General features: G+C 38.4%; 50 protein-coding genes, 1 pseudogene and 1 riboswitch (2 of these 52 cut by a window edge). Of the genes and pseudogenes, 47 read left to right on the forward strand and 4 right to left on the reverse strand.

Annotated elements, in window-relative coordinates; genetic code table 11:
* The 13 genes and pseudogenes from cbiD to EO118_RS02720 form a co-directional block, all read left to right on the forward strand.
* Positions 1–79: the final stretch of a cobalt-precorrin-5B (C(1))-methyltransferase CbiD gene (cbiD, locus tag EO118_RS02660; RefSeq protein ID WP_127068509.1), read on the forward strand. It extends 1,040 nt beyond the left edge of the window; the window shows 79 of its 1,119 coding nt (coding positions 1,041–1,119); its start codon lies off the left edge, out of view; its stop codon occupies positions 77–79.
* A complete protein-coding gene (gene cbiE / locus EO118_RS02665) occupies positions 55–681 on the forward strand; it encodes a precorrin-6y C5,15-methyltransferase (decarboxylating) subunit CbiE (protein WP_127068510.1) in 627 nt (208 codons plus the stop codon). The genes cbiD and cbiE overlap by 25 nt, the downstream gene beginning before the upstream one ends.
* The gene (gene cbiT, locus EO118_RS02670) at positions 678–1,259 is read left to right on the forward strand and encodes a precorrin-6Y C5,15-methyltransferase (decarboxylating) subunit CbiT (RefSeq protein ID WP_127068511.1); all 582 of its coding nucleotides are present in this window, start codon (positions 678–680) and stop codon (positions 1,257–1,259) included. The genes cbiE and cbiT overlap by 4 nt, the downstream gene beginning before the upstream one ends.
* Position 1,260: 1 nt before the next feature.
* Positions 1,261–2,019 carry a precorrin-4 C(11)-methyltransferase gene (gene cobM, locus EO118_RS02675; RefSeq protein ID WP_127068512.1) on the forward strand — a complete coding sequence of 253 codons (759 nt, stop codon included), beginning with the start codon at positions 1,261–1,263 and terminating at the stop codon, positions 2,017–2,019.
* Complete coding sequence (locus EO118_RS02680) at positions 2,019–3,119, forward strand: cobalt-precorrin 5A hydrolase (RefSeq protein WP_240626938.1); 1,101 nt, start codon at positions 2,019–2,021, stop codon at positions 3,117–3,119. The genes cobM and EO118_RS02680 overlap by 1 nt, the downstream gene beginning before the upstream one ends.
* Positions 3,116–3,805 (forward strand): precorrin-3B C(17)-methyltransferase, encoded by a 690-nt coding sequence (gene cobJ, locus EO118_RS02685; protein WP_240626939.1) that lies wholly within the window; start codon positions 3,116–3,118, stop codon positions 3,803–3,805. The genes EO118_RS02680 and cobJ overlap by 4 nt, the downstream gene beginning before the upstream one ends.
* Positions 3,802–4,578, forward strand: a complete 777-nt coding sequence (gene cobK / locus EO118_RS02690) for a precorrin-6A reductase (RefSeq protein ID WP_127068514.1) — start codon at positions 3,802–3,804, stop codon at positions 4,576–4,578. Before cobJ ends, cobK begins: the two co-directional genes overlap by 4 nt.
* On the forward strand, positions 4,565–5,230 hold the full coding sequence (locus tag EO118_RS02695) for a precorrin-8X methylmutase (protein WP_127068515.1): 666 nt from the start codon (positions 4,565–4,567) through the stop codon (positions 5,228–5,230). Before cobK ends, EO118_RS02695 begins: the two co-directional genes overlap by 14 nt.
* 35 nt (positions 5,231–5,265) lie before the next feature.
* Positions 5,266–6,228, forward strand: a complete 963-nt coding sequence (locus EO118_RS02700; protein ID WP_370447320.1) for a FecCD family ABC transporter permease — start codon at positions 5,266–5,268, stop codon at positions 6,226–6,228.
* Complete coding sequence (locus EO118_RS02705; protein ID WP_127068517.1) at positions 6,228–7,001, forward strand: ABC transporter ATP-binding protein; 774 nt, start codon at positions 6,228–6,230, stop codon at positions 6,999–7,001. The genes EO118_RS02700 and EO118_RS02705 overlap by 1 nt, the downstream gene beginning before the upstream one ends.
* Positions 7,002–7,528: 527 nt before the next feature.
* On the forward strand, positions 7,529–8,380 hold the full coding sequence (locus EO118_RS02710; RefSeq protein WP_127068518.1) for a KilA-N domain-containing protein: 852 nt from the start codon (positions 7,529–7,531) through the stop codon (positions 8,378–8,380).
* 175 nt (positions 8,381–8,555) lie between these two features.
* Positions 8,556–9,142 (forward strand): annotated as a pseudogene (locus EO118_RS08790) (DUF4241 domain-containing protein).
* 283 nt (positions 9,143–9,425) lie between these two features.
* Positions 9,426–9,899: a DUF2004 domain-containing protein gene (locus tag EO118_RS02720; RefSeq protein WP_127068519.1), complete on the forward strand. Its 474-nt coding sequence runs from the start codon at positions 9,426–9,428 to the stop codon at positions 9,897–9,899.
* Positions 9,900–9,955: 56 nt separating this feature from the next.
* Here EO118_RS02720 and EO118_RS08815 read toward each other — a convergent pair whose 3' ends face one another.
* The 3 genes from EO118_RS08815 to EO118_RS02730 form a co-directional block, all read right to left on the reverse strand.
* Positions 9,956–10,045 carry an ATP-binding protein gene (locus EO118_RS08815; RefSeq protein WP_370447244.1) on the reverse strand — a complete coding sequence of 30 codons (90 nt, stop codon included), beginning with the start codon at positions 10,043–10,045 and terminating at the stop codon, positions 9,956–9,958.
* Between the two features lie 169 nt (positions 10,046–10,214).
* Positions 10,215–11,147 (reverse strand): ABC transporter substrate-binding protein, encoded by a 933-nt coding sequence (locus tag EO118_RS02725; protein WP_127068520.1) that lies wholly within the window; start codon positions 11,145–11,147, stop codon positions 10,215–10,217.
* An 86-nt stretch (positions 11,148–11,233) separates the two neighbouring features.
* Entirely contained in the window at positions 11,234–12,205 is a 972-nt protein-coding gene (locus EO118_RS02730; RefSeq protein WP_370447321.1) for a sirohydrochlorin cobaltochelatase, read from the reverse strand.
* 341 nt (positions 12,206–12,546) lie between these two features.
* Here EO118_RS02730 and EO118_RS02735 point away from each other — a divergent pair, with 341 nt between their 5' ends.
* From EO118_RS02735 to EO118_RS02820, 18 genes are all read left to right on the forward strand, one after another.
* The gene (locus tag EO118_RS02735; protein WP_127068522.1) at positions 12,547–14,865 is read left to right on the forward strand and encodes a YadA-like family protein; all 2,319 of its coding nucleotides are present in this window, start codon (positions 12,547–12,549) and stop codon (positions 14,863–14,865) included.
* Between the two features lie 294 nt (positions 14,866–15,159).
* Complete coding sequence (locus tag EO118_RS02740; protein ID WP_240633519.1) at positions 15,160–20,298, forward strand: TonB-dependent receptor domain-containing protein; 5,139 nt, start codon at positions 15,160–15,162, stop codon at positions 20,296–20,298.
* Positions 20,299–20,710: 412 nt separating this feature from the next.
* A complete protein-coding gene (locus EO118_RS02745) occupies positions 20,711–25,945 on the forward strand; it encodes a TonB-dependent siderophore receptor (protein WP_127068523.1) in 5,235 nt (1,744 codons plus the stop codon).
* 436 nt (positions 25,946–26,381) lie between these two features.
* Positions 26,382–26,810: a YbaN family protein gene (locus tag EO118_RS02750; RefSeq protein WP_127068524.1), complete on the forward strand. Its 429-nt coding sequence runs from the start codon at positions 26,382–26,384 to the stop codon at positions 26,808–26,810.
* A gap of 366 nt (positions 26,811–27,176) precedes the next feature.
* The gene (gene aroD / locus EO118_RS02755) at positions 27,177–27,932 is read left to right on the forward strand and encodes a type I 3-dehydroquinate dehydratase (RefSeq protein ID WP_127068525.1); all 756 of its coding nucleotides are present in this window, start codon (positions 27,177–27,179) and stop codon (positions 27,930–27,932) included.
* A gap of 576 nt (positions 27,933–28,508) precedes the next feature.
* Positions 28,509–29,972, forward strand: coding sequence for an anthranilate synthase component I family protein (locus EO118_RS02760; protein WP_127068526.1), 1,464 nt, complete (start codon positions 28,509–28,511; stop codon positions 29,970–29,972).
* Between the two features lies 1 nt (position 29,973).
* Positions 29,974–30,552 carry an aminodeoxychorismate/anthranilate synthase component II gene (locus tag EO118_RS02765; RefSeq protein ID WP_127068527.1) on the forward strand — a complete coding sequence of 193 codons (579 nt, stop codon included), beginning with the start codon at positions 29,974–29,976 and terminating at the stop codon, positions 30,550–30,552.
* Positions 30,553–30,566: 14 nt separating this feature from the next.
* Positions 30,567–31,583, forward strand: a complete 1,017-nt coding sequence (gene trpD, locus EO118_RS02770; protein ID WP_127068528.1) for an anthranilate phosphoribosyltransferase — start codon at positions 30,567–30,569, stop codon at positions 31,581–31,583.
* A 208-nt stretch (positions 31,584–31,791) separates the two neighbouring features.
* The gene (trpC, locus tag EO118_RS02775) at positions 31,792–33,354 is read left to right on the forward strand and encodes an indole-3-glycerol phosphate synthase TrpC (protein ID WP_127068529.1); all 1,563 of its coding nucleotides are present in this window, start codon (positions 31,792–31,794) and stop codon (positions 33,352–33,354) included.
* Positions 33,355–33,365: 11 nt separating this feature from the next.
* A complete protein-coding gene (trpB, locus tag EO118_RS02780) occupies positions 33,366–34,559 on the forward strand; it encodes a tryptophan synthase subunit beta (RefSeq protein ID WP_127068530.1) in 1,194 nt (397 codons plus the stop codon).
* Positions 34,552–35,337 (forward strand): tryptophan synthase subunit alpha, encoded by a 786-nt coding sequence (gene trpA, locus EO118_RS02785; protein ID WP_127068531.1) that lies wholly within the window; start codon positions 34,552–34,554, stop codon positions 35,335–35,337. The genes trpB and trpA overlap by 8 nt, the downstream gene beginning before the upstream one ends.
* A 335-nt stretch (positions 35,338–35,672) precedes the next feature.
* Positions 35,673–36,092 (forward strand): HutP family protein, encoded by a 420-nt coding sequence (locus EO118_RS02790; RefSeq protein WP_127068532.1) that lies wholly within the window; start codon positions 35,673–35,675, stop codon positions 36,090–36,092.
* Positions 36,093–36,173: 81 nt separating this feature from the next.
* Entirely contained in the window at positions 36,174–37,016 is an 843-nt protein-coding gene (gene menB, locus EO118_RS02795; protein ID WP_126937465.1) for a 1,4-dihydroxy-2-naphthoyl-CoA synthase, read from the forward strand.
* Between the two features lie 11 nt (positions 37,017–37,027).
* On the forward strand, positions 37,028–38,650 hold the full coding sequence (gene menE, locus EO118_RS02800; protein WP_127068533.1) for an o-succinylbenzoate--CoA ligase: 1,623 nt from the start codon (positions 37,028–37,030) through the stop codon (positions 38,648–38,650).
* A 118-nt stretch (positions 38,651–38,768) separates the two neighbouring features.
* Entirely contained in the window at positions 38,769–39,197 is a 429-nt protein-coding gene (locus EO118_RS02805) for a PaaI family thioesterase (RefSeq protein WP_127068573.1), read from the forward strand.
* Between the two features lie 170 nt (positions 39,198–39,367).
* A complete protein-coding gene (gene trmD, locus EO118_RS02810) occupies positions 39,368–40,198 on the forward strand; it encodes a tRNA (guanosine(37)-N1)-methyltransferase TrmD (protein WP_127068534.1) in 831 nt (276 codons plus the stop codon).
* Entirely contained in the window at positions 40,199–40,771 is a 573-nt protein-coding gene (locus EO118_RS02815) for an RNA methyltransferase (protein WP_127068535.1), read from the forward strand. It abuts the gene before it with no gap.
* A gap of 9 nt (positions 40,772–40,780) precedes the next feature.
* Positions 40,781–41,512, forward strand: coding sequence for a YebC/PmpR family DNA-binding transcriptional regulator (locus EO118_RS02820; protein WP_127068536.1), 732 nt, complete (start codon positions 40,781–40,783; stop codon positions 41,510–41,512).
* A 133-nt stretch (positions 41,513–41,645) separates the two neighbouring features.
* On the opposite strand, the gene EO118_RS02825 is transcribed toward EO118_RS02820, so the two are convergent.
* Positions 41,646–42,635 (reverse strand): Abi family protein, encoded by a 990-nt coding sequence (locus EO118_RS02825; protein ID WP_127068537.1) that lies wholly within the window; start codon positions 42,633–42,635, stop codon positions 41,646–41,648.
* 257 nt (positions 42,636–42,892) lie between these two features.
* A riboswitch (TPP riboswitch) is annotated at positions 42,893–43,001 on the forward strand.
* Between the two features lie 77 nt (positions 43,002–43,078).
* Between EO118_RS02825 and thiC the strand changes: the two genes are divergently transcribed.
* The 16 genes from thiC to EO118_RS02905 all read left to right on the forward strand — a co-directional run.
* On the forward strand, positions 43,079–44,383 hold the full coding sequence (thiC, locus tag EO118_RS02830) for a phosphomethylpyrimidine synthase ThiC (RefSeq protein ID WP_127068538.1): 1,305 nt from the start codon (positions 43,079–43,081) through the stop codon (positions 44,381–44,383).
* Positions 44,384–44,555: 172 nt separating this feature from the next.
* On the forward strand, positions 44,556–45,269 hold the full coding sequence (locus tag EO118_RS02835) for a hypothetical protein (protein WP_127068539.1): 714 nt from the start codon (positions 44,556–44,558) through the stop codon (positions 45,267–45,269).
* Between the two features lies 1 nt (position 45,270).
* Complete coding sequence (locus EO118_RS02840) at positions 45,271–45,963, forward strand: hypothetical protein (RefSeq protein WP_164723899.1); 693 nt, start codon at positions 45,271–45,273, stop codon at positions 45,961–45,963.
* A 229-nt stretch (positions 45,964–46,192) separates the two neighbouring features.
* Complete coding sequence (locus EO118_RS02845) at positions 46,193–46,774, forward strand: hypothetical protein (protein ID WP_127068541.1); 582 nt, start codon at positions 46,193–46,195, stop codon at positions 46,772–46,774.
* A gap of 209 nt (positions 46,775–46,983) precedes the next feature.
* Positions 46,984–47,709, forward strand: a complete 726-nt coding sequence (gene rpsB / locus EO118_RS02850) for a 30S ribosomal protein S2 (protein WP_062402636.1) — start codon at positions 46,984–46,986, stop codon at positions 47,707–47,709.
* Between the two features lie 121 nt (positions 47,710–47,830).
* Positions 47,831–48,514: a translation elongation factor Ts gene (tsf, locus tag EO118_RS02855; protein ID WP_009352758.1), complete on the forward strand. Its 684-nt coding sequence runs from the start codon at positions 47,831–47,833 to the stop codon at positions 48,512–48,514.
* Between the two features lie 76 nt (positions 48,515–48,590).
* Positions 48,591–49,310 (forward strand): UMP kinase, encoded by a 720-nt coding sequence (gene pyrH, locus EO118_RS02860; protein ID WP_009352746.1) that lies wholly within the window; start codon positions 48,591–48,593, stop codon positions 49,308–49,310.
* Positions 49,311–49,322: 12 nt separating this feature from the next.
* Positions 49,323–49,883, forward strand: coding sequence for a ribosome recycling factor (gene frr, locus EO118_RS02865; RefSeq protein WP_009352764.1), 561 nt, complete (start codon positions 49,323–49,325; stop codon positions 49,881–49,883).
* Positions 49,883–50,140: a hypothetical protein gene (locus EO118_RS02870; RefSeq protein WP_009352768.1), complete on the forward strand. Its 258-nt coding sequence runs from the start codon at positions 49,883–49,885 to the stop codon at positions 50,138–50,140. The genes frr and EO118_RS02870 overlap by 1 nt, the downstream gene beginning before the upstream one ends.
* Complete coding sequence (locus tag EO118_RS02875; RefSeq protein WP_127068542.1) at positions 50,112–50,879, forward strand: isoprenyl transferase; 768 nt, start codon at positions 50,112–50,114, stop codon at positions 50,877–50,879. The genes EO118_RS02870 and EO118_RS02875 overlap by 29 nt, the downstream gene beginning before the upstream one ends.
* Before the next feature lies 1 nt (position 50,880).
* Positions 50,881–51,699: a phosphatidate cytidylyltransferase gene (locus tag EO118_RS02880; RefSeq protein ID WP_127068543.1), complete on the forward strand. Its 819-nt coding sequence runs from the start codon at positions 50,881–50,883 to the stop codon at positions 51,697–51,699.
* Between the two features lie 24 nt (positions 51,700–51,723).
* Complete coding sequence (locus EO118_RS02885) at positions 51,724–52,884, forward strand: 1-deoxy-D-xylulose-5-phosphate reductoisomerase (protein ID WP_127068544.1); 1,161 nt, start codon at positions 51,724–51,726, stop codon at positions 52,882–52,884.
* Entirely contained in the window at positions 52,878–53,897 is a 1,020-nt protein-coding gene (gene rseP / locus EO118_RS02890) for an RIP metalloprotease RseP (protein ID WP_127068545.1), read from the forward strand. The genes EO118_RS02885 and rseP overlap by 7 nt, the downstream gene beginning before the upstream one ends.
* Before the next feature lie 9 nt (positions 53,898–53,906).
* Positions 53,907–54,983, forward strand: coding sequence for a flavodoxin-dependent (E)-4-hydroxy-3-methylbut-2-enyl-diphosphate synthase (gene ispG, locus EO118_RS02895; RefSeq protein WP_127068546.1), 1,077 nt, complete (start codon positions 53,907–53,909; stop codon positions 54,981–54,983).
* A 19-nt stretch (positions 54,984–55,002) separates the two neighbouring features.
* A complete protein-coding gene (locus EO118_RS02900) occupies positions 55,003–56,739 on the forward strand; it encodes a proline--tRNA ligase (protein WP_127068547.1) in 1,737 nt (578 codons plus the stop codon).
* 427 nt (positions 56,740–57,166) lie between these two features.
* A protein-coding gene (locus EO118_RS02905; RefSeq protein ID WP_164723900.1) for an autotransporter outer membrane beta-barrel domain-containing protein crosses the window boundary here: on the forward strand, positions 57,167–57,671 show its 5' end (the start). 3,059 nt of this gene lie beyond the right edge of the window; only the first 505 of its 3,564 coding nucleotides appear in the window; the start codon lies at positions 57,167–57,169; its stop codon lies beyond the right edge, outside the window.

A 57,671-nucleotide genomic window follows, 5' to 3' on the forward strand; every position in this document is an offset into this window, starting at 1 on the left:
TGGCACTATACTGGCCGTCGATGAGGTAGCGAAGGAAATAGGAGAAGAAGAATCATGGCACATACCTTGTATGTCGTAGGTATTGGTCCTGGGAATCCAGAGTATGTAGTACCTAGAGGATTAGATCTCATCAAAGATGCTAAGGTCCTTGTGGGAAGTGAACGGGCATTAGAAGATTTTGCGTTGCCTGGTCAGTTAACGTTTCCTATAGCAAAATTAGGACCTATGGCTGAATGGATGGGCGAGCAACTACAATCCAATGATATTGTAGTATTAGTGAGTGGTGATACAGGATATTATTCTTTATTGCCATATTTGAAAACTAAATTCCCTAATAATCCTATTGATGTGACGCCGGGCATTAGCTCCATGACATTTGCCTTTGCTAGACTTGGAGAAGTGTGGCACAACGCAGATTTAATGAGCTTTCACGGTCGTCGACCAGAGGAAAAAGATTTGTATTATGCGGAAGGACGTAAGTTAGGATTCTTAACAGATCCCGAACAAAATCCTGCCTATATTGCAAAATATTTAATCGAAGAACATGGTTGGCCGAAGGATACAAAAGCGGCTGCTTGTGAACGATTGAGTTATGAAGATGAGCGTATTGAACGCAGTACATTAGAAGAATTACAGACATTGGAGGGCTTCGGTCACTCCGTGATGGTGGTATTAGGATGAGACATTTTTTTGGAATTGAAGACGAGGAATTTATTCGTGGCGACGTACCCATGACGAAAAAAGAAATTCGCATGGTTGTTATGAATGCCGCTCGTGTAGAAGAAGATAGCGTGGTTCTTGATGTGGGAGCAGGCACAGGATCCATTTCCATTGAGGCTGCCTTAGCAGCTCCAAAAGGACATGTGTATGCTATCGAACGCTTTGAAAAAGCGACAGACTTAATTCGCCAAAATCAAGAAAAATTTGGCGTAAAAAACTTAACAATTATTGAAGCCAAAGCACCAGAAGGTATGGAAGATTTACCAGAGCTTGATGCTGTCATTATCGGTGGTAGTGCTGGCGGTATGGGTACCATTGTGGATGAGGCTACACGCTTGTTGAAAGTGGGCGGTCGTCTTGTGGTAACTGCTGTTACTATGGAAACAGGGTATACGATTTTGAAAGAGTTAAAAGGTAGACCGTATACCTATGAAGGATTTCAAATGCAAGTGAGCCGTTTCAGAAAAGCTGGTCCCTATCATTTGTTAAACCCATTGAGCCCTATTTTTATCGTAACTGCAGTGAAACAGGAGGCATAATATGGCACAAGTGCATATCGTGGGCGCAGGCCCTGGGGATCCAGAATTAATTACTCGTAAAGGTTATCGATTGGTACAAGAAGCTGATGTAGTGATCTACGCTGGTTCTCTAGTTAACCCAGCGATTTTAGAAGCTTGTAAGGAAGGCTGTGAAATTCACAACTCTGCTTCTATGAGCTTAGATGATGTATTAGCAGTCATAAAAGCCAGCGTAGCAGAAGGTAAAACAGTAGTGCGTTTACACACTGGTGACCCTGCTATCTACGGAGCCATCCAAGAACAAATGGATGCTTTAAAAGAAATGGGCATTACCTATGATGTAACACCAGGGGTAAGCTCCTTCTTAGCGACAGCAGCAGCGTTGCAACAAGAGTATACATTGCCAAATGTAACCCAAACTGTCATCATCACTCGCATGGAAGGCAGAACACCAATGCCAGAGAAAGAAAAATTATCCATGTTGGCTAGCCATGGTGCAACAATGTGTATTTTCTTGTCCGTTCAAATGATTGATAAAGTGGCAGCAGAATTAATCGAAGGTGGCTACGATAAAACGACACCAGTTGCTATCGTTGTAAAAGCATCTTGGCCTGACCAACGCATTATTCGAGGCACTTTAGAAACGATTGCTGATGTAGTGGCAGAAGAAGGCGTGATCCGCCAAGCCATGATCGTGGTAAGCCGTGTATTGGATACAGATTATGAATTATCTAAACTCTATGACAAAGGCTTTGCCCATATGTATCGAGATGCGAAGTGATGAAGATTGCTATTGTATCTGTTACAAAACGGGGCGCGACCCTTGGACAACAAGTACGCAGTGCTTATGTGCAAGAACATGTGGTAGATTGCTATGAAAAAGAAGAACGTGAAAGTGGAGACACAGCGATTTCCTTTTCTTCTTTGAAACCACATATAGAACAGTTGTGGAAAGACTATGACCGCATCTTATTCATTATGTCCACAGGCATTGTAGTGCGCATGATTGCACCTTTCATCAAGCATAAATCAGAAGATCCAGCCATACTAGTAATGGATGAAGGTGGGCACTTCGTGATTAGCCTTTTATCGGGTCACTTAGGCGGTGCCAATGAATGGACGAGCGAGGTGGCAATGATTACGGGAGCTACACCAGTGATTACGACAGCCACCGATGTAAATCAATTGCCTGCGCCAGATGTATTGGCTCGAAAAATCGGCGCCAAGGTGGAAGATTTTTCCATGCTTATCAAGGTGAATGCAGCTATCGTCAATGGAGAAAGTGTCAAATATTATCTGGATAGCACCTTGGCAGATGACTTTGAACAAGCTGTACAAGCACATCAAGTGGACTATGTTCTCTTTCATCCAGAGGAACCATTCCCATGGGGAGAGGAGCCAAAGGTTGTCATTACGGATAGAACCATTGATTGCATAGGCGTCACACTGGTGTTACGACCACCGACTATGACGGTGGGCATTGGATGCCGCCGTGATACACCGAAAGAATTGATACTTTCAGCGGTAGCAGAATCATTACAAAACGTAAGACGGTCCCCATTAAGTGTTAAGGGAGCAGCCTCAGTCATCGTGAAAGCTGATGAAATAGGATTATTGGAAGCCATGGAAGCACTAAAATGGCCTATCCAATTTTATACACAAGAAGAAATGGCCCCTTGTATTGAAGAGGCACATATTATTGAATCAAATTTTGTTAAACAAACTATAGGAGTAGGAAACGTATGCGAAACGACAGCACTATTACTAGCGCAGGGGCAGGAGCTACTGCAGCACAAAACAATATTTCCGAGAACAACCGTAGCCATTGCACGGGTTCATTACAAGTCATCGGAATCGGACCTGGTAACCCAGAATTCATGACACCAGAAGCACGTGAAGCCATTTTACAAGCAGACCGTGTGGTAGGTTATATTACGTATTTAGATTTGATTAAAGACCTAGTAGCAGACAAAGTCACTGTAGGTACAGGCATGATGCAAGAAGTGGATCGATGCCAACAAGCTGTAGACTTAGCTGTAGAAGGTCATAAAGTGGTTGTGGTATCCAGTGGTGACCCTGGAGTATATGGCATGGCGGGTCTTGTCATCGAATTGGCTAATAAAGTGGCAGAAGAAAAACGTCCTCCTGTACATATCGTACCAGGTTTAAGCGCAGTGAACATGGCAGCAGCTGTATTGGGTGCTCCATTGATGCATGACTTCGCCGTGATTAGCTTGAGCGATTTGATGACACCATGGGATTTAATCAAAAAACGTGCCGCACTGTGTGCAGAAGGTGATATGGTTATCGCTTTATATAATCCACGCAGTAAAAAACGTATCACCCATTTAGATGAAGTACGTGAATTGGTATTGCAACATCGTGACCCTAAAACACCAGTGGGGATCGTACAAAAAGCAGGCCGTGTAGGTCAACATATTATTATTTCTGATTTAGAACATTTCCACAAAGAAGAAATCGATATGCAAACATTAGTTATCATTGGTAATAGCCAAACATACGTGGAAAATGGTCAAATCATTACACCACGAGGATATAAACTGTGATTTGGGTTATAGCGGGCACATTAGACGGCCGTAACCTAGCAGTAGCAGTGCAAGAACATACAGGATTACCTGTATTGGTGTCCGTAGTGAGCCAGTATGGGGCACAGTTGGCATCCCATCCAGGTATTGAAGTCCATGAAGGGCGATTGAACCTAGAAGAGATGAAAGCTCTCATAAAAAATAAAGGCATTACCATACTCGTCGATGCAAGTCATCCTTATGCAGCGATTGTGACCGCCACAGCTCGCGAGGCAGCAGTAGATATGGAGATCCCTTTCATTCGCTTTGAACGTAAAGAAGTGCCATTACCAGCATATGATAAATTACATCATGTGAGCAATGAAGAAGAGGCGGCTACCTTAGCAGGTAAGCTAGGTAAGGTGGTGTATCTTACAACAGGTAGTAAGACGATGCATGTCTTTGCCAAGTCTGAGGCTTTACAAGATAGAGAAGTATGGACTCGTGTATTACCGACGGCAGAAGTTCTACAAATGATGGAAGACTTAGGTGTATCTCCTAAGCATACCATTGCTATGCAAGGACCATTTTCTTATGAAATGAATAAGGTAATGTTCCAAGATACTAAAGCAGAGGTAGTTGTGATGAAAAACTCTGGCCTTGTAGGAGGTTCAGACACAAAGTTACAAGCTGCTATCGATTTAGATGTACATGTCATCGTCATCGATCGCCCAACACCGGCGAAAGGGGCATTGACAATTTCAACAGTAGAAGAATTTAAAACTCTATGGGAGGATTACGATGGATTACATTAAAAACCCGAAAGCAATTGAAGATAAAAGTATGGAAATTATCTATCCTTATGTGAAAGATATGGGATTTACTGAGGACGAAATTCGTGTAGTATCTCGTACGATTCATGCATCTGGTGACGTAGAATATGCGAAATTATTCCGTACTAGCGAAGGTGCTGTAGCGGCAGGTATTGCAGCTGTGAACAATGGCGCTCATGTTTACACTGACGTGGAAATGGTGCGCACTGGTATTTCTAAACCAGCATTGAAACTTCATAACAGCGAAGCACATTGCTTAATTCGTGATGAAAAAGTAGCTGAAATGGCAAAAGAATTGGGAGTAACACGCTCTATTGCTGCGATGCGTACATTTGGTAATCAATTAGAAGGTCAAATCGTGGCAATCGGTAATGCACCAACTGCTTTATACGAAGTATTGCGCCTTGCCTTAGAAGAAGGTATTCGTCCTGCTTTGATCATCGGGATTCCAGTGGGCTTCGTAGGTGCTGCAGAATCTAAAGATTATTTAGCAGAAGTATCTCCAGTTCCTTATATTACAATTCAAGGTAACAAAGGTGGTAGTTCCATTGCTGCATCCGTTGTCAACGCATTATTCTACACAGATGTAAAACGTAACGATATGTTATTTGTAGAAGGAAAAGAAAAGAAATAATGAATAGAACGAGTCAAACACGCAATGCATGGCGTATGTTTCTCGTTCTAGTGTTTGGGGCAGCAGCGATTGCTGCCCTAATCTTATCATTAGTATTTGGGTCCGCCCAGACTACATTGGCTCAAATTTGGCATACATTGTGGTCTCCCACTTTATCTGATACGAACTCACTAGTCATATGGAACATTCGCTTTCCGAGAAATATAGTAGCGGCCCTAGTAGGGTCCAATCTAGCAGTGGCAGGTGCTATCTTACAGGCAGTAATGAAAAATCCATTAGCTGATCCGCAAATCGTAGGGGTTTCTTCGGGTGCAGGATTAGCTGGTGTTATAGTATTGATTTTATTTCCTTATTTAGAATATGCAGTGCCATTCATCGCTTTTATTGGCGCTTTGACAGCGGCTATTCTGGTGTATGCCTTAGCCTGGAAACAGGGCATACGCCCCAGCCGTATTATCTTGGCAGGTGTGGCAGTGGCTGCATTCTTAGGCTCCATGATATCTGCTCTTCTCGTGTTCTATGGTGATCGCGTACAAGGGGCTTTATTATGGATGGTAGGTGGTCTTGCTGCTCGTAGTTGGCCACAAGTGTATGTGTTAATTCCTTATACGATAGGGGGTTTAGTATTTTCATTCTTAGGGGCAAAACGATTGACCATACTCAGCCTAGGTGATGAAACAGCTCGTAGTTTAGGCTTAGCCGTTGAAAAAACACGATTTATGATGACTGCTGTGGCAGCACTCCTAGCAGCGAGTGCCGTATCAGTAGCGGGCTTAATTGGTTTCGTAGGGCTTATCATTCCTCACATTGCTCGCATGATGTTGGGTACAGATTATCGATTCCTGTTACCAGGATCTGCCTTCTTGGGGGCTTTTGTACTAGTCATTAGTGATACAGTGGGACGTACGCTTTTTAGTCCTATTGAGATTCCAGTGGGCATTATTATGGCCTTCTTTGGGGCTCCATTCTTCTTGTATTTATTGAGGAGGGATGACTAATGAAACCAGTAATTTCTGTGAAAGATTGTCGTGTCTCTTTTGGTGAAAAAGAAGTCTTGAAGGGCATCGATTGGATAGTGTACGAAGGTGAAATTGCTACCTTGATCGGTCCTAATGGTTGTGGTAAAAGTACCTTATTACATGCCATTACCAGTGCTATTAAAAGCAGAGGAACTATCCAGATTGCAGGGAAAGAGGCAAGAGACTATTCTAATAAAGAATTAGCCCGCTATATGGCATTCTTACCACAAGTACCATCTATCCCAAAAGATATGTTGGTCGAAGAACTGGTCAACTGCGGACGCTTTCCTTATCAATCGTGGTGGAAGCAACAAGGAACCCATGATAGAGAAGTGGTAGATGCTGCTTTAGAGGCCACACAAGTGAGTCATTTGCGCAATCAACTAGTATCTTCCTTATCCGGTGGGGAACGGCAACGTGTATGGATTGCTATGGCGCTAGCACAAGAGCCGAAAGTATTGATTTTAGATGAACCTACTACATATTTAGATATAAACCACCAGTTGGAGATTATGGAATTATTACAAGACTTAAATCGCCGTGAAGGGTTAACAGTTGTCATGGTTCTTCATGAATTGAATCAGGCTGCGCAATATTCCCATCGAGTTGGTGTACTCTATCAAGGTCATATCCTAGCAGATGGATCTCCTAAAGAGGTGATGACAGAAGACTTACTAGAAAAAGTATTTGCTGTTAGAACAGACGTAGAAGTAGGAGAGTTTCCTTACATACGGATACAGGGGCTGCTGTAGCAATTGAATAAAATTTAATAAAGAAGTTATTATTTTGTGAATTGGCATAGTCATAACCATTGACTATGCCAATTTTTTATGGCTTGGGAGATACTGATGGTGTTAGTATATAAAATGATAATTGTATGATACAATAACGGTATATTAATGAGTAAAATTGACAAATAATTTTAATTCGGTCGAATTCGACCGAATTAAATCGGAAGATGGATATAATTCCTTTATATTGTCTCCTAAGAAATGGGTGGAGAAAATAGAAGAGGAAGCTGAATACAATTGACTTAAAGGTGGACGAATGGAAAAATTTATAAAAGGAAATTTCCATTGAAAAGTGTGGCTTTTATCTTCCTGAATGTGGGTCGTATGTCATAATTGTGTTAGTGGAAAAAAGTCTAATAAAATCTAGGGTTTTAGTGCTTCTACAAAAAATTAAAACTCTTAAAATAAATAATCTATGTGTTGCTTAGAGTTATCTAATATTTAGCTGATTGTAAACACCACATAGAACTAGAAAGGAGAAATAAGTTTTGTCTAAGATTAAAAAAGAAACGATTGAAGTAAAAGGATTTGAAATACAAATTTATACAGAAGATTTTAAAAATGATTATATTAGTCTTACAGATATCGCAAGATATAAAAACAAAGAAGAACCTAATGTTGTTGTTGCAAATTGGATGAGAAATTTTAATACCATCGAATATTTAGGAATTTGGGAAAAGTTAAATAATCCAGAATTTAACCCCCTCGAATTCGAGGGGTTTTTAAAAGAAGCAGGTAGCAATGCCTTTACATTATCCCCACAGAAATGGGCAATGACTACAAATGCCAAAGGCTTGTTTGTAAAAGTTGGTAGAGGTGGTGGTACGTTCGCACATAAAGATATTGCTTTTAAATTCGCGTCTTGGATCTCAGCTGAATTTGAACTATACATCATTAAAGATTACCAAAGACTAAAAGAAGATGAAAATTCAAAATTATCACTCACTTGGAATTTACATCGTGAAATATCAAAAATAAACTATAAAATTCATACTGATGCTATTCAAACATATTTACTAAATGATTTAACGGACAGTCAGTTAGGTTTTAAGTATGCAAGTGAAGCAGATATGTTAAATGTTTCCTTATTTGATAAAACAGCTAAACAGTGGCGAGATGAAAATAAAAACTTAAAAGGTAATATGAGAGATTATGCAAGTTTAAATGAATTATTAGTTTTAGCCAATATGGAAAGCTACAACGCAATCCTCATTGAGAAAGGTTTAGAACAAAAAGAAAGAATGATAGAACTAAGAAAGCTTGCAAGAAATCAAATGTTATCACTAGAGAGATTAAATCAAGGAAATTTAAAGAGATTAGAAGATAATAAAAATAAATAAAGTAAAACAAAACATTTTACAATGTCATGGGAAACCTTATGGAGTATATATGAATACAACAAAAGAATGGATTGAAAAATATGAAACAGTAAAACATTTATTAGTTGCCCCTATGAACTATGCAGAAGTTTTTGAAAAAAATGAAATTCATGGAAAAAAATTATTTGTTTTAGAAATGGGAGAAATCATACTTCCTACGGGAGAACTTTTGGTAAGAGATCCTTTGGTTTGGCTGAGTAGAGCAGAAAAACCTTACTTAACCAAAGTACCAAGAGGAAAGTATAGTATTGAAACTTTGGTAGCAGAAATCGAAGAAGAACACCATCGTTATGTACTTACAAGAGTAAAATTTAATCAAAATAAGCCTGTGATTTATTACGAAGCTTTAAAAGGTGATGAAAACCTAGAAGGTGTAGATAATGAAAGTATTTTTGGATTTATGGTTGATGCAGGATTGGCAACTATAGTTGATGTAGAAACAAGAGATAAATATTGTGATTTTGTAGAGAAGTGGTATAAAGAAAATACTGAAAAAATATTTATAATGATTTTTTTGCAAAGGAATTTAAAGAAAATGCCATGAAATATCCAAAATTTCAAAGAGAAGATGGAGACTGGATAAACTTTAAAATTCCTAATACAGATTTATCAATTCCTATGATTCAGTCTGGTTTTGGAGACGGACAGTATCCTGTATATTTTGGGTATGATGAAAATGGAAATCTTTGTGATATTGTTTTAGAGTATATACCGATAAATTAATTTCAAAGGGGGATATATGAACTATTTATCAAATAAAGAAGATTTTTAAGTCTAATTTAAATTATGAAGCAAATGATATAAATGAATTAAATTTTTACATAATAGAATATAGAAAATATGAACATAAAAAGAACTTTAAGCATTGTCGAGCTTTCTTTAATAAATCAGAAACTAGTATTTCTTATCTTGAAAAGTATTTAAACGATGAATAAATTGATATAGAAAATGGATAGATGTAACAAGTGAATTTACTGAATAAATAAAAATTGTAATGAGGTAGAATATGGAAAAAATAAAACATGATTTTTTTGGAGAATTAGATTTAGTAAATGGATTAGACGATGGTATGGGATTTAGTAACGATATTGTTGTATTATGGGAAGAAGAGGTAAATGGAATTAATACAACACTTTGGTATGGTAAACCAGCTAAAATCACAACAGAATTATTAGATAATTTTACGAAGTTTTTACAAAATTTTGTTGAATACAACAAAAAAGCTAGAAAAGTAATAGGAGAATATCTATTAGAAGATAATACATATATTACATTTCATAAAGAAGAATTAGAGCTTGATTTACCAGAAGATGTAAATGAATTTGTACAATGTATGAAAGTTACGAATATTGGATTATGGACAGATGGAGAGAATGTAATGATTGTAGATTATATGATTTCTCCAGAAGAAAGTGATGAAATTTTAGCTGTTAAATTTGATGATAGTCTTGATATTATAGATATTTCTTGGGAAAGTTAAAATTAAAGGGTAACTATTAGAATATTTTGTGTAAATGTCAATATAAGAATGTACAATTACTCCATCATTTGAATATGATGACGTAATCGGTAGGAATCTTCAGATATACTAATGACGTGAGCATGATGAAGTAGTCGATCAATAATTGCGCTAGCTACTTGTCAGGAGAAGAGAAAACGTTAAAACTTTCTGCGAAAAGGAAGTGAACTGCTTACAATTTGTAAGCAGTTGATAATGAAAACAATAAGATAGCAAATTAAAATGCATGCTATACAGTATATAGGTTGCTATATACGTTAGCATGCATTTTATCGTTTATAATTGTACTTTCACACCATAAATGATGTTGACTAACTCAGCCATAGCTTCTGGGGTTTCCAAACCTGGATTCAATAAGAAACATTGGGACGGTAAGAAGATGACTTTATCGTTTTTAACAGCTTGTAATTGGTTCCAAGCTGGGTTACTAGTCATTTCTTTGGCGAAGGTAGCGTTGATTTCTTCACGCTTACCCATGGTTACCACAAGGATGATGTCAGGGTTATCTACGGTTAATGTTTCTAAAGAATAGGGAACTGTTTTAGATGTGACATTATCTTTTAAATGCTGATCTATTACGTTGTTGATTCCAAGTTCTTTAACCATAGAAGCAGTGATAGCTAATGGAGTTTCTGCTGTCACAGATTTACCAGTGGCTCGTAGTACAGCCACTTTTATTGGCTTATCTTTTGGAACGGCAGATTTTACAGTTTCGATTTTCTTGTTGTATGCTTCGATAACTTGTGTAGCCTTATCTTCTGTATGGAAGATATTTCCTAATAATGTTAGCAATGGAATATTATCATTGATTCCATCATAATTAATTAAAATAGAGGGGATGTTATTGCTATCGAGCTGACCTTTAAATTTTTCATGTTGACTAGGTAAACCTAACACTAAATCAGGATGTAAGCCCACTAGCTGTTCCATATTAGGATTAGCAGTATGACCTACACTAGGTAGTGCTTCGATATCAGCAGGAAGTTTGTCATTGCTTTCTACACGGGCGATGGCCTTGCCACCAACAGCGTAAATCATTTTAGAGATGGAATTAGATAATGCTACCACCTTGGACGGATTAGCGGGAATTGTGTAGGACTGATCTTGGTAGGATACAGTACGAGTGGTTTCTGTTGAAGTAGTGGTTGTCTTGCCGCAACCTCCAAAAAGAAGAGCAGTAGATACCAGGACAGCACTACAAATTTTCATATATGTGTTCATTGTTCTTTTCTTTCAAATAAGGGGATACGATACGTATCCCCTATTGTTATTACTACTATAATGTTGTTATATGATTATTTTACTAATGCATCATATGCTTCGGAAGCACGTTCTGCAAAGATATCACGGATTTTTTGGTTTTCACCAGCACCATGGATGTAAGTATCTACAGTGAAACCTTCTCTCATAAGGATATTTTTATGAGAATCAGGTTCGTCACCAGCCATGTCGTTGTTTGCATGGTCACCAGCCACCATCATTAATGGCATTAATGTAACATGTTTGATACCTTTCTCTTTCAATTGAGGGATTACTGTTTCAAGGTTTGGCCATCCTTCTACTGTGTATAAATAAGTGTTTTTGAATCCCATGGAATCGATACGATCTTGGATAACTGCGTAATAAGCATTGGATGGATCAGGAGTACCGTGCGCCATGATCAATACAGCAGAATCTTTCTTTTGAATCATTGGGAATTGGGAAGAGTATGCTTTTAACGTTTGTTCAATATCATCGCGTTGCTCTTCTTGTCCCATCCAGTACATTAAAGGTAAACCTAATGTCATTTTTTTGAAGTCTTGTTTATGATGGTTAAATACAGCGCCAGCATAGTTATATTCCATACCAGGAATCATGTTTAATGTTGTCAACGCCACACGAGTATAACCATCAGCTTTTAATTGGTCTAGTGCTTCTTCTGGAGTTGGATATGTAATACCTTCTTTAGCTTTAATGCGATCAATAATGATATGGGATGTGAAAGCAGTTACTACTTTTACATTTGGATGCTGTGCTTTGATTTCATTAATTGTTGCGTCAATTGTTTTAGCCCGAGTATCTTTGAAAGTAGTGCCAAAGGACATAACTACGATAGCATCTTTATTCATTGCGTCTTTCATCATTGGGTTTTCATATGTGCGAACACCAATGGAAGCTGCTTCCTGTAATGCTGGAGTTGCATCTTTTACTTCAGAGTTTAACATGTACGCCGCATCAGTGGATTGAGAAACGCCGAAAGCTGCAGTTACTGCTAAGGCTGCAATCATAGCGCTTTTTGAAAAGAATTTCATAATGAATCTCCTTACTATAAAATAGAATATACCCAAAAGCATGAATACTTACTGCCCTATTCATACTTATTTATAATTATATTCCTATCTGTGATAAGTGTCAATGAATTATGGATATGTAATAATGAAAGTTAGCTATAATGATATGGTCTGATTGTGCTGACATAATCAAAATAAGCTAGTTAATACGTTTGTACTAAGTTAGATGAATTAAATTGACAATAAAAATGAGATATGCTATCCTAGAGCGGTTGTAAAAAATTAGTATTATGATAATAGAAATAATGAGCAGTTATTATAAAAGGTAGAGGTTAGTAATGAAACTTGAAAAACATCAGTCTAAGTTGGCAGTTTTTACTCTTGTGTTAGGTACAATGTCCGCACCAATAATGGCGGAAGATTCAGCTATTGTTGTAGGTGGTAGCAATGCCAGCGCAACTGGTCATGTAGCGTTGGCTGTTGGGGCGAATGCCAATGCAACAGGTAACCAAGGAGTTGCTATAGGCGCTAATTCCACAGCTAGTGGTAGTAATGCGACGGCCCTTGGGCTAAATGCAACGGCAACACATACAGATGCAATGGCCATTGGTACAAAAGCAAAAGCAACGAATGTGAACACTACTGTAGTAGGTGCGTATGCTGTATCTAGTGGAGATTATGGGGTGGCAGTGGGAGCCGATTCTTATGCGACAGGTAATCGTGCTATTTCTATTGGTGTAGCCATCAATGAGACGGCCAATAAACGATTTGGTGCTACCGGTGATCGTTCTATCAGTATTGGTAATGAAACATTGGCTTCTGGTACGCATACAACAGCTATAGGAGATAGTGCTACAGCTACTAGTAATCGATCGTCTTCCTATGGGGCATTTGCGAATGCAACGGGTATTCAATCGACGGCCGTTGGTCATGCATCGAATGCCGCCGGTGATTTTAGTGCTGCCTTTGGAGATGCATCTAAAGCAAGTGGCTCAACTTCAGTGGCTGTTGGCTATGGTGCAAAAGCACAAGATGCTGAAACGATTGCAATCGGTTCTGGAGCGAAAACGAATGATAAAAATGCACGTGGATCTATAGCCATTGGTCGAAGTGCAAATGCACAAGCAGGATTATCTGTTGCGATCGGTGCTGATGCTAAAACAGAATTAAAAAGTCCCATTAACATCCCAGACTTTTATGGTGCCACAGCCATCGGTACGGGAGCTAGTACAGGTGGTATTGGATCCATTGCCATCGGTAATCAAAGTAGAGCGAATACAGACATTGTGGGAGGAATTGTAAACTCTTACTCCACTGCAGTAGGTACTTCAAGTATTTCTCAGGGAACGTATTCTTCTGCATTAGGTACACATTCCCAAGCGCTAGGCCATTATTCTATTTCCATTGGTATGCAAAAAGATAGAAAAGAGGGTAACTCAGGAGCACGAGGCTATGGTTCAGCCGCAATAGGTTTGTATGCCGCGGCAAATGGGATACAAAGTATTGCATTAGGGCAAGAAAGTAAAGCAGACAAGAATCGAAGCATTGCAATCGGTTTGAATACAACAACAGATGGGGTTGACTCCATCGCTATGGGGTCTAAATCATCGTCTCATGCTGCCAAAGGTGTGTCATTAGGTTCTGGTGCGACTAGTACCATTGATTCTTCCGTTGCACTAGGTGCATTATCCTCTACATCGGGTCAAGCTTTCACAGTGGGCTATGATCCAACTACAAAAGCGGCTATGGATATGAGTACCATTGTGAAAGATGTAGCTGCTTATGAGGCACAAAAAGCAATTATTAAAGAGGCGAATGAGACAATCGACAAGTCTAATGTCGTACTTCGTACAGCTGAATATGATCGTATCTATGGTGCTACTACTGAGATTCGTAATGCGGCAGATATTGTAACTGCTGAGCATCGAGGAAAGATTATTGACGCCGAAGCGAAAAAGTCGGAGGCTATGCAGGCGATTAAAACTAATTTCCAAGGTGCCTCTGCATGGGAAAGTTCATTAGGTGGTGTATCCGTTGGTAACGCAGAATTAGGATTAACTCGACAAATTAATAATGTAGCAGCAGGCACATTAGATACAGATGCTGTTAATGTGGCTCAACTGAAACGAGTGCTGAATACAAGTATTAATAACACTATGGGTGACATTATGAACCAAACCAACACATTGGTGAATGGGGTTCGTCAAGATGTACAGGCACTTCGTAGTGAAAGTCGTGAAGGGGATGCCATGAATGCAGCTTTAGCAGCATTAAAGCCAGTGGCGTATAAATCGACAGAGCCTACACAAATTATGGCGGGTGTGGGACACAACTCTGGTAAAACAGGGTTTGCTTTAGGTGTAGCCCATTATACAGACGAAGGAACCATGTTTAATGCAGGTGTTGCCCTTGCTGGAAAGCAACGCTCCTATAATGGTGGTGTTACATTTAGAATTGGACATGGCAGTGATGATGTGCCACAATATGCACCGCCAGCAACAGTGCAAGTACTTTCAGAAGAATTAGTAATGGTAAAATCTAACAATGAGCTACAAGAGCGCCGTATGCAAGAGCAAGAGGCAAAGCTAAATCGTTTATTAGAACAAAATGATCGATTGCAACAAGAAGTAGCAGCATTAAAATCTTTGTTAAAATAATAGAATAATAATGGTAGTTATACTACCGCAAAGGCTATAGACTGATAGTATCAGCTATAGCCTTTTTGTGTCGGTTAAAGTAGAAGTTAAATTTTGGGGATTACAAATTAAGATGACAGTAGTGAATACATATAGAATAATGAATAGTGATGAATATCACATAATTTACAGTTCGTAAATCAAATGGAGCATTTGAAAACCATATGGAGTAGAGATGATTCATATTTAGTTGTACAATATAAATGATTAACATTATCATATATATTTGTGTTTATAGGAAGATGGTGGAGTGCTATGCATTATACTAAACCGTATCAGAAACGTATACTTACTGGTGCAGTCATGAGTTGGATGGCTTGTTCTTCGTATCTACTAGGTGGATTAGCACCTGTACAGGCAGAAGGATCTGTATTTGTTACAGCAGATCGTGCACAAGAAGAAGCAAAATATAACTCTCAACAAGTGCAAATCATTACTAAAAAAGATATTGAACAAAAGCAGGCTAAATCTGTGGAAGATATCGTATTTACACAAGCTGGTGTAAGTCGTACAGTGGACAGCATGGGTCGTGTGGGTGTCTCCATTCGTGGTGCCGAACCTCGTCATACATTGATTCTAGTAGATGGGCAGCCGGTTATGGGTGAATTTGCAAAATACCAAGGTCAAGGCGATGAATTGCAACGGCTAGGTACAGAAAATGTAGAACGCATAGAAATTATCCAAGGCGCAGCGAGTGCAAAATATGGATCTGATGCCATTGGTGGTGTAATCAATGTCATCACGAATAAACCAAATAAAAATGCGAATATCCGCATCAATGGTGAAAGTATTCGTTCTCGTGGCGATCAAGGTTTGTTCCCATATAGTAACTTCTTTATGCGTGCTGACTCAGGCCAACAAGGTAAATTACGTGTCAATATTCACGGTAGTAAACGTGATATCGTTCCTGTATATGCTGCAAGAGAAAGAAAAGAAGTACCATTTGGTAATGCTACTGTCAACGAACAATTCCCTAAAAACTCTCTACGGTATTACGGTACAAACTCAAATTTAGGATTATCTGCGATTTATGATGTGAACCAAAATAATTCGTTTACATTCACAACAGACCGGTATAACGAAGATTTAGAACGCTTCGTAAAACGTACTAATTCAGAAGATGAACCACAAGTTCATTACAAACGTGATTTAGATAGAAATAAAAGTAACCTTTCCTATGCAGGACAAGATGAAAAAAGTAATTGGAAGGTTGAATTAAACTATACTCGTACGAAAGAAGATGATGTCACATTAACTAGTGAGTATGGTCGCAGCAATTATGAAGGTAAAAACACATTGAACTATGTAGACAATGTGGATCATAAACAATGGAGCTTTAATGTCACTGGAGATACGCAAGCCAATGAGAATCACTTACTTTCTTATGGTTTTGGGTACACAACTGAAAGCGGTGAAGGTAGCCGTCTAAAAAGTGCTCCTCATACATGGGTACGCAATATCGATCCATGGGATTATGATAAGAGTTTAGCTGTTAAACACGGTAAACCAGATAGTACAATTTATCGCCATTCTTTCAAAGAAAATGAAGAAGGCGTATTACGTTGGGATAAAGAAAAAGAGTGGTATGGTTATGATCATACAGATAAAACAAGTATACCAGAATTTACCTATGAAGATTTCAAAAACTATCTTGACCCAGAAGCAGGATTAGACCCAGCGGCATTCCATGGACTTGTGTATAACTCTGGATATACGCCAAACAATATGGAGTCTCGTAACCCAGAAGCATTGAAACGATTCAAGGCATTCAATGACAAATTGAATGAGATTCCATACAATAAAGAATTGATTGCTAAATATGGTCCTGGACATCAAGGCACTGAAACGATTGATGGTGTAAAGCCGCCAGTTATTAATAAAGATTATTTAGCTCTATTCTATTACATGGAAGATCCATCTTTTAAAATTGTTCGACCTCAATTTAATGGCGGTCATTTCAAAGATGAATACAATAAACGTATTAACCAACAAACGATGGGTAGTGCAAGATTACGGAAACAACATTTCTTCTTGCAAGATACATGGCAAATCAATAAGGACACTCTATTACAACCAATTGTGCGGTTAGATCATAGTGATTTATTTGGTTCTCATATGACTTTCAATATGGGGGTTACTCACAATGTAGGTGGCAATGCACATCGTCGCTTGAAAGCCAATGTGGGCACTAGTTATACAGAGCCAGGTATGGGTGAATTATACTATAACTGGGAAATGTTCGGTCCAACTGTAACAAATGTGGCACCTTTATCTGGTGGTCGTGCTCGATTAGGTTGGTATTGGATTGGTAACCCTACATTGAAACCTGAAACGTCAAAAAATATAGATATTTCCTTTGAAGGAGAAAATAAAAATACCTATATGAAATTGACGGCTTTCCGCAATCAAATTCGTAACTATATGACCATTGCTAATACTGGACATTTAATGGATTTCTATCCATATCTTGATGAAAGTACTTATTTTGGTGCTACAAAATATGCTCATGCACCAGATATGCTCTATACATTCCGCAATATCGGAAAAGCGCGTGTCAATGGTGTTGAACTAGAAGTGAAACAACGATTGAACGACCATGCCAAATTAAAAGTAGGCTATACCTATTTAGATGCCGTAAATAAAACTAATCCAGATATGCCGAAACGCTTGTTGGATAAACCAATGCATAAACTAGATTTAGGATTGGAATTAGAAGATAAGGTTAGTGGCTGGAGTGGCAATATTTGGACGGATTACTATTATGGTATGCTTGATAGTAACTCCGTTGCTGGTGGTGGTAACTATATTACCTCACAAGTGGATCCAAAAAATAATGATAAGTCTATTATCACGTACGAGTTCAATACGAAAAAAACAGCGGATATGTACAAGAAGAAAACCTATGGTATTTGGAATATGATTGTACAGAAAAAAATCGATAAAGATTCCCTTGTGTACTTTGGTATGAACAACCTATTCAATCATCGTGATGATGATCGTGCTCTACAAGGACGTCAGTTCCGATTTGGTATGAACTTAAAATTTGGCTCCGATGGTTCTAGTACTTCTAAACATACTGATGCTAAGGCTTTAGCAATGAATGGAACAACTCCTATCACGGGGCAAGCTGTATCGAAAACTCAAGAAGCTCTAACGCCGTCAGTATTAGAATCTCAATTTGACCAACATCGAGAAAAAGGTGTTACTGTAGTGGGAGATATCCGCTTTGGTGGTGATAGTCATTTAGGTAGTGATCGACCAGCGAACCGTGTGACAGCAGTCAGCTCGATTAGTGATGGAGCATTGAAAAACTTACAAGATAAAAATGAACATGGTTTCCATAGTCGCTTACGCTTAGGTGTTGATGCTCGTATGGGCGATCATACGAATGTAAAAGTAGTCGCTACAGCACAAGGTCAAGAAGGTGTCGATGCATCGCATGTCACAACAGGGCCTAAAGGACTTTCTCATAGTCGTTTGGAAACATTAGATGTCACTGATCATCATGCTAAATGGGACTTTAGTGTCGGTCGATTGACTGAGAAATTTGGTATGACTGGCTATTGGTTTAATAAGGAATTTGATGGACTACGCAGTGTTTGGACTAGTGATAAAGACCAATTGCGTATTGGTTATGGTGACTTCCGTCATAGTACAGGTATTGAAGATTCTGCATATACTCATGCAATTTTCACTAAATTCAAACGACCTCCAACTGTTGATGAATTAGTAGGTACAACCTTCGATTATACGGGTCTTTCTGAAGAAGAAAAAAAATTAGTAGGTGGTGCAAAAGTTGAAAAAGTGGTGAAAGATGCACCAAATACAATTAATTTCTATCAACAGTTAAAAGCTTTACAAGGGGATTACAAATCACTAAGTGACAAAAAAGAAGAGTTTGCTAGTGATCTTGCTACCTTAAAAGACGAAATGGACAATGAATACATTGCCGACACGCCTGAAAAGAAAGCGCAATACAAAAAAGATATTGATGCAAAAACAAAAGAACTTGAAGAAGTTACTAGTAAACTAGATGCCAATATCGAGGCCCAATATGATGTAGTATCTCGTATGCAAGAGATTGCCTTAAAAGCATATGGACATGATAAAGGCTTTAAGAAATATAATGTAGCTAAAAAGGCGGATGAAGAAATTACGGTTCCGATTAAGTTGCCGGATATTGAATTTAGATATACTGGTACATCCATTCATCATGACGAAGATGAGGATGCAGATTATGAAGATCCAGTGGATTCTAACACATTTTATACAAAACCTAAGGCCAACCCAAGCGGTGCAAACCTAGATAATCCACTATTTAAATTGAAAATTTCTGATTCGGCTGTAATGGGTAAAGATAGAAAAGAATATCTCAAAAAATGGTTTGAATCCAATAAAGAAGAAATCATTAAGGCCTACAAAGAACGAGCAATGGAAATAGCTAAAAACTCGGTAGGTGAACATGGTACAGTGAAAGATATTACCTTTAAAGATGAAGATTTAGCTAAAGCTGGTGATGCATTATACGAAATGAACTATTTAAATGTAGGCACACCAGGTGAATCTACGATCTCGAAAACGTATCAATCAGGCATGTATCCATACCTTGTAGCACAGTATTTCAATGAAATAGTAAGTGCTTTAGAGGCTACAGATGGTCATAGTAAATTACCACGAGAAGCATTTATTCCATATACAGGTGCTATTATTCCAGCGGAAGGTATCGTACTACAACGTGATGTAATTCCACCGATTAAACGAGCAGGATACGTACAATTACGCCATATGGTAGGTAAACAATTAGGCCTTACTGCGTGGTACTTGCGTTCTATGGGTAATGATACAAACACGGTGCAATTTGCTAGTGGTTTAGGCACTTCTAGTACGACTTTCAAAGGAGTGGCTAATGTAGTCGGTATTGGGGCGAAATATTCTACAGGTAATGCAGCTGTATCCATTGACTATGGCCAAAATAGAACTGACTTCGGTCGTTTCATGAATGGACGTACTGTGTATAACTATGTTCCAGGTAGTATTAACTTCACACCAACTGGTCGCGCTATGGGTGGAAATCCAAGCTTCTGGGTAGTGCGTTTTGACATTGGACAATCTGATTACAAACGAGCAGGAAGTTGGAATGGTTTCATCGATTATAAACGATTTGACCATGGTTCCTTCTTCGGAGGCAATGGAACAGGCGCAGTACCAGATCGTTACTTAGATGGTATCAGTAGCTTTACTGTAGGTGGTGGTTATGTACCTCGTAAAGATTTCTTACTAGAAGCATTCTACACATTCGATGCGAAAGCTATTGGACAACGTGATACATTGTATGGTGGAGAAAACTTTAAATTAGGTAACTATACGAGAATCCAAGGTACTTATAAATTCTAGTACAAACTAATTTAATATATCCGTAATGTAAGAGATTACTTTTAATGCCTAATGAGTGCGCTAGTACTCATTAGGCATTTTATGTATTGATATCCATGCGCTTATAAAATAGTAAGTAGGATAATATTCCTTAGTGAATCACCTTAAAAGAGTGTCTACTGGTTAAACCTATATGGGGAAGGCTTATAGGTATACTCTGTAGTGGAATAGAAATATGTTAATAAACCTAATTTATATGAGGATCATATTATAAAAATGAGAAATATTTGCAAAAAATAACTGAATGGGCTAATTGAAAACGTTTCGGAGTGGATTTGATACATAAATTAGTATAAAATAAAAGTAAAATGATATTTTTTGTCATTTGTGTTATTATTTGTGTTAATTTTTTTGTATGTAGGAGTAGATTGCAATGACGACAAATCGTAGAAAGCAACAAAAATACTTCATGCTATCATGTGCGATTGCTACATGGATAGCGCTACCAGGTTTAATGTATTCTAACTCAGTACAAGCTGAGGGATCTGTATATGTTACAGCTGATAGAGCTCATGAAGAGGCTAAATATAACTCACAACAAGTGAGCATTATTACTAAAAAGGATATTGAACAAAAACAAGCTAAATCAGTAGAAGATATCATTTTCACTGAAAGTGGTGTATCAAAAACTGTGGACTCCATGGGTCGTGTAGGCGTGTCCATTCGTGGTGCAGAAGCCCGTCATACTTTGATTTTAGTAGATGGACAAGCCGTACTAGGCGACTTGGCTAAATTTAGTGGTGCAGCTGATGAAGTTATGCGCTTAGGCACAGAGAACGTAGAACGTATTGAAATCGTACAAGGTTCTGCTAGCGCTAAATATGGTTCTGATGCTATTGGTGGTGTTGTTAATATCATCACTAAAAAAGCGGCTAAAAAACCAACTATCCAAATCAATGGTGAAGGATCTCGTGCAAAAGGTGGAGAAACTGGCTATGGTAATACTAATTTCTTCTTGCGCGCCGATTCTGGACAAATGGGTAAAGTTCGTGTAGCCATCTCTGGTAGTAAACGTGATATTTTACCAGTATATGCTACAAAAGAAAGAAGAGATACAGGTGATAAGTTAGAAGGAGACTTTAAACCTAATGCACTTCGTTTCTACGGTGATACTTCTGATATTGGCTTTAATGGTATTTATGATATCAATAAAGATCATAATATTCAGGTACGTTTAAATCGTTTTACAGAAGACTTACAACGGGATGTTAAAAATAGTACATCACCAATGGAGCCTCAACGTCATTTCAAACGTGATAGTAACCGTAATACCTTAAATATGATCTGGAATGGTCGTGGTGGTGCCAGCGATTGGAAATTAGAATTGAATCATTCTCGCATCAATGAAAATGATGTTTCTTTAATTAACTTTGTTGGTCGTTCCCAATATGAAGGTAAAAACGAATTACGTTATATTGATGATGTAGACCATCGTCAAACAGATATCCGTTTCAATGCAAACTCTGCGATTGGGGATAAACACACCTTAAGTTGGGGTATTGCACAAACTAAAGAAACAGGTTCTGGTAGTCGACTAAAAAGTTCTCCTAATGTAAAAACTCGCTATATTGATCCATGGGATTATGATAAAAATTTATTAGTAGCAGGCGTGGACCGTTTAGAACGTCGACCTGGTGATAATAGTTTACGTGTTTATTCTCATATCCATGATTACAAGTTTAAACCAAGTAAAGATGGTTTACCAATCTGGGATAAAGATTATGAATACTATGGTGCAGAAAAAGAAACTGATATTCCACCGATTACCTATGAATACTTCCGTGACCATAAATTAGATGATCCTGTTAAAACAACAGATCCATCCTCTTGGTACAATAACTTAACAGATTTTGGTGTAGATGATGAACACTGGGCAAAAATTCGTGATTTCAATGATGCATTAAAAAAAGAAAATAATATAAATGGATCATCGGTATATGTGAAATACTTTACCCAAGGGGAATCCTTAGATCCAGCAGAACGCGCTAAAGCACCAAAATATAAAGGTGTTAAGTTCCTAGAAAAATACCGTGAGCGTGAACAACGTATTACTGAAGGCGAAGGTAGTATTAAAAAAAGTAATTACTACTTATCTGATGCATGGCAAGTGAACAAAGATTTATTGGTTCAACCAACGCTTCGTATCGATAAGAGTAGTTTATTTGGAACACATTTCTCTTGGAACTTAGGTGCTACCTATAATGTAAACTCTAATGCTCATCGTCGTTTAAAAGCCAATGTAGGTACTGGATATTCTGAACCAGGTATGGGTGAATTATGGTATAATTGGCAAATGTTTGCATCCAATCCAGTAGCGCAAGGCGTTGCAAAAATGGGATGGTATTGGGCAGGTAATCCAAACTTAAAACCTGAAACATCTAAAAATATCGACATTAGCTTTGAAGGAGAAGGTAAAAATGATTACGCTCGCATTGGCGTTTTCCAAAACCATATTCGTAACTATATGTCCGTATACTTTACAGGAGAATTACAAGACTGGGCACCACAATTATCAAAACAAGATAAATGGATGCAAGCACCAGATTTAATTTATAGCTTTAAAAATATTGGTAAAGCAAAAATTACTGGTTTGCAATTAGAATGGAAACATAAATTTGGTTCTAAATGGAGCACTCGATTCGGGTGGACTCGCTTGCAAGCGTTGAATCAATCTGATTCTACAATGCCTGCGCATTTATTAGATCGTCCAACTAACAAAGTCGATTTCGGTATTACTTATGAAACTAAGAAGTGGAATGCGCAACTGTGGGCAGACTATTATCATAAAATGCTTGATAGTAATACACAAAAAAATCGTTCTAACTACTGGATTAGTGGTATTGATTCTGATAGTGCAATCTATAATGTATCTAATGACTACGAAGAAAAATCATTTGGTACATGGAATGCCATGGTACAACGCAAATTTGGCAACGATTCATTAGTATACTTCGGTGTTAACAACATCTTTGATCATCGTGATGATGACAGAGCAACTCAATCTCGTGTATATCGTTTTGGTGTAAATCTTAAATTCGGAGCAGGTGGAGATAGTAAAGTTCAAGATGCGAAGGTACAAAATTCTACAGTAACAAATGGTATAAATGGTACAACTCCTATTACAAAAGTTCATGTCGATAAAGCTATAGCGACTGTGAATGGCGATGATATGGGACGTGAGCATCAATTCTTAGAAAGACCATTTGATGCCAAGAAAGAAAAAGGAACTGAATTTATTGGCGATTACCGTGCACGTTTAATGGCACATGGTGGTTCTGAACGTCCACAATCCTTGTACACAAGTACTGCATATGTAGGAAATGCTGAATATAATTTAAAAGATCAAAAAGAACATGGGTTAGAACAACGTATTCGTTTTGGTGTAGATGCAAGAATCAATGATACTACTAATGTGAAAGTTCTTGCTAGCGCTAGTGGAAATCACTCTGTAGATACAACTTCTACTGCAGTTCAATCTAAAGGCCTGAATAAACAACGGTTAGAAAATTTAGATGTAACGAATACGAATGGACGTTGGGATTTCTCTATTGGTCGTTTACATGAATCCATGGGCACAACAGGATACTGGTTTAATAAAACATTTGATGGAATTCGTGCTGTGTGGACAGATCAAAGAAGTCAATTCCGCACAGGTATTGGTTCCTTTAAAGCAAGCACTGGTATTACAGACTCTTCCTATAATCACAGTACGTACGCTACATATTTTAGAGCACCAACATTGGATGAATTTATTGGATTAAATAGTCAATTATATAATACGTTCAATGAAGGTATGTATGGAAATGAGTGGAAGACTCCGATTGAGGAAAAGGATGGAAAAAGAGTTCCTCAAAAAGGATCTTTTATGGAAAGATACTTAAATGACTTTAAAGGTAAGAACGAAAATCTATTTTTTGTAGAGCAATTGACCGACTTAGAAAATACAATGTCTAACTTATCAGAAGAAGAACGAGCTGCAAAACGTACTGAGATTGTACAGCGCATGGCTGAGATTGTTGGTAAAGCATATCCAGAATTAGCTAACTCTACTCACTTAGCATATAGAACTGAAAAACCTGGAAAAGTTATAAACATCATGTATGAAGTAGAAGATGCCAATGGCACAAAGGCATACTTAATGTCTCAAATGGATCTTTATTCATCTGGTGGAAAATTTACACCATATACTATTTACAAAGATGAAGCAGAAGCCCGAAAAGCTGTTAAAAAAGAGAAAAACGAAATCTTAAAAGAGTTGTATGGTAAATCATTAGAGTCTGTTAATTCAAAATTTGCCGCAAGTTTAGGAGACCCAACTTTATTAAGCAAGGAATACATTGATAAAAATAAAGCTAAGCTTGAAGAAGGATATAAGGCTGCTGCTGAATGGGCTGCGCGTAAACAATGGATTGAAGATAATGAATATTCTTTAGACTCACGTGATGACAAAATAAAATATATTGATACCTATACTCTTACTGATGACGGATATTATAAGAAAGTATCTTCAAGTGCTCCTGAAGCAAAAAAACTTGATAACCCAATCAAGGAGTACAAATTTAAAAGAGTTGTGAAAATATTTGAAAAAGGAGACTACGTATCTGGTAAAGGCAGTAAAATGAATGATGTTGATATTGCCGAAACATTAAAATCTGCGAATTTTGCTACAACAACCAGTGATTACACCGAAGGCAAAATGCAGTTTTTCCCAGAACTATATTTGAGAGAATTAATTAGAGTATTAAGATCTTCTGAACAAGGAAATACTTTGCCTAGGGCAGCTCTCGAAAAAGTAATTGGAAAACCAATTAAAGTGACTGGATTAAAACTTGAACGTGATACAATACCTGCAATTGATAGAGCTATTTTTGCACAATATAAAACACAAGTTAACCCTCGTTTAGGTTTGCAAGCATGGTTCTTACGATCCTTGAACAATAATGCCCATTCCATTCAAGCAGGTCATGTGAAAACTAAGATGGTAACTCATACAGGTATTACGGGATATAATACAGATTGGGCTGGAGATATCAATCCAGATGATCCTATTTATGGTGATGTAACATCTGAAGTTCCAGACTTTACTAATGATACATATACAAGCAAACGATTGGCTAATATCTTTGCCATCGGTGCACAATATCAAGTCGGTGATAATGCTCTTATCTCCTTAGATTATGGTTTTAACCGCAGTGATTTCGGTCGCTATATGAACGGACATACAAACTTTGATCATGTACGAAATACAGCTGATTTCACAGTAAAAGGTCACTCCATGGGTGGTACACCACACTTCTGGACAGCTCGTCTTGACATTGGTCAATCTGACTATACTAGACCTGGTAGCTGGAATGCCTTCATGGATTACAAATACTTCGCTCATGGTTCCTTCTTCGGTGGTAATGGCACAGGAGCTGTACCTGATCGTTACTTAGATGGTATCCGTAGCTTTACATTGGGTGGTGGCTATGTTCCTCGCAAAGATTTCTTGGTAGAAGCGTTCTACACATTCGATGCAAAAGGTATTGGACAACGTGATACTTTATACGGCGGAGAAAACTTTAAATTAGGTAACTACACTCGTATCCAAGGTACGTACAAGTTCTAAGATAAAGGAATAGAAATCTTATAGATATTGGACTATGCCTGTGTATAACTACATAGGAAGATAGACTGGCATTCAGTACATAATCATATACTATAGAGGATAGTTAACTGTGCAAGTTAGCTATCCTCTATTATCATATGCTCTGTGCACCAGTATGGGAATAGAGGAATGCGATCTATTTATTGGTAAGGATTATTCTCATCGTATTCGAAGTTACATCGGAATGCAAAAAGTAATTCATTTTAAATAAAGATTGCATTTGAATGCAATCTTATGTCAATATATAGAGAAGTTTGCATCCTAATGTATTTTTTGTAATAGCAATGCCTCGTATGAGGGAATCGAAAAAAGGTTGAAAGTATAAGCAAAGAGGATATTCCAACATTTTTAAATATGGAGTAATCTTATTAGAATATATTGTATATAGGGGTGACAAGTGAAAGAAGAAATAACAAAAGAAGTACAAGAATCAACGGGTGTGATTCGTTATATTTGGATTGTATTAGGTGCTATTAGCTTTGGCTTAGGATCTTTAGGGGTTGTATTACCTTTATTGCCAACGGTACCGTTTTATTTATTCGCCGTATTTTGTTTTGCTAGAGGTTCTAAACGATTCCATGAGAAGTTTGTAAACTCTAAGCTTTATGCAAATTACGTAGAGCCGTTTAAAAATAAAAGTGGCATGCCACTGCGCACTAAGATTAATATTTTAGTGTCCGTATCGATTCTGTTGGGCATTGGGGCTTATGGTATGCGCAACATGCCGGTAGCTTTGTATGTTATAGGAGCTGTGTGGATTGGTCATGTGATTGCCCTTGCATTTATTGTGAAAACAGCGCCATCTGATGATAAAGCAGAGCAATAGTTATTTTAGCAGTAGTGCAAGTGTATCATGTTTATGCAGTACTGAATATGATGTGCACATACGGATAGAATATTTGTATTAGCCAAATCATGAATGAATGCTCATCGTGATTTGGCTTTTATTGTATTGTGTTTATGTGGTATAGTAGTAGCAACCATAAAGATGTCTAAGGATAACCTAGTCATTAGGTATATTGATAAAAGTTATTTTACAGGATCTTTAGTTACCATACATAGTGAGTATGACAATCTATTCGTTAAGAATGATTCGACATACTAGATATCATATGATCTGACTGTGAAAATAAATAATGGTAGCACTATATGGATGTGTATATGTTTAGATTATAATTAGGAGCGGAATACTATGAAATCAAAACAACAACAAGACCCTATACAAGGAGATCGATGTGGTATCTGTGTTCCTATTGTAGGGCCGTCGATGGAAGATATACTTTCACAGGTGCAAGAGGCAGCGCAAGCGAAGGTGGACCTTATCGAGTTGCGTCCAGATATGTGGATGAAGGATTCCCATATATCTGAAGAAGAGTACATACCCACAATAGTAAATTTGGTAGAAGAAGTGCATTCTAAATATGAAAAGATGCCTATGTTGTTTACGTGGCGTACCTTAGCTGAGGGCGGAGAAACGTCCTTAAGTAACGAGAATTACGGTAACCTATTACAAGCAATTGTGGATCAAAATGTAGTAGATGCTGTGGATGTGGAATTATTTGCCTATACAGATACAATTGGTCAAATTATAAAAGAAGCACATCATCAAGGGTTACAAACGGTGATGAGTTATCATAATTTTCTAAGTACGCCAAAAGTAAAAAGACTACATATCTATGCAGAGCGTATGATATCAGCAGGAGCCGCAGTGATTAAGTTTGCCTTGATGCCAACAACAAATGAAGATGTACTTTCAGTGTTACAATTTACAAAGGAGTTAAGTGAACGGTATCCACAATTGCCACGGATTACTATGTCTATGGGAAAATTAGGACAGATGACGCGGACCTGTGGACATGTGTTTGGAAACTGTTTGACCTTTGGCACACTGGGACAAGCATCGGCACCTGGACAGGTAGAGGTGGCGGTTTTAAAGCAACTAGTATAAGATATAAGATTAATGAGATAATATAAGGGTTTACAACTACTATATTATGGTATCTACAAGTTATGTTTCTAATGCTAGAAAATGTAAAAAGTAGATATTAGATAAATAGCTTTTAGAGTTAGTATTTCCATATCTATAGGGAGTATCTATAGGTTATACAGGATATTCCTATAAAAAATTATAGAAAATTGTTATTATTCAGTAGACAAATGTATCTTAGTATGATAATATTTGATACATAATTTAATACTCGCCTACGAAACCGATGAGGTGGAGATAAAAATAGAACGTGCACTTCCAGAGAGTGGGGGTAGCTGAGAGCCCCGCAGAACGCAGTCTATTAAATGGACCACCGAGGGTATGGGGAACGGACAATATGTCCTAGTATAGCATAACGTGCCATGAGCGTTAATCGTGAGGGATATGATAGTATCCTGCAAAGGGGAATGCATGCATTCAAACAAGGTGGTACCGCGATTTATATGAATCTTTCTGTACAGTTGTGCAGTTATTTAGCATATGAACTCGTCCTTGACAGTTACGTCTAGGGCGAGTTTTTTTGTTGCAGGAGGACTTATGAAACCATCATTGGAAATAGTAAAAGAATTAGGGCAAGGGTATGACATTGTACCGGTGTATGTGGAATTATTATCGGATATTCGCACACCTATCTCTGTACTGAAAGCATTAAAAAAGGTGAGCGCTCACACATTCTTATTGGAAAGTGCAGACAACACGCATCACTGGGGACGATATTCCTTCTTGGGGTATAATCCATTACTTGAAGTAACATGCAAAAACCATACTATGACGATCAAGGGAGATATGACACGTACTTTCACATGCCATAACCCTGCGGAAGAGATTCGAAATATATTGGAACAATATAAAAGCCCTAGGGTTGAAGAATTACCCACTTTCACAGGTGGATTTGTAGGATACTTTGCCTATGAATACATTCGGTACTTAGAACCTACCTTGGATCAACACATCATTGATACAGATACGAGCATGGTTAACGATGTGGATCTTATGCTCTTTGATAAGGTCATTGCTTTCGACCATTACAAAAATAAAATCTATATCATTGGTCATGTGCGTACAGATGATATAGAGCGTAATTATGAGCGTACCCAATTGGAATTACAAGCCTTAGCTGACCTAGTGAAAGAAGGAGAAGAGGCTCACATCGAGCGAGGTGTATTAGAAAGTGAATTCACCTCGGAGTTTACTTCTGAAGAATACCAAGAGGTAGTACGAAAAACACAATACTACATCACGGAAGGAGATATCTTCCAAGCGGTCGTATCCAACCGTAGAGAGGCGAAGTTTAAAGGAAGTTTACTCAATGCCTATCGTGTACTAAGAACGATGAACCCATCTCCGTATATGTTCTACATGAGTGGTAAATCTGTGGAATTAACGGGGGCTTCTCCAGAAACTTTGGTGAAATTGCAAGATAGAAGCGTCTATACTTTCCCAATTGCGGGCACATTGCCACGGGGTAAGAATGAAGAGGAAGATAGAGCGCAAGAGGCTAAGCTAAGCAAAGATGAAAAAGAATTAGCAGAACATAATATGCTTGTTGATTTAGGACGTAACGACATTGGTAAAGTCTGCGAGTTCGGGTCCGTCCAGGTAGAAGCGTTACATCAACTACAACGGTTCTCTCACGTTATCCATTTAACAAGTACTGTGAGAGGAACATTGCGAGAAGAGTTTGATGCTTTAGATGCTATCGGTGCTACCTTACCGGCAGGCACTTTATCAGGAGCCCCAAAAATTCGTGCGATTCAGATTTTACAAGAATTAGAGAAAAGTCCTCGTGGTGTTTACGGTGGTGCTGTAGGATACTTGGATTTTTCCGGTAACATGGATGTGTGTATTGGCATTCGTATGGCCATGGCAAAAGAGGGAAGGGTCTTTGTTCGTTCCGGCGGTGGCATTGTGCGAGATAGTGTGCCTGTAAATGAGTACAATGAAACCATTCACAAAGCACAATCTATGGTAACAGCTATCACATTGGCACAGGAGGTGTAACATGGTATTACTCATCGATCATTACGATAGTTTTTCTTTCAATATTTATCAATTAATTGGCTCTCTAGTAAAAGATATTAAGGTTATCCGCAGTGATGAAATGACAGTGAAAGAAATTAAAGAACTTTCACCAGATTGTGTCATCCTTTCACCAGGCACGGGCAGACCAAAGGATGCAGGTGTGTATGAAGAATTGCTTGAAACATGCCAAGGCGAGTTTCCTATCTTGGGCATTTGTTTGGGCCATCAAGCCATGGGCGAAGTGTTCGGAGCCACTGTAGGATATGCGAAAGAAGTCATGCACGGCAAACAAAGCGTAGCTACCCAATGTTATCCATCCATATTATGGAAAGATATTCCTCAAGAGTTCCCCGTAGCACGGTATCATTCCTTAGCAGTTTTAGAAGATACCCTAGGAGATGAACTAGTGGTAACGGCTCGTACGGAAGATGGAGAAATTATGGCTATGGAACATAGAACGCATCCGATTTACGGAGTACAATTCCATCCAGAGTCTATTTTGACACCGCAAGGAACGCAAATGGTTAAGAATTTCTTGGAACATCATAAGATTATATAAGGGAGATATAGAGTATGATTCAACAAGCAATACGCCTCGTCACAGAGGGACAAGATATGCCATATGAAGTGGCAAAAGCTACGATGAACGCTATTATGAGCGGCGATGTACAGGAAGTGCCTATGGCAGCTTTCTTAGGAGGCTTACAAGCAAAGGGACCTAGCGTTACAGAGATTACCGCCTTTGCGGAAGTCATGCGTGAAAAAGCAGGTTCTGTGCCACATGATAATACAGTGGTAGAAATCGTGGGTACCGGCGGAGATGGTAGTAGTACGTTCAATATTTCTACAACGTCAGCGATTCTACTAGCGGCAGCAGGAGTTCCTATCGCTAAGCATGGGAATCGTAGCGTATCCAGTAAATGTGGTGCCGCAGATGTGCTAGAAGCATTGGGTGTGAAACTAGAACTCAATGGAGAGCAGAATAAAAAGGTTTTAGAAGAAGCGAACATGTGCTTTATGTTTGCTCCGGTATATCATGAAGCGATGAAATATGCAGGTCCTGTACGTAAAGCTATGGGGGTTAGAACTGTATTTAATATCTTAGGACCCTTGGCAAACCCAGCAGGCGCTACAGTAGAGCTGATGGGTGTATACGATCGGTCCTTAGTAGAACCTTTGGCACAGGTTTTGTCTAACTTAGGCGTTCATCGTGGTGCTGTCGTATATGGTAGTGATGGACTAGATGAAATTACCGCCACAGGGACAACGACAGTGTGTGAAATCAATCATGGAGCGTTCAAGACCTATGAATTGGATCCTAAAGATTACGGATTTACCTATGCTACAGCGGATGAGCTTGTGGGTGGTGACGCAAAAGTTAATGCAGAGATAACACGTTCACTATTAGAAGGCAAGGATAGAAGTGGTCGTGCTACTGCAGTGATTTTGAATGCGGGCATGGCATACTACTTAGCTAAAGATGGAGAGGTAACCTTAGAAAGTGCCTTCAAAACAGTAGAAGAACTGTTGTATTCTGGTGCGGGTGCAGAGGCGCTTTCAAAATTTGCGAAAGCCTCACAGAATGCATAATAGTGTGTAATTGTATTTATATAGTTGGACTATCCCTTTAGGAATAACATATTCTAGACCTTATTTAGGCATCTTTGTAACTATATAGTGTAGATTTAGAGAGTATATGGATATTATCTAGTTATATGAATACTATTGAGATTAATTTGGAATATACATACTATTAACAAGGTTATTATAGAATATTTGGATAGAAATAGAGATAGTTATGATATTAGATAAGATAGTGGCAGCGACTGAAAAGCGTGTCAAGGAAGCAAAAGCCAAGCTGCCCTTGCTAGAGTTGCAACAGCAAGTAGAAGGAATGCCAATCACGAAGGACTTTCCTTTTGAACGGGCATTACAAGAATTAGATTTCAATTTTATATGTGAAGTGAAGAAAGCGTCTCCCTCAAAAGGAATTATTGCAGAGGACTTTCCTTACTTAGATATTGCCAAGGACTATGAAATGGCAGGAGCTGCAGCGATTTCTGTCTTGACAGAGCCAGATTTCTTCCTAGGTAGCCCTCAGTATTTACAAGAGATTGCAGCAACTGTACATATTCCTATACTTCGGAAGGACTTCATCATCGATGAATACCAAATCTATGAAGCAAAACTATGGGGCGCCTCAGCTATATTGCTCATAGCCGCTATCTTAGATGATGAAACAATGGCACGCTTTCATAAGCTGGCAGATAGCCTAGGACTATCGTGTTTAGTAGAAGCTCACGACGAAACAGAAGTGTTACGAGCTGCTAAGATGGGAGCACGCATCATTGGGGTGAATAACCGGAACCTAAAAGATTTTACTGTGGATGTAAACAATAGTATTCGCTTACGTAATTTAGTGGATGATTCCGTAATTTTTGTCTCTGAAAGTGGCCTAGACACGGCAGCAGATATCCAACGTTTACGAGATAACAAGATTCAAGCTGCCCTTATGGGCGAAAGCTTTATGCGCTCTACAGATAAAGTGGCGAAATTGACTGAGTTATATGGGACTGTTAGACCGAAACGTTTTATACATACTAGTACAAAGCGAGGGGTGTTAGGAACGGAAGAAATATTCAACTTAGAGGCACCCAATGCACTAACAGTAGATGAAGCTACTCAATCTAGCTATGAGGTGAAGGTTAAATTCTGTGGCATATCTCAAGAAGATACAATTCCAGTTTTAAGGGAGACACAACCAGATCATGTTGGATTCGTCTTTGCTCCTAGCAAACGACAAGTGACCATAGAACAAGCTCATTCCATTGCAAGAGCTTTGCAAGGTAGTTTACAAACTACAAGCGATGACAAAGGCATCTCATGCGTAGGTGTATTTGTAAATGAAACGATATCGAATGTAGTAGAAGTTGCTAAGACGGTACCACTTTCAGTGGTGCAATTACATGGAGATGAAGATATAGATTACATTGAATCGTTACGAAACCACCTAGAGGAAGAACAATTAGGATCCGTTAAAATTTGGAAAGCAATCCAAGTGCAAGGTAAAGAAGATATTTTGCCATGGGAGCAAGCGCCCATCGATGGATTGGTAGTAGATGCCTACTCTAAAGAAGAGCGTGGTGGCACCGGTAAGACCATCGATTGGTCATTATTAGATGATGTGCAGGTTCCCTACTACCTAGCTGGTGGTATAGGACTACACAATGTAGCTCGTGCCATTCGACGATTACAACCGTATGGGCTCGACATGAGTAGTAGCTTAGAAAGAAATGGCCAAAAAGATGCCAATACAATTAGAGCTATGTCACAATTAATTAAGACAGTAACACATAGATGAGGAGATAGACTATGACAACACATCGCCATGGCTATTTTGGTGAATTTGGTGGACAATTCATGCCTGAAACATTAATGAATGCCATTATTGAACTAGAAGAAGCCTATGAAACCTATAAAAATGATCCTGAATTTATTAAGGAATTAGAAGATTTACATGTGTCCTACACCGGACGTCCGTCCTTGCTATATTTTGCAGAACAAATGACAAAAGATTTGGGGGGCGCTAAAATTTATCTAAAACGGGAAGACTTAAATCATACAGGGTCCCACAAATTAAATAATGTGCTAGGCCAAATGTTACTGGCTAAGCGAATGGGTAAAACGAGAGTGATTGCAGAAACGGGTGCCGGTCAGCATGGTGTAGCCACTGCCACAGTAGCAGCGTTAATGGGGATGGAATGTGAAATCTTCATGGGCCAAGAAGACTGTGAACGACAAGCTTTAAACGTATACCGTATGGAGCTATTAGGTGCCAAGGTACATCCTGTTACATCTGGTACTGGTACATTGAAAGATGCTGTATCTGAAACGATGCGAGAATGGACGAACCGTATGGTAGACACTCATTATGTATTAGGATCTGTTATGGGCGCTCATCCATTTCCTATGATGGTACGTGACTTTCAGTCCATCATCAGTCGTGAGGCAAGAGAACAAATTTTAGAAAAAGAAGGTAAATTACCAGCTGCTGTGTTAGCTTGTGTTGGCGGTGGTAGCAATGCGATTGGTATGTTCTATCATTTTATTCCAGATGCGGGCGTGCAACTTATCGGTTGTGAAGCGGCTGGCAAAGGTATCGATACAGAAGAACATGCGGCGACTATGACAAATGGTACGGTTGGTATTTTCCATGGGATGAAATCCTACTTCTGTCAAAACTCTTATGGACAAATTGCACCAGTATTTTCTATTTCAGCTGGACTAGATTATCCAGGTATAGGTCCTGAGCATGCTTATTTACATGACAGTGGCCGTGCTCAATATGTGCCGATTACAGATGATGAAGCAGTGGATGCCTTTGAATATCTCTCTCGTATGGAGGGAATTATTCCAGCCATCGAAAGTGCTCATGCCGTGGCACATGCTATGCGATTGGCGCCTACTCTAAGTCCTGATGAAAGCATCATCATTTGCTTATCTGGACGTGGTGATAAGGACGTAGCAGCTATGGCGAGATATAGAGGGGTGAACTTACATGAATAAAATAACAATCGCACAGGCTTTTGCAAAAAAAGCATTTATCCCTTTCATTACAGCTGGTGACCAAGGGATTACTACAACAGAGAAATACATTCGTACCATGGCAAAAGCGGGAGCGACTTTGATAGAAATTGGTATTCCTTTTTCTGATCCTGTTGCAGAAGGTACGGTCATTCAAGCAGCTAGTGAGCGTGCTCTATCCACAGGGGTCACTACCGATGATATTTTTGATATGGTCCGACGTTTGCGTACTGGTACAGATGCATTGACTGTTCCACTTGTGTTTATGACTTATATGAACCCTATCTATGTGTATGGTGTTGAAAGTTTCATGACACGCTGTGAAGAAGTGGGTATCCAAGGTGTCATTGTGCCAGACTGCCCATTGGAAGAAAAACAAGAACTAAGCCATCAAGCGAAGGCCCATGGAGTTTCTGTCATCTCTTTAATTGCACCTACCTCAGAGCAACGGATTGAGGAGATTGCCAGTCAAGCAGAAGGCTTTGTATATTGCGTGTCTTCTCTTGGCGTAACAGGTATGCGCAGTGACATCAAAACAGACCTTGCTAGCATCGTACAACAGATTCGACAATACACAGATATTCCAGTAGCCGTTGGTTTTGGCATTTCCACACCAGAACAAGCAAAGACAATGGCATCACTATCTGATGGTGCCATCGTAGGTAGTGCCATTGTGAAACAAATTGGCGAGTGGGGAGCAACTGGGGAAAAAGAATTATATCAATATGTCCGTTCTATGGTAGAAGCAGTAGGTAAGTAACATCGAAACTTATAAGGTATGCATATGTATTATAAATTTACTAGGTTATAGCGTTTTTCGAGCGTTTTTTATATGAAATCAACGTTATAGCATAATATTATAAATTAATAAGTTGCAGCATACCTTACATTGTCTTTGAATATTTGCAATACCTATTAAATAGCTGTGCAAGAAGTATATCTTGTGCAGCTATTTTTTCGTTGAAAAGAAGATTACATATACAGAAGGGTATAGTTAATGTAGATATACTGCAGTCTATAAAAAATTGATGGTAACATGCTTTAATATGCTGTATACTTAAGAATATGAATAATTCTTAACAGGAGATATAGGGTATGGAAAAAACAAGTATTGGCGTAGGGCGAGCTGCATTGCATGTTGCTATTTCTGAAAGTCGTGCAGAAGAGATGGCGTTACGAAAAGAGTTTGAAGATCTTGGGATTCGTAGCTGTGCCGTAGATTTTGGAGGGGCTTTCACAGAGATTATTCCTAAAATTATTGAACGGGCCGTAGTAGCAGCGGAACGACAAGAGTTAATTCATGACAATCATGTTAGCAAAGGTGCTGTTGTAGGTGCTACGGCACAAGCCTTAGAGCAACTAAAAAATAAATGTGTCGGTCTAAATGTGGGTGGTAAAGTAGGCATTGCACGTAGCCAGGAACATCTAAGTGTAGCTATTTATTTAGGTGTTGGCGTATTGCATTTAGATGAAATTGCTGTAGCCATGGCACATCGAGCTGTACCAAGTATGTAGAAGTGCTATAAATTTTTGTATAGTTTTGATATAATATTCTGTAGAGTATTTAGACAATAGCTAATCATTTTGGAGGTAACTATGAGTCAATTCGATTGGAAAGTATTAGATCGTAATTACGAAGATGTAATTTATGAAACATATAATGGAATTGCAAAAATTACAATTAATCGTCCAGAAGTGCGTAATGCATTCCGCCCTAAAACAGTGATGGAATTAATCGATGCTTTCACCATTGCTCGTGAAGATGCAGAAGTAGGCGTTATTATCTTGACTGGCGCTAACCATGGTCAAGGCGAAGATAAAGAAGCGTTCTGTTCTGGTGGTGACCAACGTGTTCGTGGAGATGGCGGTTATGTAGGGGATGATAAAATTCCTCGCTTAAACGTATTGGATTTGCAACATTTGATCCGTATCACTCCAAAACCTGTTATTGCTATGGTTAATGGTTTTGCTATCGGTGGCGGTCATGTATTGCACATCGTGTGTGACCTTTCTATCGCATCTGAAAATGCAAAATTTGGTCAAACAGGCCCTCGCGTAGGTTCCTTCGACGCTGGTTACGGTGCTGGTTACTTAGCTCGTTTAGTGGGCCATAAAAAAGCTCGTGAAATTTGGTTCTTATGCCGTCAATATTCTGCAAAAGAAGCATTAGACATGGGCCTTGTGAATACAGTAGTTCCATTTGATCAATTAGAAGCAGAAACAGTGAAATGGTGCGAAGAAATTCTTCAATTATCTCCAATGGCACTTCGTTTCTTGAAAGCTTCTTTCAATGCTGATACAGATGGGTTAGCAGGCTTACAACAATTTGCAGGAGATGCGACTTTATTGTTCTATACAACTGATGAAGGTAAAGAAGGTCGCGATGCATTTAAAGAAAAACGTAAACCTGATTTCAAACAATTCCCTAAATTCCCTTAATGGGTTAGGTTATGAAGTGGTTATATGAACGAGCACAGACACATAGGGACAAATTCTTTTTAAATGAACTTACTTATGGAGATGTGTTGAATCTAACAATAGCTACAGCAAAACGACTCGCTCCTCACCTTCGAGGGGAGAGTCGTATTGCTTTATGGGCAGAAAACTCTGTATCCATGGCGATACACCTATTTGCTTTATCTACATTGGGTATAGAAACGGTGTTACTGAATACGAATCTAACAGAACGAGAAGTAACAGAACAAATGGAAAGTACTGGCGTTCGCACCTTGCTAGTATCGGAAAAAATGGCACAGGTGTTGCAAGCACAGAAGGAAGTTTGTGATAAACAGGGTTGTGATATACAGATTACTGATATTTATAGTTCTGAGTATATTCATAATCAAGATGGCCGACAGTATTTGTGTTTTTCATCATTCATAGATACTGATTTCAAGCCTACTTCGTCTATATACAGCGGTGAAAATGTCAAGGAAGAGAAATCTAATGATGTAAAACATACATCTACTCAAATAGATGGCGAAGTAATTGATGGCATGGAATCTATTGTAGGTAACTATGGGCTTCAGATGGATATTGATAATTCTACTGTTAGTGAGAACAGTCTTGAATGGAATTCATCTGATAACAAAGTATTTTGTATCATTAATACTAGTGCTACAACGGGTAAATTCAAATCAGTCCCTGTGGGCTGGTCGCAGATTGAGGCTCATGTAAAAGCTTCTGCTAAAGTTCTTGGCGTAGAAGAAAATGACAATTGGCTTGTGGTACTCCCTATGTTTCATGTGAGTGGCTTATCTATTATTTTACGTACCTTGTATAATGGCACGAAGGCTACTATTCGTGAAAAGTTTTCTGAACAAGTGGTGCTAGATGCATTAGAAAAGGAAGAAGTAACGATGGTATCTTTGGTGCCTACAGTGTTACAACGTATAGTGGACCAAATCACAGCGCCGAAGTTAAGAGCCATACTTTTAGGTGGCGAGTTTATTCCCATGTCACTGTTACAAGAATGCGTAGAGCGAAACTTGCCTGTGTATAAGACGTATGGTATGTCAGAAACATTTGCACAAAGTACGACATTTAGTGTTCGGGATTATCCTCATAAATTATCCGCTGTAGGGTATCCGCTGGATGGTGTTACCATTGAGATCCGAAACCCAGATGAAGAAGGGGTAGGAGAAGTATGGATTTCATCACCGATGTTGATGCAAGGATACCTTAATAAAGAGCCTATTGCAGGTGCTTTTAATACAGATGATATTGGCTATGTAGACGATGATGGATTTTTATATCTATTAAACCGTAGAAAAGATATCATCATTTCTGGGGGTGAAAATATTTACCCTAAGGAAATCGAAGATGTCTTATACGGGATGAATGGGATTAAAGAATGTGCAGTTATTCCTGTCCCTGATTCTAAGTGGGGACAAGTACCTGTCCTATGTGTGGTGACAAGTCGCACAAAACAAGAAATCATTGAGTATTTGCAATGTCGTTTAGCAAAGTACAAAGTGCCAAAGCGAATCGCGTATTATGACATGTTACCGAAAAATAGTATGGGGAAAACCTTAAGACAAGAGTTAATCAATTCTTGTCTCAAACATGGATAAGGTAATATTGATAGTAGGTAGAAATCTTATCTATTCTATTATGAAATAATGGATTTACTTGTGTGTTATCTATATAAGACATTTTGATGCTACATATAATGATATGAAAGGACATAGTATGAAAGAAACAACAGCCTCTTTATTAGAACAATTACAGATAGAGACATTCCATTGCGCTGGACAGGCCTTTCAAAGTACTATGAGACTTTCACCATTTCATGCACAACCCTTTGGATTCGTCAACGGTGGCGTATACCTTGCTTATGGAGAAGCATTGGCAGGGATGGCATCAAATGCTATCTTGGCGCAAGAATTAACGTCTAACAAAGATAACATAGACCTAGATTCGGCGAAAGAAAAAGTAGCTGTAGGTCAATCGATAACGGCTAACCATGTAAGACCAAAACGATGCAATGGTTATGTAGTAGCACGAGGTCAATTATTGCATAAGGGTGGTCGTAACCATGTGTGGACAATCAATATTTTTGATGAAGAAGATCAACTATTGTCTCATATGACGGTGACAAATAGTATTATCAATTTATAGATATATTGTTTGATAAGTGAACTCATAGTTATAAATCGTTGTATATATTTTTGTGTAAATCGATTAATAGAACATCACTTAAAAAAACGGCGTCTTACATGATAACCAAAATAATTGCACTTATTGTTTAGCAACTAAGAATTTTTCTTGAGAAAGGAGGTGCACTGCCTATGAAAATAGATATTATATCGTTATTCCCAGAGTTTTTTGATGCCTTTTTTACACATTCCATCATCAAACGTGCTTTACAAGCGAATCGATTAGAGATGAAAGTGACAAATCCGAGGGAGTTTTCTCATAGCAAGCATGGTCAAGTGGACGATACTCCGTATGGTGGCGGCGCTGGTATGCTCATGAAAGCACCGCCTCTCTTTGAGGCAGTAGAGCATGTCTTGCAAATGCCTATCGAAGAACATCGTAGTACAAAGGCGAATCATAAACGTCATGTTGTGTTTATGGGGCCCACTGGGGCGCCATTTACACAAGAAAAAGCGATAGAATTAGCCACCTATGATCAGCTTGTTATCGTCTGTGGACACTACGAAGGGGTAGATTTTCGAGTGGAAAAACACTTAGTGGATGAAACTATATCCATTGGTGACTATGTGTTGACTGGCGGTGAATTACCAGCCATGGTGGTAGCCGATGCAGTGGCTCGCATGATTCCTGGTGTATTAGGTGCTACATCAGGGGCCATAGAAGATTCCTTTTATCATCCTGTACTTGAGTGCCCTCAATACACGAAACCCCAAGAATACAGAGGCATGATGGTGCCCGATATATTGCTGAGTGGGCATCATAAAAATATTGAGCAGTGGCGATTAGAAGAGTCTATAAAACGAACAGCTCTGCTACGAAAAGATTTACTACAACGTGAGCTAACAGCAGAAGAAGTAAAAGTATTGAAACGATTGCTAGAAATATCTACATCTAAAGAAGAGCAAGAACGATTTGAAAGAATCTTAGGTCAGTCTACTTTGACAGAGGAAAAGAGGAAATAAATGGCGAATTTATATATCGGTCTCGTTCATTATCCCATTATGAATAAACATGGTGAGGTGATAACGACGGCCATCACGAACTACGATATCCATGATATTGCCAGAGCATCTACAACCTACGATGTGGAACGGTATTTCATCATTCACAATGTACCGAGCCAACGTGAATTGGCAGAAACTGTAATGAGTCATTGGAAAACGGGCTTTGGCAGTACTTATAATCCGGATAGAAAAGATGCTTTTAAAGATGTGGAACTTGTCAATTCCATTCGACAAGCCATCGATATGGTGACGGAATTAGAAGGACAGACGCCAATCGTGTGTACTACGGATGCACGAACCTATGATAATACGATTACCTACGCCTCGCTCCGTAAATCACTTGAAAGTGAGAGCCGTCCTGTGGTAGTATTATTTGGAACGGGGTATGGTATGACGAAGGAAACAATGGAAGATTTCGACTATATCCTTGAACCAATCTATGGACATGGAGACTACAATCATCTGTCTGTTCGTAGTGCTGTATCAATTATATTAGACCGCTTACGAGGCGAAGCGTGGTGGAATAAATAGGAGGACACAATGTCAGGACATTCTAAATGGTCAAATATTAAACATAGAAAAGGTAAAAATGATGCGTTAAAAGCAAAAATTACCACAAAAATTAGCCGTGAAATCACAGTGGCTGTGAAAGCTGGTGGTACAGATCCAACAGGCAATATGCGCTTGAAATTGGCGTTACAAAAAGCTCGTGAAAATAACATTCCTAAGGATAATATCCAACGCGCTATCGACAAAGGTGCCGGTGCAGGTGATGCGAACAACTATGAAGAAATTACCTATGAAGGATATGGCCCAGGTGGCGCTGCTATCCTTGTAGACGTAATGACAGATAACCGTAACCGTGCGGCAGCTGACGTTCGTCATGCTTTCTCTAAACGTGGTGGCAACCTAGGTGAAAGTGGATCCGTTAACTGGATGTTCAAACGCAAAGGTGTATTCGTTATTCCACAAGAGGGCAACGATGAAGAAACATTAACATTATTGGCTCTTGATGCTGGTGCAGAAGACATCAAAGTAGAAGACGATGTATTCGTTATTTATACATTACCTGATGATTACGATGCCGTAGAAGCTGCCTTAGCAGAAGCATCCATCGCAACAGATATGGCACAAATCACAATGGTTCCAGATACAAATATGGAATTAACAGGTGATGACGCAGTGAATATGCAACGAATACTAGACATGTTGGAAGACTTAGATGATGTACAAGATGTGTACCATAATGCCATCATGGATGAGGAAGAATAAAATAGCATGAACAAAGCACTCCCTTGACGGGGAGTGCTTTGTGTATTGGGGAAATAATATATAAAAGTAACTAGTCCCATCTGTACTTTTCATTTACATAATACAATGTCTGTATAAATCAGAACAGTTATTTTTAGATATATTGATCTAGTGAAGTTTTCCAATCTTTAGGAAAGCCCATACGTTTTACTACCTCAGAAAAAATAGAAGGAGGCAGCTCACTTCCTAAATCAGTAATTTCCAATATAATTAGTCGAATCAAAGCTTTGTAATGCTTTTTAGAGAGAAAAAAACGTAATACTAAAATTAGACTATATACATTTCCAGAAAAGGCAGGCGGTGATGATAAATAAAAAAATGAGGTAGATATAGTTTTGCCATTTTTATTTTTAGCGATATAGTCATAGATTTTGCCCTCATGAGCACACATATTTCTGAACGCTTTTATAGTATTGATAGCTTTGCCAAAATCGTCAATGTAATGGGAGCTGATAAAGCTATGGTATTGACTTGAATTATGCTTAAATTCATTTTGTACAGAATCTATAATAGAAGACTGTATTTTTGAAGAAAGATTATAAAAAAGATTGCATGTTTGTCCTAGCGATAATTTAGTTACTAGCACCCATAATGGTAGTTCCTTATGATTGTGAAAATAATGATAAAAAGGACCTGTTTTATTTTTTGCATCTGTATTATTTTTGGTTACATCAGATAATAACGCAATCAGGCTAGATGATTTTTCAAAGCTTTTTGTTTGGAAATTATTAATATTTAAATATGGAAAGGGTTCTTTAATATGCTCAGATGAAAAGTGATACGCAATTTTTGCCTTTAAAGAATTTTCACATATTAACATATATTTAAGCAAAATGTGACGAATATTTCTATCAAACTCATATAGAGCATAAATTTGTTCAAAAGTAGTACCAGTTTTGAAGTAATCATTTTTTAGTTGTTTTGTTTTTACTATATCCAGAAATATATCTTTATATCCATTAATAAGTTGGTAATAGTTTTCACGAATTAATATAGATTTTGCTTTAGATCCATCTTTTATAATTAGATTTCTTGAACGTAGGATTTTTAATTGTTTATTATGTGTTTGAAATGGTTTAGACATATTATACCTCAAATAAAAAAGGGACTAAGTCATCCGCAGATAACTTAGTCCCCACAGTGTTCCCTCAGGTCCACTGTTTACTCGTTGTGACTTCAGTATACTACGGATAGGGAAAAAAATCAATTATTTTAGAATAATAAATCCTTTTGGTTTCTAAAACTTGCCAATTACTTACAGTATACCACTTTGAAAATAAAACACAACGAGTTACTATAAAAATCCACCATTTCATGCTATACTATAAGCAAGTAAATATTTTAGATTTGCAAGGGAGCCTATGTAATAGGCTGAGAAAGGACTATGAAGTACCTGACCTTTTGACCTGATCGGGATCATGCCCGCGTAGGAAGCACGCTGACATATGTGGGTATCGATGTAATGTCGATACCTTTTTGTGTATAGAGTACCCCAAATAGGCTCCTTTGTAATGAAAGGAGCTTTTTATGTTTTACACACAAATGCAAGCAGCCCAAAAAGGCATTGTTACCGATGCGATGAAAGTGGTAGCAGAAAAAGAAAATATGGATGTTGAAGTATTACGAGACTTAGTGGCAAAAGGGCATGTAACGATTCCTTGCAACAAGCATCATACGTCTTTACAACCAGAAGGAATCGGTCAGAAGTTGCGCACGAAAATTAATGTGAACTTAGGTACATCCAAAGACTGTACAGACTATGAAGAAGAGATGAAAAAAGTCCATCATGCAGTGGCATTAGGTGCTGAATCTATTATGGACCTGTCTACACATGGGGATACAAAAGTGTTCCGTCGGTTGTTGACAAAGGAATGTCCTGTTATGATTGGAACCGTGCCTATCTATGATAGCGTTATCCATCATCAAAAGGACTTAGGTGAATTGACTGCAGAAGACTTTATTTCTACTATCCGTCTTCATGCAGAAGATGGTGTAGACTTTGTTACCTTACACTGTGGTATTACACAACATACGGTAGAACAAATTAAACGACATAAACGGAAGTTAAACATCGTGAGCCGTGGAGGTAGTTTAGTCTTTGCTTGGATGTCCATGACTGGTCAAGAAAATCCTTTCTATGAATACTATGATGAAATCTTAGACATTTGTGCAGAATATGACATGACTATTTCCCTTGGCGATGCTTGTCGTCCTGGTTGTTTAGCGGATGCTACAGATATTTGTCAAATCGAAGAACTCGTTCGACTTGGGGAATTAACAAAACGGGCTCGTGAACGTGGTGTACAAGTGTTGGTGGAAGGTCCTGGTCATGTACCATTGAATCAAGTCCAAGCCAATATGGAAGTTCAACAAACAATCTGTGACGGAGCACCATTCTATGTATTGGGACCATTGGTGACAGACATTGCACCAGGCTACGACCATATTACAGCAGCTATCGGTGGTGCAGTGGCAGCCATGCATGGGGCAGCGTTCCTTTGCTATGTAACACCAGCAGAACATTTAGCATTACCGGATGAAAACGATGTTAAAGAAGGTATTATGGCTTTCAAAATCGCAGCGCACGCCGCAGACATTGCAAAAGGTATACCAAATGCACAAGACCGTGATGACCGTATGGCAGAAGCGCGCCAAAAACTCGATTGGGAAGCGCAATATGCAGTGGCATTAGATCCTGAAAAAGCACGTCGCATCCGTGAAAGCCGTGCCCCAGAAGAAGGACACAAAGAAGCTTGCAGTATGTGCGGAAAATTCTGCGCCGTACGGAGCATCAACAAAGCCTTAGAGGGCGAGAAAATCGATATATTATAAAAGAGAAACGAAACAGCCAACTCTTGAATAGGAGTTGGTTGTTTTGTTGTATAGATAAATTGATTATAGCAATGTAATTGATGTATTATATAGATAGTAAATATGTTTTTGTGTAATGCAACTAGTGAATTTACATGAGAGTAACATTTGAGAAGATTGTTTTTTGAGGTGCATGATGAAACAATGGAAACTATTGGCATTGGGATGCGCTCTATTGGCGCTAACTGGTTGTGCAAGTATGGATTCTATTATCCAAGTAGATAGTGACTTTAGTGGGAAATGGGAGGCGCAATTGCATATTCCTGAACCTTTGAGTAAAACGGATTTAGAAGCTGGGTTTGACGACAGTGTAAATAAAATTATTTATGACCGTAAGCATATAGGTGATGAAACATTTGAGGAACAACAAAATAAAAAAAAAGAGAATCTGAAACAGTTTAGTGCAAAACATATTAAGGTAGAGGCTGTTGATGAAGCTGGTAAGGCTTTGAATAATCAAACAGATGCTAAATCTGAATATTGGAAAATTACAGCTTCTTTTTCAGATGAAAGTGAATTAACTAACAGTTACAGAATTATTTATGGTGCCATAGATAAACCTGAAGCGCTACATGTTATCTATCCTTATGGTGAAGAAAATAATGCATATATGTTTTTTATGGGAAAATCCTATGGAACAACAACTATTACAGTAGATGGTGATATTAAAACCGATTTCAAAACTGATGGAGTTGTAAATGGTAATTCAATTACTTTTGAAAAAGATCGAAATATCCGATTTGTGTTTCTAAAAGCATCTCATACTGTTAGAAATGTAATGATTGGATTGGTAGGATTAGGTGTAGTGCTTGGTGCCTTTATGATTTGGCGAAAACGAGGTCAATAGAATGAATATTAAGAAATGTATGCTAATTATACTGGGCATAATGATGATGGGATTAGCTTTCATAGGGTGCACATCTGATACAGTAATCGGAGACAATCCCGATTTGTCGGGTACATGGTATCATTATAACCCTCCTTATGAAGACAACGGCTATAATGGTGGGATTGTTTATAAAATAACGTTTGAAAAGGTGAGTGACCATGTATATAAAATGACTGAATCTAAGTTTTATATGCGTAATGTATATGCGAAACATCAGTTGGTAAACGAAAATGAATATGGTACAGATCATTCAAAAATTACTAAGTTAGATATTGCAAAGGGACCAAACAAAAATGGAGTAGTACCTATCTATGATGACGCTTATGAATGGGTGCCTTACTATGATGAAATAAAAGAAGATATGTTAATGACAGTCAGAGATGGTAAAGCTTATGATGCTGCGTTTGGCGCTACCCACACAATTAAGAAAGAAAATGGTAAGTTGATGCTTGTCAGCGGTAACGATGACAACTCTATTATGTATAAAACGGACGACTCTTTCTTTACATTTGCTAACAAACAAGAAGCAGCTAATATCAAAAAGAAAGTGGATATCGATAACGCTAAACAGCCCAATGAAGCATATCAAATACGTAATATCACGTTCACTGTGAAAGAAAGTGATAAAAAAGTGTATGCTCATTCTAATTAATAAAATATAGATGAGATAAAATTGATAATTCTAATATGATGTATACATAGAAGATATATTGAAAGAAAAAACGAACAAGACATATGTTGGTAGAACTAGAGTATATATGATGGAAAGCCCTAAAGTTTGAAAAGACATAAAATTTTTGAGAAAGATTGATTCATACAGACATTATGATGTATGATAGTAATAACATATATGTATTTTAGTTATTTATGTGAGGTGTGCTATGAGAAAAAGAACAGCAATCGCTCTTGTATTAGCTAGCGTTTTTGCAGTCAATGCAGGAACTGCTACAGTAGAAGCTAGTTGGTTAAGTAAAACGTTGAAGAAATTAGATAATGCTTTGGGAGTTCCTGATAGTAATACGCAGGTGACAAAACAGAGTGATGGATATTTACATTTACCACAAGCAGGAGAACGATGGATTTTGATTTCTGAAAATAAATACTATAAAACATACCTCGATAGAACTAAAGTATATGCAAGAGGTGAAGCTCAGGATCGAGTTGTTAGAGGTGTTTTTAAGCGAGAATTTACACCTTTGGGATCTCAATGGTTAGGTGGGTTTGGAGAGATCAAACCAGATGTAGTAACAGTAGAATATTACTCGAATGAATATTATGTAAATTCAGTGTCTTTTCATAATTATGGAACGTATTCTATACCAACTTCTTATTATGACGTTCATGGTAACTTAATTTACCGAAATGGTAGTATAGAACGTAAATACTATGGTAATTATATCCCGGATTCCGAAGAAGAACACATTAAAGATAGACTATTCCACATGTTCGGTTGGGATTACTAATAGTACATCGACAGCCGTGTTCTCATAAGTAATTAATAACCACTAGGGTAAATAAATATAATGCATGATTTCCCCTTGCTTTCACCCCACATTTTGTGCTATACTAACCAAGTATGAATACACACGCAACTAGACTATCAGTTCTGTGCGCAATTTCGCGTTTGCTGAGGGATGAGAGTTGCGGAGGTTTTTTAACAGGAGGTGCCAACATGGCAGTAGTATCACTTAAACAATTATTAGAAGCTGGTGTTCACTTTGGACATCAAACAAGAAGATGGAATCCTAAAATGGCTAAATTCATCTTCACTGAACGTAATGGTATCTATATCATTGACCTTCAAAAAACTGTAAAAAAAGTAGAAGAAGCGTATGATTTCTTACGTGAAGTAGCTCAAGAAGGTAAAACAATCCTTTTCGTAGGTACTAAAAAACAAGCTCAAGAAGCTGTAAAAGAAGAAGCTCTTCGTGCGAATATGTACTTCGTTAACGAACGTTGGTTGGGCGGTATGTTGACTAACTTCAAAACTATCGAAGCTCGTATTAAACGCTTAAAACAATTAGAAAAAATGGCTGAAGATGGAACATTCGAAGTTCTTCCAAAAAAAGAAGTAATTCGTCTTCGTCATGAATGGGAAAAATTAGAAAAATATCTTGGCGGTATTAAAGATATGCCAGAAATGCCAGGTGCACTTTTCGTAATTGACCCTAAAAAAGAAAAAATCGCTATCGCAGAAGCTAAAAAATTAGGTATTCCTGTAGTAGCTACTGTGGACACTAACTGTGATCCAGACGAAGTTGATTTCCCTATCCCAGCAAATGATGACGCTATTCGCGCAGTTAAATTATTAGCTGGTAAAATGGCTGACGCTATTTTAGAAGGTCGTCAAGGTGAACAAGACGCTTTCGGTACAGAAACTGCTTCCGAAGAAGCTTAAGAATCTGTAAGATTATTTAACAATATATACAGACATAGTCTTAATTGATAAATAAGTAATAACGATGTAAAATTAAGGTAAGGCTAAGGTCTTACCTTAATTATTTATAGGAGGAAAAATCATGGCTCAAATTACAGCAGCTTTAGTAAAAGAATTACGCGACATGACTGGCGCAGGTATGATGGATGCTAAAAAAGCATTGGTAGAAGTTGATGGCGATATCCAAAAAGCAGTTGACTTCCTTCGTGAAAAAGGCTTAGCAGCGGCAGCTAAAAAAGCTGGTCGTATTGCAGCTGAAGGTGTAGTAGCATCTTACATTCATGGTGGTGGACGTATCGGCGTATTAGTAGAAGTAAACTGTGAAACAGACTTCGTTGCTAAAACTGATGATTTCCAAGCTCTTTGTAAAGATGTAGCAATGCAAATTGCAGCAGCTAACCCAACATACTTAAAACGTGAAGATGTTCCAGCTAATATAATCGAACATGAAAAAGCTGTATTGATGGAACAAGCTAAAGTAGAAGCTGAAGAAGACGTTAAAGCTGGCCGTAAACCAAAACCAGAAGCAGTTCTTGAAAAAATGGTAGCTGGCCGCGTTGAAAAATTCTATAAAGAAAACTGCCTATTAGAACAAGTTTTCATTAAAGACGGTGAAAAAACTGTACAAGCTATGATCAATGAAGCAATCGCTAAAATCGGTGAAAACATTAACGTACGTCGTTATGTTCGCTATGCTTTAGGCGAAGGTATCGAAAAGAAACAAGACGATTTCGTTGCAGAAGTTATGGCTACTGTAGGTAAATAAGTACGGAGATAAGAGAACACCGCAAGTGTTCTCTTATTTTTGAATTATTTGTTAGAAACGTCATAAGGAGAAGGACATGAGTGAACGTAAATTTAAACGTATCGTATTAAAACTTAGCGGTGAGGCCTTAGCAGGTGATCAAGGATTTGGCATTAACCCACAAGTGGTAGAACCATTGGCACAGGAAATTGCTGCACTTTCCAAAGAAAGTGGTATTGAAATTGCTATCGTTGTAGGTGGTGGAAATATTTGGCGTGGTCTATCCGGTAGTGCTAAAGGTATGGATCGTGCATCTGCTGATTATATGGGTATGATTGCAACAGTGATGAATGCTATTGCATTACAAGATGCTCTTGAAAATGCAGGCGTAGCAACTCGTGTTCAAACAGCGATTGAAATGCAAGAAGTAGCAGAACCATACATTCGTCGTCGTGCTATTCGTCACTTAGAAAAAGGTCGTATTGTTATCTTTGCAGCAGGTACGGGTAATCCATACTTCTCTACAGATACAACAGCTGCTTTGCGTGCTGCTGAAATCGAAGCAGATGCTATTTTAATGGCGAAAAAATTTGCTGATGGCGTATACGATTCCGACCCTAAAACAAATCCAAATGCTGTAAAATTCGATGAATTAACATACATGGATGTAATCAGCAAAGAATTGAAAGTAATGGATGCTACATCAACTACATTATGTAAAGATAATCATATTCCTATCGTTGTATTTAGCATGGATATTCCTGGTAACATCACACGTGCTGCTAAGGGAGAAGCCATCGGTACTATCGTAAAATAAAAGGTGAACACTATGGAAATTAAAGAAATTATTAGCCGCGAAGAAGCGCGCATGGATAAAACAATTGAATCCTTAAAACATGAATTTGCTAATGTTCGCACAGGTCGTGCGCATACATCTTTGTTGGATTCCGTTATGGTAGATTACTATGGTGCCCCAACACCTGTTAATCAAGTGGCAAACGTATCTGCTCCAGATCCTCGCATGATTTTAATCGCTCCATGGGATAAAACTATGATTGGTGCTATTGAAAAAGCTATCTTAACATCTGATTTAGGATTAAACCCTAATAATGATGGTGAGGCTATTCGTTTGGCTATCCCTCAATTGACAGAAGAACGCCGTAAAGAATTAGTAAAAGTAGTAAGCAAAAAAGCAGAAGATGCTAAAGTTGCAGTCCGTAACATTCGTCGTGATGCTAATGATGCAATCAAAAAAGAAGAAAAAGCGAAAACAATTACTGAAGATGTGTCAAAAGATGGACAAGAACAAGTTCAAAAATTGACTGACAAAAAAATTAAATTAATTGATGAACTTCGCGATATAAAAGAAAAGGATGTTATGTCTGTCTAATGGAGCATACATCTATTTTGGGATTTCCATGGCAGCTTGCACAGTCTCTTTTGCAGGCTGCCTCTATCCCTTTTACTACAAAAATAGAAAAGAACTATAATCGGTTCTTTTCCATTTCTTCCGAAGAATGTTATGTAGGCCGTGTCATAGTAAAAGAAGGCGCATGGGAGATAGTTCTCTTTCATCCTATGGTAGCCAGTCATGTGGCGCAGTCAAATGAGGTACAGTATGCTAAAAAACTTATGGAAGAAAAGTAAACATCAAGAGAGACCGACTATAGATCCAACGAATATTCCAGAACATATTGCCATTATCATGGACGGTAACGGTAGATGGGCAAAGCGTAAAGGCATGCCACGGAGTATGGGTCATCGCGCAGGTGCGGAAGTATTAAAGGATATTGTGAAAGCTGCCCAAAGATTTGGTGTGAAAGCACTGACTGTATATGGTTTTTCCACAGAAAATTGGAAACGCCCAGAAGAAGAAGTCAGCCTGTTAATGGGTCTTATTAAAGAGTATTTACTTTCAAATGTAAAGCGAATGCATGCGGAAGGCGTGCGTATTCGTTTTGTGGGAGATATTACTAAGCTATCTGAAGAGTTACAAAACATCATCAAAGAATCTGAGGATTTGACACAAGAAAATACAGGAATTACTTTGCAATTAGCAATTAACTATGGGGGACGTGACGAACTCACTCGAGCTACAAAGCGGATTGTCCAGGATGTGGCAAGCGGTATCATCTCAGAGGAAGATATTACAGAAACATTGATTTCTTCCTATTTAGATACACAAGAATTTGACCGTGTAGATTTACTGATTCGACCAAGCAATGATGCACGTATCAGCAATTTTTTACTATGGCAAATTGCCTATGCAGAGTTCTGGTTTACCCCTTTACATTGGCCAGATTTTACACCGCAGGTGTTGGAAGAAGCCATTTTGGCATACCAACAGCGTGAACGTAGATTTGGTGGTTTAAAAGAGGAGAAATAATATGTTAAAAACCCGTCTCATCACAGCTTTGATTGGCGTTGTCTTGTTGGCGGTTGCCATCACCTATGGGGGCCTATTTTTTAATCTTGTGATGTCCGTGTTGGCTTTCATTGGTTGGGTAGAGTGTGTCAGCTTATTTCGCCATATGAAACGCCGTTTGTTACCATTATGGGGACTAATTTATATTGTTCTTGTATGCGGTTCCTTAGTGTTTGGTAACTATCCATTAGCAATATTTCTAGGCGTTTTTGTGATGTTGGCTATGGTCATTGAATATACCTTCTGCAACGGAAAAATAACGCTTTCAGCAGTACAATCTACCATCAGTAGCTTGTTGTATGTCACAAGTGGCTTTATAGCACTGATGGTGTTACGTGATAATAAAATCTATGAAAATACGAGCTATTACGCAGATCAAGATGGGTTCGGTTTGGCTGTCATCTGGCTTGTGCTAATCTCTATTTGGGCTAGTGATACATTTGCCTATTTTGTGGGTCGCTCCATTGGTAAACGAAACATTGTACCTAGCATTAGCCCTAATAAAACCTTAGAAGGCTTTATTGGTGGTTTCATTGGCTGTGTTTTGACAGGATGGATTGGCTCTATTTGCTTAGGATTACCAATGAATTTTGGTGTTGGTATAGGTATAATTGTCGGCATATTAGCACCGCTAGGAGATTTATTTGAATCTAAATTAAAACGTGAAGCAAATAAAAAAGATTCTGGTACATTATTGCCTGGTCATGGTGGTGTTTTAGATCGTTTTGATAGTCTACTATTTGCGGCACCATTGGTATTGGCATATATTCTTATGCTGTAATGATTTAATCTTAAGGAGACCTTTATGAAAGCTATAAGTATTTTAGGCTCCACGGGGTCTATAGGAACACAAACGTTAGATGTCATTCGTCAACATCCAGATCAATTTCAAGCAGTGGCATTAGTAACACATAGCAACATTGATTTGCTAGAACAACAAATTACAGAATTTAATCCAATTATGGTGGGTGTTGTAGATGAGCGGGCTTATTCTATACTGAAAGATCGTTATCAAGGGCCTACAGAGATTGTAGGAGGCAAAGAAGCCTTGATTCTGGCAGCTACCTTGCCAGAAGCGACAATGGTGGTCACTGCCGTAGTAGGAGCAGCTGGAATTGAACCAACTATGGCTGCGATTCAGGCCAAAAAAACGATTGGACTTGCTAATAAAGAAACCTTAGTGGCTTGTGGTTCTTTGATTACAAAGGCAGCACAAGACTATGGCGTGTCGATTTTACCCATTGATAGTGAACATAGTGCAATTTTTCAGTGTTTGGAAGGGCAAGATAAAAGTAATGTTGAGAAGTTAATTATTACAGCTTCAGGCGGTGCCTTACGTCATTGGAAATCGGAAGATCTTTATAGAGCAACAGCAAAGGATTGTTTAGCCCATCCCACATGGAATATGGGGAACAAAATTACTATTGACTCAGCTACTTTATTCAATAAAGGATTAGAAGTCATTGAAGCTCATTGGTTGTTTGATTTCGATTACGATCATATTGATGTAGTAGTACATCCCCAAAGTATTGTACACTCTATGATTCAAATGAAAGATGGAGCTATTTTAGCACAATTAGGGAATCCAGATATGCGTGAGCCTATTCAATATGCGATGACCTATTCAAAACGATATCCATTACAAATGGAACATTTAGATTTTACTAAGGGATTAGATCTTCAGTTTATGGCACCTAGGTGGGATGATTTTCCTGCCTTACGGCTGGCTTTCACAGTGGGAAAAGAAGGTGGTTATGCACCTGCTGTATTCAATGCAGCCAATGAAATGGCGGTGTATGCTTTACTGGATGAACGAATTACTTATGGACATATATATGAAGTAGTTTCAACCGTTCTTGGACGCATGAATAATGGTGTACCTGCATCTATTGATGATGTACTGAGCATGGATGCGTGGGCAAGACAAGAAGCTACGAAAGAAATACAAAGGAGAAGTGCATGTTAATTACAATTTTAGGAGCTGTCTTTGTATTCGGGGTGATTGTTATGATTCACGAATTAGGACATTTTCTAACGGCGAAAGCCTGCGGCATGCGTGTTGATGAATTTGCTATCGGCATTGGCCCTAATGTTATACAAAAACAAAAAGGAGAAACACTTTACTCTTTACGTCTTTTGCCATTAGGTGGATTCAACAAAATTGCTGGTATGGATCCTTCTGAAGATGCAGGTGACCGTGGGTTCAACAGCAAACCTGTATGGCAACGATTTATCGTGATCGCTGCGGGTGCTACATTTAATTTTTTGTTGGCTATTGTGATATATTTTTTTGTATTCGCCTTTCATGGCACTACAATTCCATCTCATGAACCAATTATCGGAGATACCTTAGCAGGAAATCCAGCAGCTACAGCTGGTATCCAAAAAGGAGATAAAATTGTATCTATCAATGGTCAATCCATTACAGAATGGAAGGATATTACAGAGTCTCTGAAAGGCCATAGTAATCATGTAGTATCTGTTACATTAGATAGAAATGGTGAGAGTATATCTACCACTGTCATTCCTCGTGAATCTGGTGATAGAGCTGTCATCGGTATCAATCCAGTATTAGAAGTAAAAGAGTACGGTATTGGTGAATCTGCAGTGCAAGCATTGACACATACTGGATCTACTCTTGCTGATATGGTACAAGGTTTATGGAATATTGTAACAGGGCACAGTAAAGGCGATGTAGCTGGTCCTATCGGTGTAGCACAAATGGCGGGGCAAGTAGCACAACATGGTTTTATCAGTTTGTTGCTATTTACCGCTTTATTGAGCCTTAACCTTGGGGTGATTAACTTATTGCCTATACCTGTACTAGATGGGGGTCATTTGATACTGTTACTACTAGAAGGAATGACAGGCAGAAAATTACCAGAAAAAGCATTGCAATACATTCAAATGACTGGTGTAGGTCTATTGCTATTAGTCTTTGTGTATTCTACATTCCAAGATATTCTACGATTATTTTAGAGGTATTCTATGATAGAACGTAAACCGACAAAAGGTATTCAAGTGGGTACCGTACATATTGGAAATCAAGCACCTGTCAGTATTCAGTCTATGATTACAACAAATCCTGTGAAAGTAGACCAATCTATTGAGGAAATCAATCGTCTTGCCACTGCAGGTTGTGAATTGGTGCGTTTAGCCGTTCCTGATATGGCGGCAGCAAAAGCCATCAAAGCTATCAAAGAACGTGCCATGATTCCCCTCATTGCAGATATCCATTTTGACTACTGCTTAGCATTACAAGCTATTGAAAGTGGCATCGATGGCCTTCGCATTAATCCAGGAAATATTGGTAGTATCGATAATGTAGTAAAAGTTGTGGAAAAAGCTAAGCCTAAATTGATTCCTATACGAATTGGTGTCAATGCCGGTTCCTTACCACAACATATATTAGATGCTCATGGTGGTCATCCTACAGCGGATGGTATGGTGGAAACCGCATTAGAACATATTCGTATTTTGGAATCTTTACGATATGAACAAATGAAAGTTTCCATTAAAGCCACAGATGTGCCCTTAATGATTGAAGCATATCGGAAATTATCTAGTAAAATACCATATCCATTGCATTTAGGTGTCACAGAAGCAGGAACTATCAAACAAGGTACTATTAAATCTGCTATCGGTATTGGAACACTCTTAGCCGATGGTATCGGTGATACGATCCGCGTCTCCTTAACAGGAGATCCAATTCACGAAGTGGAAGTGGCCAAGACCATTCTTAGTTCTTTGGAGCTTCGTACCTTTGGAGCTACTATGATATCTTGTCCTACGTGCGGTCGTTGCCAGGTGAATTTATTTAATATGGCAGAGATTGTAGAAGAGCGATTGAAGTCTATTAAAGCTCCCATTCGTGTAGCTGTTATGGGCTGCGTTGTAAATGGTCCTGGAGAAGCACGAGAAGCAGATTTTGGTATTGCTGGAGGAAAGGGACAAGGAATTATTTTTCGCAAAGGAAAAGTGTTAAAAACTGTACCAGAACAAGAATTAGTAGATACCTTATTTGCTGAAATCGATCAATATCTTTTAACGTTAGAAGAAAAGTAAAAATATAAAGGAGTAAGTTATGTTAGCAAGTCGCTTATATGCACCAACATTACGGGAAATGCCATCCGATGCTGATGTAATTAGCCAACAATTAATGCTACGCGCTGGCTTTGTTCGTAAGGTAGCAGGTGGTTTATACACCTATTTACCATTAGCGTGGCGCAGTATCCATAAAATTAATGCCATTATCCGTGAAGAAATGGCAGCCATTCACAGCCAAGAAATTATGATGCCTATTCTTCAACCTAGTGAATTATGGGAAGAATCTGGTCGTTGGGCTGCGTACGGTGCAGAAATGATGCGTATTTCCGACCGTCATGGCCGTGAATATTGTCTAGGACCCACTCATGAAGAAATGGTAACTAATCTAGTTCGAGGCGAAGTAAACTCCTATCGTCAATTGCCGTTGAGTTTGTATCAAATTCAAAATAAATATCGCGATGAACGTCGTCCACGCTACGGATTAATGCGTAGCCGTGAGTTCATTATGAAAGATGCCTATTCCTTTGACATCGACGAAGAGGGTATGAGCAAATCTTTTTGGGATATGTATGAAGCATATAGCAAAATCTTCAAACGTTGTGGCTTAACATGTAAACCAGTAGAAGCAGATAATGGCGCTATTGGCGGTTCTGGTAGTTTTGAGTTTATGGCATTGGCGGAATCTGGAGAGGCAGATGTCATCCACTGCACAAAATGTGACTATGCAGCGAATATTGAAATTGGGCAACCAAAAGCATTGGAAGTGGAAGTAGAAGAAGCTAAGGAATTAGAAACTGTATCTACACCAGATGCAAAAACAATTCAAGCTGTAGCAGATATGTTGGAATTACCATTAGAAAAAACAATTAAAGCCGTAGTGTACAACATTGAAGGTAAAGTTATTTTAGCTATTGTTCGCGGTGACCATGAAGTAAATGAAATTGCTGTACAACGTGCTGTAGAAGGTGGTATTGAACCAGAAATGGCTACTCCAGAAGATTTAGCTCGTGTGGGATTAACAGCAGGTTTCATTAGCCCAGTGGGACTTTCACAATCAGAAGAGTTCGCCATTGTAGTGGATGAAACAGTGATGAATTTACACAATGTATGTGGTGGCGCTAATACAGCAGATGCACACTATATTAATATCAATCCTAACCGTGATTTCAATGTAGATGACATCATCGTAGCACCAATTCGTTTGATTACCTTAGACGATCCATGCCCTAAGTGTGGTGGTCAACTTCGTATCGACAAAGGTATTGAAGTAGGTCAAGTATTCAAATTGGGTACAAAATACTCCGAATCTATGAATGCTACCGTATTGAACCAAGGCGGTCGCCCAACTCCATTCCAAATGGGTTGCTATGGTATCGGTGTAGGCCGCACATTGGCAGCTGCGATTGAACAAAGTTATGATGAAAATGGTATCATTTGGCCAGTAGCGATTGCTCCATTTGAGGTTGTCATTGTTCCTATCAATGCGAAGGATGAAGCTTTAATGGAAGTAAGTGAACGCTTGTATAAAGAGATGAAACAAGCTGGCGTTGATGTATTATTGGACGACCGTAAAGATCGTGCAGGCGTTAAATTTAAAGATGCTGATTTGATTGGCTATCCTGTTCGTATTACAGTAAGTAAAAATACCATCGAATCTGGTGAAGTAGAATTGCGTGTACGTAAAGATGGTTCTACAAGCACAGTAAAAATCGATGAAGTGACCACATCCGTACAAGGATTACTTCGTCTGCTAAAAGATGGATATACTATGTAATGACTCAAATTTAATTGCATAGAGATAGAAAGAACGACTCATTGAGGATTCCTTGATGAGTCGTTTTGTCATAGGTAAAAGTGAAAAAGATTTCGTATTTCATAAAATCAAATATACTTAAAAGCGTAACTATACGTATACTATTTAGTCATATAGCATGAAAAATGTACATTTCAACTAGATAAAGTCATAAAAAAGGAGTAGAATGAGGGTAACTGATTGATAATTTCATTTACAGGCGGGTTATTTCAAACTTTTTGTGTCATATATCAATATGAAACGAAACAAGTTATTGTTAGGCTTAATTGCCATGTCCATGGTCTCTACTGTGTGGGGAGCGGAGGGATTCACGAAGTATAAAATGTCACAATCTTGGCAATTTAATCTAGGTTGGGCACATAGATTAAAAAAAGAGAGGAGAATACGTGTGAAACATAAACATTTAGCATTACTAGTATTGGCGGCGATTCCTTTATTAGCTAGAGGGGAAGGCTTTACTGTAGACACGGTAACTCGAAATGATTGGAAAACGGTGGATACGATTTCCCTCGATGAGAAATTAGCTAAAAATGGGGGTACTATTACTGAAAATAGTGCTACAAAAATTAAGTATGAGTATAAATATGCTGATGGCACTATCTTAGGGACGAAAAGTAAGTATATGAAGGACGGAGATACAGTTAATGAAATTATCACAAATCGAAATATGACAGCTCCGAATGACATTCGGACGAAACCAACTACGGAAACGACAATAGCGTCTGATGGGACGATTCATTTCATTCATGTAGATGATGGTACATCTATTGATTGGCAAGATGGGGTACATGTGTATAACTCCAACAGTAAGCTGGTTGATCGGTCAGAAACGATTCTTAATTTTGATGCAAATACAAATTTTAATGTTACAACCCATAAAACATATCATGGAA

Source organism: Veillonella sp. 3891, from assembly GCF_003992315.1.
Classification (GTDB): domain Bacteria; phylum Bacillota; class Negativicutes; order Veillonellales; family Veillonellaceae; genus F0422.

What these genes read in the sequence shown, in the direction of transcription:
- EO118_RS02760 (WP_127068526.1), top strand. Translation starts at nt 28,509, where the DNA reads ATGAAACCATCATTGGAAATAGTAAAAGAATTAGGGCAAGGGTATGAC.
- trpC (WP_127068529.1), top strand. Translation starts at nt 31,792, where the DNA reads ATGATATTAGATAAGATAGTGGCAGCGACTGAAAAGCGTGTCAAGGAA.
- EO118_RS02900 (WP_127068547.1), top strand. Translation starts at nt 55,003, where the DNA reads ATGTTAGCAAGTCGCTTATATGCACCAACATTACGGGAAATGCCATCC.
- EO118_RS02880 (WP_127068543.1), top strand. Translation starts at nt 50,881, where the DNA reads ATGTTAAAAACCCGTCTCATCACAGCTTTGATTGGCGTTGTCTTGTTG.
- EO118_RS02815 (WP_127068535.1), top strand. Translation starts at nt 40,199, where the DNA reads ATGGCGAATTTATATATCGGTCTCGTTCATTATCCCATTATGAATAAA.
- EO118_RS02740 (WP_240633519.1), top strand. Translation starts at nt 15,160, where the DNA reads ATGCATTATACTAAACCGTATCAGAAACGTATACTTACTGGTGCAGTC.
- cbiT (WP_127068511.1), top strand. Translation starts at nt 678, where the DNA reads ATGAGACATTTTTTTGGAATTGAAGACGAGGAATTTATTCGTGGCGAC.
- rseP (WP_127068545.1), top strand. Translation starts at nt 52,878, where the DNA reads ATGTTAATTACAATTTTAGGAGCTGTCTTTGTATTCGGGGTGATTGTT.
- trpD (WP_127068528.1), top strand. Translation starts at nt 30,567, where the DNA reads ATGATTCAACAAGCAATACGCCTCGTCACAGAGGGACAAGATATGCCA.
- EO118_RS02705 (WP_127068517.1), top strand. Translation starts at nt 6,228, where the DNA reads ATGAAACCAGTAATTTCTGTGAAAGATTGTCGTGTCTCTTTTGGTGAA.
- pyrH (WP_009352746.1), top strand. Translation starts at nt 48,591, where the DNA reads ATGAGTGAACGTAAATTTAAACGTATCGTATTAAAACTTAGCGGTGAG.
- aroD (WP_127068525.1), top strand. Translation starts at nt 27,177, where the DNA reads ATGAAATCAAAACAACAACAAGACCCTATACAAGGAGATCGATGTGGT.
- thiC (WP_127068538.1), top strand. Translation starts at nt 43,079, where the DNA reads ATGTTTTACACACAAATGCAAGCAGCCCAAAAAGGCATTGTTACCGAT.
- EO118_RS02730 (WP_370447321.1), bottom strand. Translation starts at nt 12,205, where the DNA reads ATGATTGCAGCCTTAGCAGTAACTGCAGCTTTCGGCGTTTCTCAATCC.
- EO118_RS02845 (WP_127068541.1), top strand. Translation starts at nt 46,193, where the DNA reads ATGAGAAAAAGAACAGCAATCGCTCTTGTATTAGCTAGCGTTTTTGCA.
- cobJ (WP_240626939.1), top strand. Translation starts at nt 3,116, where the DNA reads ATGACACCAGAAGCACGTGAAGCCATTTTACAAGCAGACCGTGTGGTA.
- trmD (WP_127068534.1), top strand. Translation starts at nt 39,368, where the DNA reads ATGAAAATAGATATTATATCGTTATTCCCAGAGTTTTTTGATGCCTTT.
- EO118_RS02765 (WP_127068527.1), top strand. Translation starts at nt 29,974, where the DNA reads ATGGTATTACTCATCGATCATTACGATAGTTTTTCTTTCAATATTTAT.
- EO118_RS02790 (WP_127068532.1), top strand. Translation starts at nt 35,673, where the DNA reads ATGGAAAAAACAAGTATTGGCGTAGGGCGAGCTGCATTGCATGTTGCT.
- EO118_RS02680 (WP_240626938.1), top strand. Translation starts at nt 2,019, where the DNA reads ATGAAGATTGCTATTGTATCTGTTACAAAACGGGGCGCGACCCTTGGA.
- EO118_RS02725 (WP_127068520.1), bottom strand. Translation starts at nt 11,147, where the DNA reads ATGAAAATTTGTAGTGCTGTCCTGGTATCTACTGCTCTTCTTTTTGGA.
- EO118_RS02825 (WP_127068537.1), bottom strand. Translation starts at nt 42,635, where the DNA reads ATGTCTAAACCATTTCAAACACATAATAAACAATTAAAAATCCTACGT.
- EO118_RS02870 (WP_009352768.1), top strand. Translation starts at nt 49,883, where the DNA reads ATGGAGCATACATCTATTTTGGGATTTCCATGGCAGCTTGCACAGTCT.
- EO118_RS02805 (WP_127068573.1), top strand. Translation starts at nt 38,769, where the DNA reads ATGAAAGAAACAACAGCCTCTTTATTAGAACAATTACAGATAGAGACA.
- EO118_RS02720 (WP_127068519.1), top strand. Translation starts at nt 9,426, where the DNA reads ATGGAAAAAATAAAACATGATTTTTTTGGAGAATTAGATTTAGTAAAT.
- cbiE (WP_127068510.1), top strand. Translation starts at nt 55, where the DNA reads ATGGCACATACCTTGTATGTCGTAGGTATTGGTCCTGGGAATCCAGAG.
- cobM (WP_127068512.1), top strand. Translation starts at nt 1,261, where the DNA reads ATGGCACAAGTGCATATCGTGGGCGCAGGCCCTGGGGATCCAGAATTA.
- EO118_RS02745 (WP_127068523.1), top strand. Translation starts at nt 20,711, where the DNA reads ATGACGACAAATCGTAGAAAGCAACAAAAATACTTCATGCTATCATGT.
- menB (WP_126937465.1), top strand. Translation starts at nt 36,174, where the DNA reads ATGAGTCAATTCGATTGGAAAGTATTAGATCGTAATTACGAAGATGTA.
- EO118_RS02695 (WP_127068515.1), top strand. Translation starts at nt 4,565, where the DNA reads ATGGATTACATTAAAAACCCGAAAGCAATTGAAGATAAAAGTATGGAA.
- EO118_RS02735 (WP_127068522.1), top strand. Translation starts at nt 12,547, where the DNA reads ATGAAACTTGAAAAACATCAGTCTAAGTTGGCAGTTTTTACTCTTGTG.
- menE (WP_127068533.1), top strand. Translation starts at nt 37,028, where the DNA reads ATGAAGTGGTTATATGAACGAGCACAGACACATAGGGACAAATTCTTT.
- rpsB (WP_062402636.1), top strand. Translation starts at nt 46,984, where the DNA reads ATGGCAGTAGTATCACTTAAACAATTATTAGAAGCTGGTGTTCACTTT.
- frr (WP_009352764.1), top strand. Translation starts at nt 49,323, where the DNA reads ATGGAAATTAAAGAAATTATTAGCCGCGAAGAAGCGCGCATGGATAAA.
- EO118_RS02875 (WP_127068542.1), top strand. Translation starts at nt 50,112, where the DNA reads ATGCTAAAAAACTTATGGAAGAAAAGTAAACATCAAGAGAGACCGACT.
- EO118_RS02700 (WP_370447320.1), top strand. Translation starts at nt 5,266, where the DNA reads ATGTTTCTCGTTCTAGTGTTTGGGGCAGCAGCGATTGCTGCCCTAATC.
- tsf (WP_009352758.1), top strand. Translation starts at nt 47,831, where the DNA reads ATGGCTCAAATTACAGCAGCTTTAGTAAAAGAATTACGCGACATGACT.
- EO118_RS02885 (WP_127068544.1), top strand. Translation starts at nt 51,724, where the DNA reads ATGAAAGCTATAAGTATTTTAGGCTCCACGGGGTCTATAGGAACACAA.
- trpB (WP_127068530.1), top strand. Translation starts at nt 33,366, where the DNA reads ATGACAACACATCGCCATGGCTATTTTGGTGAATTTGGTGGACAATTC.
- EO118_RS02840 (WP_164723899.1), top strand. Translation starts at nt 45,271, where the DNA reads ATGAATATTAAGAAATGTATGCTAATTATACTGGGCATAATGATGATG.
- EO118_RS02820 (WP_127068536.1), top strand. Translation starts at nt 40,781, where the DNA reads ATGTCAGGACATTCTAAATGGTCAAATATTAAACATAGAAAAGGTAAA.
- EO118_RS02835 (WP_127068539.1), top strand. Translation starts at nt 44,556, where the DNA reads ATGATGAAACAATGGAAACTATTGGCATTGGGATGCGCTCTATTGGCG.
- trpA (WP_127068531.1), top strand. Translation starts at nt 34,552, where the DNA reads ATGAATAAAATAACAATCGCACAGGCTTTTGCAAAAAAAGCATTTATC.
- ispG (WP_127068546.1), top strand. Translation starts at nt 53,907, where the DNA reads ATGATAGAACGTAAACCGACAAAAGGTATTCAAGTGGGTACCGTACAT.